Source organism: Arthrobacter sp. AOP29-A2-19, assembly GCF_058138025.1.
The window spans coordinates 3,835,331-3,888,244 of sequence record NZ_CM176894.1 but is presented as its reverse complement, the minus strand read 5'-3'; the positions used below and the strand labels follow the sequence as shown (position 1 = coordinate 3,888,244).

Here is a 52,914-nt window from a genome sequence, read left to right as displayed (position 1 = left end):
GACCGGGGCCTGGGCGTAGCCGATCTTGCCCTTCACCGGGGACGAGTCCGCTTCCATCACGCCCGCCGCCGAGGTGGCGTCGTACCACATGGCCGTCTTGCCTTGCGTCATGTTGTTCAGGCACTCGGTGAAGCCCGCCTGCGCGGCGCCGGCCTCCCCGTGCTCCCGCACCAGGTCCACGTAGAACTGCGTGGCCTCCTTGAACTCGGGCGCGTTGACCTGGGCGTTCCAGTCCTTGTCGAACCACGTGCCGCCGAAGGTGTTGACCACGGTCGTCAGCGGTGCGAAGACCTGGCCCCAGCCCGGCTGGCCGCGCAGGCAGATGCCCCGCATCCCGGCCTCGGCGCCGTCGACCTGGGCGGCGAGTTCGGCGACCTGGTCCCAGGTCGGCTTGTCCGGCATGGTCAGGCCCTTGGCCTCGAAGACGTCCTTGCGGTACATCAGGAAGGATGACTCGCCGTAGAACGGTTCGCCGTAGAGTTTCCCGTCCTCGCCGGTGAGGGAGGCCGTGTAGGCGGGGAGGATGTCGTCCTGGTCGAACGCGGCGTCCGCCGCGACCCCATCCAAGGGGGCCAGCCAGCCGTTGGCCGAGTAGAACGGGATCTCGTAGTTGGACAGCGAGGCGACGTCGTATTGGCCGGCCTGGCTGGAGAACTCCTGACTGATCTTGGCGCGGACGTCGTTCTCGGGGAGGACCGTGTAGTTGACCTTGATGCCGGTCTCCTGCGTGAAGTTCTCGGCCGTCAGGCGCTGGAGGTCCTCCATCTGGGGATTGTTGACCATCAGGACGTTGATGCTGTTCTGGTCGCCGGCGGCGGTGCCGCCTCCGGCTCCCGCACATGCCGAGGCGGCCAGGGCCAGGCACAGGGCGCCGGCGGCCATCGATGCGGCGCGGATTTTCGGGCGCATTAAGGACTCCTTTGTTCTTGGGTGTGGGCACGGCCACGGATCGCCGACTGCCTCGTCGGGGGTCCGTCCGGTGCGGTCGCGGTCGGTATCCGGAGACGGAAGCGCCGCGTTGGGGTAGTTCAAGTGTCCGGGTGTGACCCACCGCACAACTAGCGCCCTGCTTGCGAATTTCCGATACTAATTTGCCCTGTCGGGGGCGCAAACAGCCGGGTACTCTTGGGAATCGGACCGTGGCGGCGTCCAAAATTCATGACTGCGAAGCAACCGGAGACCCCATGAAGGCGCTGGATCAGACGGACGGCGCAACGGCGCGGTTGGCGGAGCGGCTACTGGGGATCCGCGCGAACCGCGAGGTCATCCCCGCGGACCCGAACCGCTCCGTCCGGTGGCACGAACACGATTACCCCAGCCCGCTCGCGCGCTGGAACTACCATCCCGAGTACGAGGTCCACCTGATCCGGAAGGGGACCGGCAAGTTCATCGTCGGCGACCACATCGGCACGTTCGAGGCCGGTCATGTGGCGCTCATCGGGTCGGGTCTCCCCCACGACTGGGTCAGCGATTTGGAGCCGGGCCAGGTGCTGGAGAGGCGCGACGCCGTCATCCAGTTCGACGGCAAGTGGATCCAACAGTGCGCCGCGGTGATGCCGGAACTCGCGGAGGTGCGCCAACTCCTCGACCAGTCCGCCCGCGGGATCCAGTTCCTCGGGACCACGGCGGCCGACGCGGCGGCGTCCATCGAGGCCATGGGCGCGTCCGAGGGCCTCGCCCGGCTCCGGCACCTGATCACGCTGTTCACGGTCCTGGCCGGGTCGCCCCCGGAAGACCGCCGCTACCTGGCGGACGAGTGGTTCAGGCCGCAACTGGACGGGCAGGCGGCCGCCGTCGTCGACCTGGTGTTGGAGTACGTCTTCAACCACCACGCCGGGAGCGTGCGCATGTCGGAGGCCGCGGCGCTCGTGGGCATGGCGGAGCCCACCTTCTCCAAGTACTTCAAGCGAGCCACGGGACAGAACTTCAGCGACCTGGTCCGCAAGCTACGGCTCGCGCAGGCAAGGCGGCTGCTCGAAACCACCGATACCCCGGTTTCCACGATCTGCCACCGGGTCGGATTCACCAACCTGTCCAACTTCAACCGGCACTTCCTCAACGACACCGGCACCACCCCGAGCGCGTATCGCAAGAAGCGCGCGGAGGAGGGGCGGGGCTCCTAGCGCAGCACGATGGTCCGGTTGTTGTGCAGGAACACGCGTCCCTGGCTGTGCCACTTGACCGCGTTGGACAGCGCCTTGCACTCGGTGTCGCGGCCGGCGGCCACCAGGTCCTCCGGTGAGAACGTGTGGTCCACGTCCACCGTCTGCTGGGAGATGATGGGGCCCTCGTCCAGCTCGCTGTTTACGTAGTGGGCGGTGGCGCCGACCGTCTTGACCCCGCGCTCGTACGCCTGGTGGTAGGGCTTTGCGCCCTTGAAGCTGGGCAGGAACGAGTGGTGGATGTTGATGGTCCGGCCGGTGAGCTTGCGGCTGAGGTCGTCGCTGAGCACCTGCATGTAGCGGGCCAGGACCACCAGCTCCACGTCGAAGTCGTCCATCAGGTCCAGCAGCTTGGCCTCGGCGGCCGGCTTGGTCTCGGGCGTGACGGGCACGTGGAAGAAGGGGATGTTGTGCCATTCCACCAGGTCCCGGTGGTCCGGGTGGTTGGACACCACGGCGACGATGTCGATGGGCAGCTCCCCCATCCGGGACCGGTAAAGCAGGTCGTTGAGGCAGTGACCGAACTTCGAGACCATGATCAGGACCCGGCGCTTGGTGCCCAGCGGCTCCAGGCGCCACTCGAGGTTGAACTCCTCGGCGATGGGCGCGAACGCGGCCCGCATGTCCTCGGTCAGGTTCTCGCCGTCGGGCCCGGCGACGTCCACACGCATAAAGAAGTGCCCGGCCTGGCGGTCGCCGAACTGCTTGAGCTCGACGATGTCGCGCCCCTGCTGCAGCAGGAAGCCCGACACGGCGTGGACGATCCCCGGACGTTCGGGGCAGTGCAGCGTCAGGATGTGTTCGACGTCGTTGCTCGGTTCCATGTTCTTCAGCACTCCGTTACGTTGACAGCGAGTCCGCCCCGCGAGGTTTCCTTGTACTTGGTTTTCATGTCCGCCCCGGTCTGCCTCATCGTCTCGATGGCGGCATCCAAGGACACCTTATGTTCCCCGTCCCCCTGCAGGCACAGCCGGGCGGCGTTGATGGCCTTCACGCTGGCGATGGCGTTGCGTTCGATGCACGGGATCTGGACCAGGCCCCCGATCGGGTCGCAGGTGAGCCCGAGGTTGTGCTCGATGCCCACCTCCGCGGCGTTCTCGACCTGCGCCGGCGTGCCGCCGAGGACCGCGCACAGTGCGCCGGCCGCCATGGAACAGGCCGAGCCGACCTCGCCCTGGCAGCCCACTTCCGCCCCGGAGATGGAGGCGTTCTGCTTGAACAGGATCCCGATCGCCGCGGCGGTGAGCAGGAACTCGACCACCTTGCCGTCGTCGGCGCCAGGTACGAACCGCATAAAGAAGTGCAGGACGGCGGGGATGATGCCCGCCGCGCCGTTGGTTGGGGCGGTGACGATCCTCCCGCCCGAGGCGTTCTCCTCGTTCACGGCCAGCGCGTACAGGTTCACCCACTCCATGGCCCACAACGGATCGGGGACCTGTCCGGCGGCCGCCGCCTCGACGGCCCGCAGCTTCTCCCGCAGTGCCGGCGCCCTCCGGCGGACCTTGAGCCCGCCGGGCAGCAGGTCCTCCCGGCGGGTGCATCCGTTCTCCACGCACTCCTGCATCACCTGCCAGATCCGAAGCAGTTCCGCGCGGAGCTCCTTCTCCGGGCACGCGACCAACTCGTTGGCCAGCATCACCTCGGCGATGGAGAGGGACTCCGCGGCGCAGTGCGCCAGCAGCTCGGCACCCGTGGAGAACGGGTACGGCACGTCCGGCCCGTCGGAGGGTCGATCGGCGCCGAACTCCTCGGCGTCGACCACAAAACCGCCCCCGACGGAGTAGAACGTCCGCTCCGCGAGCACCGTGCCGCCGTCGTCGTACGCATGGAACGACATGGCGTTGGGGTGCCCGGGCAGCGATCGCCGGCGGTGGAGGATCAGGTCGTCGTCCTCGTCGAAGGCGACGACGCGCTCCCCGCAGAGCTCCAGCTTCCCGGCGGCCACGGAGTCGGCGACCAGCGCGTCCGAGGTGGCGGTGTCCACCGTCTGGGGGTCGTGGCCCTGGAGTCCCAGGATCACGGCCTTGTCCGATCCGTGGCCGATCCCGGTGGCACCCAGCGAACCGAATAGCTCGGCGCGGACCCGCGCCGTCCTCCCCAGTCCGCCGTTGGCCCGGAGGCCCTCGGCGAAGGCCCTGGCCGCCTTCATCGGCCCCACGGTGTGGGACGACGAGGGGCCGATGCCGATGGAGAAGAGATCCAGCGCGCCGAGTGCCATCACGGCACCTCGGGCGAGGCGAACTCCGTCATGGCGTCCAGCAGCCAGCGCGCCGTGTAGTCGGCGAACGAGGCACGGGGCAGCAGGAGGTAGGCCTCGGGTCCGGTCTGCCAGAGGAACAGCGGGATCGGCCCGAGCGTGGTGGCGGTGGCCGTGCCGGGGGTGAAGACCCGCGGGTGCAGGTCCGCCGGGCAGCCCTTCTCCAGCACCAGGCGGGCGCCCGGGCCCTCAAGGCGCAGGATGGTGCGGTTCGCCGACAGGTCCACGACGGAGCCCGGCTGGTCACCGAGCGCGTCGACGAGACCCGGCACGATCTCGGTGCCTTCCGGCGCGACCAGCAGGAACTCGTCCGGCCCCTGCCACAGGACGGCGGTCCCGTCCGGGGCGCCGGCCACCTGGCCCGGGCCGGACGGCAGTCCCACACCGGTGGCGGCGGACAGCGCCTCGTGGGCCGGTGTGCCCGGGACGGCCCGGATTCCCGCCATGGTGGCGAAAGCGACCTCGCGCAAGGTCACGCCGCGCGCGCCCGCCACGTCGTGTTCGGGAAAGCTGTCCGCGAGGTGGGACAGTGGGCTGCGGCGCAGTGCGGAGATGTTGGTCATTACCTGTTCAGCCGTCACGACGGCTCCCTTCGGGGTCGAAAAGTACGGTTTCGGAGACGACGACGTCGATCAGCCGGCCGTCGAGGGGCGCCTGCAGCGTCTCCCCGATCCGGTTGCGTCCGTTCTTGATGAGCGCGAGCGCGAAGCTGCGGCCCAGCGCCGCCGAGTGGTAGCTGGAGGTGACGTAGCCCTCCATGGGCACCTGCCCCTGCTCCGGGGTGATCGGCGTGCCCTGCTTGACCAGCTGCGCGCCCTCCGGGAGTCGGTAGGAGCGGTCCACGGGCAGCAGGCTGACCAGGTGGTTACGGTCCACGCGCTGGTTGTCTTCCCGGGTGTAGGACCGCTTGCCGACGAAGTCCTTGACCTTGGAGACCACCCAGTCCATGGATGCGTCCTGTGGGGTCACGGTGCCGTCCGTGTCCTGGCCGACGATGATGAAGCCCTTCTCGGCGCGGAGCACGTGCATGGTCTCCGTGCCGTACGGGGTGATGTTGAATTCCTCGCCCGCGGCGGCCACGTCCTCCCAGACCCGGAGGCCGTACCAGGAGGACACGTTGATTTCGAAGGCCAGTTCCCCGGAGAAGGAGATGCGGCAGACCCGCGCCGGGATCCCGGAGGCCAGCGTGGTCTCCCGGAACGCCATGAACGGGAACGCCTCGTTGTCCAGGTCCAGGTCCGGGGCCAGCTTGGCGATCACGGCGCGGGATTTCGGTCCGACGACGGCGACGGTCGAGTACTGCTCGGTGACGGACGTGAAGAACACGTCGAGCTCCGGCCACTCCGTCTGCTGCCACTCCTCGAGCCAGTCCAGCACCTTCGCGGCGCCGCCGGTGGTGGTGGTCATGAAGTACCGGTCCTCGTCGAGGCGCAGGGTCACGCCGTCGTCGAAGATCATCCCGTCCGGGGTGCACATCACGCCGTAGCGCGCCAGCCCCGGCTTGAGCTTCTTGAACGCGTTGGTGTAGATCCTGTTCAGGAACTCGCCGGCGTCCTTGCCGCGGATCTCGATCTTGCCGAGGGTGGTGGCGTCCATAAAACCGACCGAGTCGCGGACGGCCGCGCACTCCCGCAGCACGGCGGCGTCCATGTCCTCGCCGTCCTGCGGGTAGTACCAGGGGCGCTTCCACTGGCCGACGTCCTCGAACAGGGCGCCGTGCTCCACGTGCCACGGGTGGATGGAGGTCAGGCGCGCCGGGTCGAACAGCTCCCCGCGTTGGCGCCCGGCCAGCGCGGAGAAGGCGACCGGCGTGTAGGGCGCCCGGAAGGCCGTGGTGCCGATGCCGGCCACATCCTCGGTGCCCAGCGCCGCGGCGATGACGCCGATGGCGTTGACGCCGGACGTCTTGCCCTGGTCGTTGGCGGTGCTGATGGATGTGTAGCGCTTGACGTGCTCCACGCTGCGCATGCCCGCGCCGGTGGAGCGGAGCACGTCCGCCACCGTCTGGTCGCGCTGGAAGTCCACGAAGTGGTTCCGGTAGTCCTCGCGCTGGGCCCCGGGGACGGCCACGAGCCACAGCGGGCGCGTATCCCCGATCGCCTCGGCGGGCGCCGATGGGACTGTGGCGTCCACGGCGAAGCCGGCCGTCGTCGCCGCGGCCGCCCCGGCAGTGGCTCCCTCCGACAGGGCGGAGGCCAGGTCGAGGCGCCCGTTGATGGCGCCTGCGGTCTGCTGGTCCGCGACCGGGTGCTTCGGGACGAAGGCTGAGAGCGAGTCGCTCCAGCCGAGCCGTCGTTCGCGCTGCGAGTGCAGGTGGACCACAGGGTTCCAGCCGCCGGACACGGCCAGCACGTCGGCGTCGATGCCCTCGGTGGATCCGCCCGGCTCGCCGGCGCCGTCGATGCCGGCGACCGTGATCCCGGAGAGGCGTCCGGAGGCGTCGCCGGCGGTATCCACAACGGCGGAGGATGTGAGCACGCGGATGCCCAAGGCCTGCACGGCGGCGGCCGCGGGCGTGAGCTCGGCCCGGGCGTCGACGACGGCGGGCACGCGGATGCCGTTCCGGTGCAGGTCCTGGACCAGCGCGTAGGCCGAGTCGTTGGTCGTGGCGACCGCGATGTTGGCGCCGACGGCGACCGCGTAGCGGTTCAGGTAGCTGCGCGCGGCCGAGGCCAGCATGATGCCGGGCCGGTCGTTGTTCCCGAACACCAGCGGACGTTCGTGCGCGCCGGTGGCCAGGACCACCTGGGCCGCGCGGACGTGCCAGATGCGCTCGCGGGACACTCCGGAGCCGAGCTGGCCTCCGAGGTGGTCGGTGCGGCGCTGCACGGCGACGATGAAGTTCGCGTCGTAGCTGCCGAACGCCGTCGTGCGCGCCAGGTAGGTGACCTCGGCGCTATCGTCGAGGGCCTTCCGGGTCTCGGCGACCCACTCGAGGGCCGGCTTTCCGTCGATGGTCTCGTTCGAGGACGAGAGCAGGGAGCCCCCGGCCTCCGGCTGCTCGTCCATCACCACAACGCGGGCGCCGGAGGCAGCGGCCTCGCGGGCGGCGGCCAGCCCGGCCGGGCCGGCGCCGACGACGAGGACGTCGGCGTGGACGTACTTGCGGTCGTAGACGGCCTCGTCCTTGCGCGGGTCCAGCTGTCCCAGGCCGCTGAGCAGGCTGATGTCCATGCCGTCCGTCAGTTCCACGGCGGGTGCCGGAAGCATCGACTCGTCGACGTGGCCCGGGAAGCGGGAGCGGACCTTGATCAGCGCGTTGGACTCCTCGACCCCGGCCGACATGATGCCGCGGGGCCGGCCAAGGTAGAGGGACTTGCCGCAGGCGACGCGCCCGGAGGCGAGCATGGCGGAGGCCACGGTGTCTCCCGGGTGGCCGGTGAGGGTCTCGCCGTCGACCGTGAACGTGAGGGTCGCCGCGCGGTCGATGCGCGCGTGCGGCGACGTGCCGGCGTCCAACCGTTGGTTCTGTACCGGGGTGCTCATTTGGCCCCTCCCTTGCTGGTGTTGTTCCGGTTGCCGATCTGCAGGTCCGGCCGGGGGTCTCCCGGCTTGTAGACGGCGGCGAATTCGTAGGTGACGGTGTCGCGCACCGCGTTGAACCACTTGCGGCAGCCGACGGTGTGGACCCAGCGCTCCGCGAAGAGGCCCTTGGGGTTTTCGCGGTAGAAGAGGTACTCGGACCACTCCTTGTCGCTCAGCGCGTCGGGGTTTTCCGGGTAGGCCACATGGGCCTGTCCGCCGTAGTGGTATTCGGTCTCGTTGCGGGGCCCGCACCAGGGGCATTCGATGAGAAGCATGTTGGGATCCTTCCTAGTGGGCCACGGCCGCGGCGCCGTGTTCGTCGATGAGGCGGCCGCTCTCGAAGCGGTCCAGCGCGAAGGGTTCGTTGAGCGGGTGCGGCTCGTCGGTGGCGATGGTGTGGGCGAACGTGAAGCCCGCGCCGGGTGTGCCCTTGAACCCGCCCGTGCCCCAGCCGCAGTTGACGTAGAGCTGGTCGACCGGGGTCTTGGAGACGATCGGCGAGGCGTCCATGGTGACGTCCACGATGCCGCCCCAGGTGCGCAACACGTGGGCCCGGGCGAAGATCGGGAACAGCTCCACGGCCGCGGCCATCTGCTCCTCGATGACGTGGAACGCGCCGCGCTGGCCGTAACCGTTGTAGCTGTCCACGCCGGCGCCCATGACCAGTTCGCCCTTGTGCGCCTGCGAGACGTAGACGTGGACGTGGTTGGACATCACGACCGTCGGGTGGACCGGCTCGTGCAGCTCGGACACCAGCGCCTGCAGCGGGTGCGACTGGATGGGCAGCTTGAAGCCGGCCATCTCCGCCAGGACGGAGGAGTGTCCGGCGCCGCAGAGGGCCACCTTGCCCGCGTTGATGCGGCCGCGGTTCGTCTCCACGCCCACCACGCGGTCGCCGTCCTTGATGAAGCCGGTCACCTCGCAGTTCTGGATGATGTCCACGCCCATCTCGTCGCACTTGCGGGCGAAGGCCCAGGCCACGTGGTCGTGCTTGGCGATGCCGGCGCGGGGCTGGTAGGTGGCGCCCATGACCGGGTAGCGGATGTCGTCCCCGATGTTGATGATCGGGCACAGTTCCTTGACCTGCTCGGGGGTGATCCACTCGGCGTCGACCCCGTTGAGCTTGTTCGCATGGACGCGGCGCACGCTCTCGCGGACGTCGCCCAGCGTGTGCGCCAGGTTCATGACCCCGCGCTGGGAGAACAGGAAGTCGTACTCCAGCTCCTCGGGGAGCTGCTCCCACAGCTTGAGGGAGTGCTCGTAGATGCCCGCGCTGGCGTCCCAGAGGTAGTTCGAGCGAATGATCGTGGTGTTGCGGGCCATGTTGCCGCCGGCGAGCCAGCCGCGCTCAAGGACGGCGATGTTTTTCATGCCGTGGTCCTTGGCCAGGTAGTAGGCGGTGGCGAGCCCGTGGCCGCCGCCGCCGACGATGATGGCGTCGTAGGACGGCTTGGGGTCCGGATTGTGCCAGAGGAAGTCCGGGTGCTCGGGAAGAAGGTCGGCCATGGTCTTAGGCTCCAATCCGGGTTGAGAGGGGTGCGAGGTCTGGGTAGAGGGGATGGGCCCGCGCGACGGCCTGGACCCGCGCCCGCAGACCGGACACGTCCGCGCCCGGACCCGCGACAAGGGCCTCCGCGATAATGTCCGCGACCTCCCCGAACGCCGCCGCGCCCAACCCCCGCGTCGCCAACGCCGGCGTCCCGATCCGCAACCCCGACGTCACCATCGGCGGCCGCGGATCAAACGGCACCGCGTTGCGGTTCACCGTGATCTCGATCGACGCCAACAAATCCTCCGCCTGCTGCCCGTCCAACTCCGAGTCCCGCAAGTCCACCAACACCAGGTGCACATCCGTACCCCCGGTCAACACGCTGATCCCCCGCGCCGCGACGTCCTCCCGGCCCAACCGCTCCGCCAGGATCCCCGCCCCCGCCAGGGTGCGCTCCTGCCGGTCCCGGAACTCCGCCGTCCCCGCGACCTTGAACGCCACCGCCTTGCCCGCGATCACATGCTCCAACGGCCCGCCCTGCTGCCCCGGGAACACCGCCGAGTTCACCTTCTTCGCCACGTCCGCGTCGTTGGTCAGGATGATCCCGCCCCGCGGACCCGCGAGCGTCTTGTGCGTCGTGGACGTCACCACGTGCGCGTGCGGCACCGGAGAGGGGTGCAGCCCCGCCGCGACCAGGCCCGCGAAGTGCGCCATGTCCACCATCAGGTACGCCCCCACCAGGTCAGCGACCCGCCGGAACGCCGCGAAGTCCAACTGCCGCGGATACGCCGACCAGCCCGCGATGATCAGCTTCGGCCGGTGCTCCACCGCCAACCGCTCGACCTCGGCCATGTCCACCCGGTTCGTCTCCGGATCCACCCCGTACGCCGCGACGTTGTACAGCCGGCCCGAGAAGTTGATCTTCATCCCGTGCGTCAGGTGCCCCCCGTGCGCCAGGTTCAACCCCAAAATCGTGTCCCCCGGACGGATCAGCGCGTGCATCGCCGACGCGTTCGCCTGCGCCCCCGAATGCGGCTGCACGTTCGCGAACCCCGCCCCGAACAGCGCTTTCACCCGGTCGATCGCCAACTGCTCGATCACGTCCACGTGCTCGCACCCACCGTAGTACCGCCGGCCCGGATACCCCTCCGCGTACTTGTTCGTCAGCACCGAACCCTGCGCCTGCATCACCGCCTGCGCCGTGTGGTTCTCCGACGCGATCATCTCCAACCCGTCCTGCTGCCGGCGCAACTCCGCATCGATACGCGCCGCAACCTCAGGATCCAGCGTGGAAATGTCCTCTGTCAGCGACCGTGCCGCGATGGTGGAGATCTCGGTAGTCATGTCGTCCTCACTGTGTAGCGTATAAGTTCTGAACTACTGATATATCAGTGTTAGGCACAATGTTATGATGGGGATCACAGGACGTCAATGGTCCTGGAAATGATTCTTCGGGAGGACTCCCGAGCTGGGTGAGGAGCTAGGTATGAGCGAAATGATGACGGTCCCGAGCCGCACGGGCGAGCCCGTTTCGCTCGCGGAGCAGGCCTACAGGGACATCCGGGACAAGCTCGTGATGCTCGATATCCGGCCCGGAGCCCCCATCAACGACGGGCAGCTGTCGCAGGAGCTGGGGATCGGGCGGACGCCAGTGCGAGAGGCGCTGAAGCGCCTGGAGATCGACCACCTCGTGGTTTCCTATCCCCGCCGGGGCACCTTCGCGACCATCGTCGACATCACCGAACTGGCCGACGTCTCCGAGCTGCGGCGCGCGCTCGAGCCCATGGCGGCCTCGAAGGCCGCCCTGGTCGCATCCGATGCGATGCGCGGCCAGCTCAAGGCGCTGGCGGGAGACATCGGAACCCTGCACGACCGCGTCGTCGACAAGCGCGGACTGATGGAATACGACCTCGACGTGCACCGGCTCATCTACCGGGCCGCCGGCAACCCACACCTTGAGGACACCCTGATCCGGCTGGACAACCTCGCCACGCGCATCTGGTGCCTGGTCCTGGACAAGGTCCCGTCGGTGTCCGGGCACATCAACGAACACGTGGACCTGCTGGAGGCGATCGTCGCGGGCGACTCCAAGTTGGCGGCGAGGCTGGCGCTGGAACACATCAGCAGTTTCGAACAGACCATCCGGGCCGTGCTCTAGGGCGCACGCTCCCCCGAGCCGGCGACAGCCGGGCCCACCGGACCGACACGACCGGTGTTTGCCTACGCGGGCGCGTCGTCCTTGAGGAGCTCGACGTCGGAAACCGTGTGGATGTGGGCGCGCATCTCGGCCACCGCGCCCTCGGGGTCGCCCTCCCGCACCGCGTCCGCGATGCGGCCGTGGGCGGCCAGCGAGGCCTCAGGCCTGCCCTCCTGGCCCAGGGACTCGATGCGGCTCTCCAGCACCATCTCGCCGATGAACTCCATCAGCTGCGCGAGCACGGAATTATGGGCGGCATCGGTCAGCGCGCGGTGGAACATCTCGTCGCCGCGCTCTCCGCGCCCGCCACGGTCCACCTCCGCGCGCATGTACTCCAGGGCCTCGTCGATCCTCAGCAGGTCCGCGTCGGTGCGGCGGCGCGCGGCCAGCTCGACGATCTGCAGCTCGAGGCCCAGCCGGGCCTCGACAATCTCGGGTAGCCGGGACCTGTGCTCGCGGAGGCGGCGCAGGACCGTGACCGCGTTGGGGCGGTACTGCAGCACAGCGCCCGTGCCGTGCTGGACCCGGATCACGCCGAGGACCTCCAACGCGACGAGCGCCTGCGCGACGGTCGCGCGCGAGACGCCCAACTGATCGGCCAGGTCACGCTCCGGAGGCAGCAGGGACCCGGGATCGAGCCTGTTGCGCTCCACGTAATCGAGGATCTGCGTCACCAGATGTTCGTAGAGCCGCGGCCGTGCCGCCTTCGTGAACCCGATGGTCCCAGGATCGCCCGCCATAGTCCGCCTTCCGTGCGTCACCGACCAGCGTAGCGGAGCGCGGGCCCTTGACAAAGAGACTGAGTGTACAAGAGGCTAGTCCACTAAGACTGTTACCCACCTCACACTTTAGGAACCGGTCATGTCCATACCCCTGCTCTCGATCCTGATCCTGGCGGCGATGTTCCTCATCGCCACGGTTCTGCCGGTCAACATGGGCGCGCTCGCCTTCGTCGGCGCCTTCGTCCTCGGAGTCCTCGTCATGGGCCTCACGCCCGCCGAAGTCTTCGACGCTTTCCCCGGCAGCCTCTTCCTGACCATCGTCGGGGTCACCTATCTCTTTGCCATCGCGCAGAACAACGGCACCATCGACAAACTCGTCCAAGGGGCCGTCCGTCTTGTGGGCGACCGCGCCGCCCTGATCCCGTGGATCATGTTCGGCATCACCGCCGTCATCACGGCCGTCGGAGCCCTGTCCCCCGCCGCGGTGGCGATCATCGCCCCGATCGCGCTGTCCTTCGCCGGACGGTACAAAATCAATCCGCTGCTGATGGGCATGATGGTCGTGCACGGCGCCCAGGGCGGCGGCTTCTCGCCCATTGCCGTCTACGGCGTCACCGTGAACACCATCGTCGCCGAGGCCGGCCTCGCCGTCAGCCCCACGCTGGTCTTCCTGAGCAGCCTGGTCTTCAACATCCTCATTTCCGCGGTGCTCTTCATCGTCCTCGGGGGGAACAAGCTGCGCGGGGGACGTGTGGAGGAATTCGCCACTGCGGTGTCGACCGCCCGGCTGAACGTCTCTCGCGGCGCCAAGGCCGCCACCGACGTCGACTACAAGGGCACCGGCTCGGGCATGTACGGCCCGCGCGACCCGGCCGGCGACGGCGCCGCCTCGGTGAAGAGCGCGCCCCTCGACTTCGCCCAGGTCGCCACCGTCGTCGGACTCGTCGCCCTGGCCGTGGTCGCCCTGGGCTTCAAGATGGACATCGGATTCGTCTCCATCACCATCGCCGTCATCCTCGCCCTCCTCTCGCCGAACGCGCAGAAGGGTGCGATCAACAAGATCAGCTGGTCCACGGTCCTGTTGCTCTGCGGCATGCTCACCTTCGTCGGCGTCCTGGAGGCCGCGGGCACCATCGAGTACGTCTCCGACGCCGTCGCAGGCATCGGCGTCCCGCTGCTGGCCGCGCTTCTGATCTGCTACATCGGCGCGGTGGTCTCGGCGTTCGCGAGCTCGACGGCGATCCTCGCCGCACTCATCCCGCTGGCCGTCCCGTTCCTCGCGTCCGGGCAGATCGGCGCCGCCGGCGTGATCTGCGCCCTCGCCGTCGCCTCGACGATCGTGGACGTCTCCCCCTTCTCCACCAACGGCGCGCTGGTCCTGGCGAACGCCCCGGAGGGGGTCGACAAGGACCGCTTCTACCGCCAAATCCTCATCTACAGCGGCATCGTCATCGTCGCCGGCCCATTGCTGGTCTGGGCGGCGCTCGTCCTTCCCGGATGGCTGTAGGCCCCGGCACCACGACCACCGCCACAACGCACTAGGAGCATCCCCGTGAACGCGACCCCCGCAACACCGTCCGGCCCGCTGGCCGGCATCCTGGTCCTGGACCTCACCCGAGCCCTGGCCGGCCCGCAAACCGGCATGATGCTCGGGGACCTCGGCGCCCGCGTCATCAAGGTGGAAACCCCCTCCGGGGACGACACCCGCGGCTGGGGTCCGCCGTTCGTGGGCCCCGCCGACGATCCCCAGGCGACCTATTTCCTCTCCTGCAACCGCAACAAGGAATCGGTGGCGCTGGACCTTAAGTCCGAGGACGGCGTCGCGTCGCTGACCTCGATGGTCCGGGAGGCCGACGTCCTGCTGGAGAACTTCCGCCCCGGCGTGCTGGACCGCCTCGGATTCCCCGTGGAACGGCTTGTCGAGCTGAATCCGCGGCTGGTTATCCTCTCCATCACCGGGTTCGGGCACGACGGGCCCGAGGCCCACCGCAGCGGCTACGACCAGATCCTCCAGGGCGAGGCGGGGCTGATGTCGATCACCGGATCCGGACCCGAGGACCCGCAGCGGGTCGGCGTGCCGATCGCTGACCTGCTGGCCGGCATGAACGGCGCCTACGGCGTCGCCGCCGCCCTCCTCGAGCGGGAGCGGACCGGCAAGGGCCAAGTCGTGCGCACCTCGCTGCTGGCCTCGATCGTGGGTGTCCACGCCTTCCAGGGCACCCGCGCCACGGTGGCGGGGGAAACCCCGCTGGCGCAGGGAAACCAACACCCATCCATCGCGCCGTACGGGCTGTTCCCCTGCCGCGGCGGCCACGTCCAAATCAGCGTCGGGAGCGAAAAGCTGTGGCAGGCGTTCGCTACACGCTTCGGACTCGACGCCAACGACCCGCGCTTCGCCGGCAACGCCCAGCGCGTCGCCCACCGGACCGAACTGGTCGAGGCCATCGAGAAGGCCTTCGCGCAGCACGGGCCCGACGACCTGCTCGCCATCCTCGACCGGGCCGGCATCCCGTCGGGCCGCGTCCGCAACCTCCAGGAGGTCTACCAATGGGACCAGTTGGCTTCCCAGCACCTGCTCGTCGACGTGGAGCATCCGGTGCTCGGGACGGTGCGCCTGCCCGGTTCCGCGCTGCGGTTCTTCGACCAGGACGGTACGGAGACGACCCGACTGCGCCACGAGGCCCCGCCCCTGCTGAACCAGCACGGGCCGGCGATCCAGGCGTGGCTCGCCGAGAAGGTGTCCCCGTGACCGCCCCCGCCGCCAGCCGGCCCACCCGCGGCGCCAGCGCACGGGAACTGCTCGGCGCCGTGCTGGACCCGGGCTCCTTCGTCTCCTGGGACGCGCCCGTGGACTACTCCACGCAGAGCGAGCCATACCGCGGCGAACTCGAGCGCGCCGCGGAGCGGTCCGGCGCCGACGAGGCCGTCATCACCGGCGAGGGCCGCATTGGCGGACGACGCGTCGCACTCGCCGTCAGCGAGTTCGGCTTCCTGGCCGGCTCCATCGGCCTGGCCACCGCCAACCGGCTGGTCCAGCTGTTCGAACGCGCCACGGCCGAGGGCCTGCCCGTGCTCGCGAGCCCCGCCTCCGGCGGAACCCGGATGCAGGAGGGCACGCCGGCCTTCGTCGCGATGGTCAAGATCACCGCCGCCGTCCGCCACCACAAGCAGGCCCGGCTGCCGTACCTCGTCTACCTGCGCCACCCCACCACCGGCGGTGTTATGGCCTCGTGGGGGTCGCTCGGCCACGTCACCGTCGCCGAGCCCGGCGCCCTGCTCGGCTTCCTCGGGCCGCGCGTGTACGAGGCGCTGTACGACGCCCCGTTCCCAGAGGGCGTCCAGGTCTCCGAAAACCTCTACGCCCACGGACTCATCGACGCCGTGGTGCCCGTCAGCGACCTCGCCGCCATCGTGGACCGCGCGCTCTCCCTGCTCGACGTCCGCCGCGGCACCCCGCAAAGGGATGCGCCGGGCCCCACCGCCGGCGGCGACCCCCTACCGGGAGGCGCGCCGGCCACGGTGTGGGAATCGATCCAGGCAACCCGCCACCCGCGCCGCCCGGGGATCCGCCACCTGCTCAAGTACGCGGCCACGGACGTCCTCCAACTCAACGGCACCGCCCAGGGCGAACGCGACGCGCGCATGTTCCTGGCGCTGGCACGGTTCGACGGCAACAACTTCGTGGTGATCGGACAGGACCGCCACCCTTCAGCCGTCGCACCGCCCATGGGTCCCGCTTTCCTGCGCGAGGCGCGCCGCGGCATGCGGCTGGCCGAGGAACTGGGGCTCCCCCTGGTCACGGTCATCGACACCGAGGGCGCCGCGCTGTCCGTCGAGGCCGAGAACGGCGGGATCGCAGGAGAGATCGCCCGGTCCATCTCCGACCTCATCGGCCTGCGCACCCCCACGGTCTCGGTGCTCCTCGGCCAGGGGACCGGCGGAGGCGCGTTGGCCCTGCTCCCCGCGGACCGGACCATCGCCGCCGCGAACGCCTGGCTCTCCCCCCTCCCGCCCGAGGGCGCCAGCGCGATCCGCTACCGGACCGCGGACCGCGCCGCGGAGATGGCGGAACGGCAACACGTCGACTCGGCGTCGCTGCTCGGCGCGGGCATCGTAGACCGGGTGGTACCGGAGCCGGAGGACGCAGTCCGGGACCCGCGGGCCTTCTCGCTGCGCATCGCCGACGCGGTGGCCGCCGCGATGGAGGAATTGGGGCACGTCCCGATCCCCGCCCTGCTGGCGGGACGCGAGCGAAAGTACGGTGGGATCGGATAGTCGCGCGCCCGGTGCGCGGACCTACGCTTCGCGTGCCGGGCCGGCCTCCGGGGAACCCTCGGGGATCCAGTCGGCCTTCTCGCCTTCATGGGCGCGCGCCCCGGACGGGTGCCCGGGATGGCGTCCCAGCCACTCGTCCTTCTCGTCCAGCATCTCGGCGACCACGGACCAGGTGTCGATGCCCGACGGCGGGTTCACACCGGCGGCTCGGGCGATCCTTCGGCGCAGGGCTGGGGTGCACGCCACCAGCTCGTCCCCGTCGATCCCGCGGTCCCAGAGCCAGCGGGCCAGTGTCCTGGCCTTGACCAGACGGTTGGCTGCGGCCTTGTCCGAGTGCTTGAACGGGTCCGGTGTCTCTGCCATGGTCTCCATTCTCCGCTACCGCGGAATACCCGGCGGCTCCCTGCGGTTGCAGTCCTACGCACGACGACGGCCGCCGCGCCTCCAGGGGCGGCCGTTCGGCATCGGGACCATTCGGCACCAGGACTATTGGAAAGTTGGCGGAAGCTTGGAACACGAGGGCAAGGCGCTTGCGGCCGACGAGACGGACTCGCACCACCACCGGGCGGGGATCGCGTCCGTCCACACCCGGGCCTTCATCACATGGCTCGCCATCTTCCCCATGGTCGCCGTCGGGATGACCGTTCTGGGGGCTGTCGCGGCGGATTGGCATCCGCTGCTGCGCGCGCTGGCCCTGACACTCGTCGTCGTTCCGATCGCCGTCTACTTCGCCGTGCCCCGGCTCCTGGTCCTCGAACGGCGCCTGAGCGGGGCCGTGCGTGGACGGTCCCGGCGTCGCGCATCCGCCGGTGGCGCGACCGCCGGCTAGCACCGGTCAGTGTGCCCGCGGCATCAGCGGGGCGCGAGGTAGAGGTGCTGCTCGTAGGTGGCGGTCTTGTTGGCCTTCATGGTCCTCGCCGTCGGCGCGCCCACGTAGCGGTAGTGCCAGGGCTCGAAGTTGTAGCCGGTGATCGACTCGTAGCCCTTGGGGTACCGAAGGATGAACCCGTATTTGTGGGCGTTGGAGGCCAGCCACTTGCCCTCGCGCGTGGTGGCGAAGCAGGCGAGCAGTTCGCAGCGCGCGTTGGCGGCCCCGAAGTCGACGGCCAGCCCGGTCTGGTGCTCGCTGGTCCCGGGCCGCGCCGAGATGCGTTCCGCGTAGGTTGTCCCGTAGAGCCTCGAGTAGTTGGCGAAGATGGTGGCCTGCCTGGTGAACGACCGGTATCCCGAGACGGTGCGCAGCGTGACGCCGTCCCGGGCCGCGGCGCGGACCAGCGTGGTGCGCGCGTTGGCCGCGTAGCGGGTCAGCCGCACCGGGCCGGCCTGCACCGTCTTGGGCACATAGGCCTTGGGCACCAGTGGGTACTTCTTGTTCACCAGCACCAGTGAGCTGCCCGGGTTCCGTGGCAGCGCAGCCGGGCGGACCGTGGCGATCCCGTCGGTGCGGATCCAGGCCGTGCGGGTGCCCGACCGAATCTGCGACCACGTCGCGCCGGCGCGGACCAGCTGCACTTTCGTCCCGCGGGCCAGCCGGTGGATGGTTGCTCCGCCGCCGGGCTTCGCACGGGTGACGGCCGGCGCCAGCACGTAGCGGTACACCGGTTTCGCCACGGGCGGCGGGGACGGCGTCGGGGCTGGTGTCGGCTTCTGCGTTGGGGCTGGCGTTGGCTTCGGCGTCGGTGGTGGGGTTGGCGTGGGCTTCGGCGGGGGCGTGACCGACGGCGTCCCCGGAGCCGGCGTCGGCGTCGGCGTCGGCGTCGGCGTCGGGGTTGGCTCCGGCACGGACGACGCCGGCGCGGGACTCGGTTCGTCGATCCCGACAGCGGGCGGGACGGGATCGGACGGCGCCGGTTCCTGAAGGGTGGCGGCGGCGGGAACGGCCAGCTCGACGGCCAGCAGGGCGATCGCGATCGCGCCCAGGAAGCCTCGGGCGACCGCTCGTGTGCGCTTGGGCCCGGGCAAGGGGGCTCCGTGGCCGGAACGGCCGTGACGTATCGAACGATCCGCAACGGCGTCGCGGCGGCGGAGCTCTTCGTGGTGGTCGTCCATGTGTTCCGTTCCCAGGCGCCGGGCGACGGCCATCCATCCCCCGTGTGAGCACCCGGGTGCGGGATTGCCGCCGGTCGTGCTGCACCCCAATCCTCGCCTATTCCGGCGATCTGGGCTAGTGGCCTTTCGTCACAGGAGACGACGGCGGCAACGGGAGCCGGGCGCAGCGCAAGCGACGGCGTCCACTCACAGCAAAGGCACAGGTTCGTGCTAAGCGCGTGCTATGCGGCCGTGTCTTGCTTGTGCCTGGGGGTACCGGCAGACGCAGATTTGGGGGAATCGACATGCAGACTGGAAAAACGGATGCGCGAGACGTTCGGAACCGCTCGCGGCGCAGGGCCCGACTGTGGGCCGGCGTGCTGTGCGTGGCTCTGGTCGGCGGCATGGCCGCCTGTGCGGCCGGTAGGGCCGAACCGCTGCCGTCGGGCAGCACGGAAGCGACCACCGCCGCGCCGGCCCCCTCGCGTCCGGCGCAAGCGGCGCCGTCTTCGTCGAGCTCGCAGGCGACGCCGCCGGCGAGCGTGGGCACACCTCCGGAGCCGGAGCCGTCCGTCATCGAGGAGGCGGCGGAGCGGGAGCCCGGCGCGCTGGCGCGGCACTTGGAGGCCCTGCAGGCCGCGGCGGACGCCAACGGCGGGAACCGCGCCGACGACACCGGGGGCTACGAGGCGTCCGCCGCCTACGTCGAGGCACAGTTGCGCTCGGCCGGATACGAGACCAGGCGCCAGGAGCTCAGCTACGACTCGGTGGACACCTTCAACATCTTGGCCGACACCGACACCGGCTCCGACGGCCTGTTGGTGATCGGCGCGCACCTCGACTCGGTCGAGGAGGGCCCAGGGCTCAACGACAACGGCAGCGGGGTCGCCGCGGTCCTCGAGGTCGCGCTCCGGATCGCCGAGGGGAGCGCGGTCCCGCGGGAGCGGATCCGGTTCGCGTTCTGGGGCGGGGAGGAGGACGACATGTGGGGTTCCGCGCACTACGTCGAGGAGCTTTCGGACGCGGAGGCGGACGAGCACTCCGCGTACCTGAATGTGGACGTCGTCGGCTCGCCGAACGCCGCGGTGTTCGTGTACGACGGCGACGGCTCGGACACCGACTCGGACGGGCCCGACGGGTCGGCCGCCATAGAACAAGTTTTCCTGGACATCTTCCGGGCCGAGGGCGTCCAGGCGCTGCCAGTAGGCTTCATCGGCGACTCGGACTACGACGCCTTCGTGGAGCGGGACATCCCGACCGGCGGCCTGTTCACCGGAGACGCCGGGAGCAAGAGCGCGGCCGAGGCGAGGGCATTCGGCGGGCAGGCCGGGGACCAGTACGACGAGTGTTACCACATGGCCTGCGACACCATCGACAACGTCGACATGAACGTGCTGCAGCGGATGACCGAGGCGCTCATGAGCGCGACGGCGTCCCTCGCCGGCATCGAGGACGCTCCCTAGGGCCGGCCGGGGCCCGTGGCCCCGTCAGCCGATCCGTTCCGCCAAGGCCACGATGATTCCCTCGGGGCCGCGGACGTAGGCCATGCGCCAGGCGGCCTCGTACTCGCCGACGCCTCCGACCAGCCCGTACCCCTCCGCCGCCATCCGATCGACGTGCGCCTGCAGGTCGTCGACTTCGAAGGACAGACTGCGCAGCCCGAGTTCGTTGGCCATGGCGGCGGACGAGCCAGGTACGGGGTCCGGCCGGACGAAGCTGGAGAGCTCCACCATTGTGCCTCCGCCTGGCGTGCGCAACATAACGATCTCCGTGCGCGAATCCGGGATCGCGGTGACGGTGTCGATGAACTCGCCCTCCACGAAGGTCCGCCCCTCTATCGGGAAGAACTCCTGCCGCGGGTGCCACCGGGCGCCGTGCCCTACGGTGGACGTAATGAGCGAGAGGACCGCATATGGCATGCGACGGCTGCACAACATCTTCGAACCTTGACTTCGACTTCAGCATGGCCTTCCAACCGATCTATGACGCCGTTGCCGGTCGGGTCTGGGGATACGAGGCGCTGGTGAGGGGCTCGTCGGGCGAGGGCGCTCTCGACGTCTTGTCGAGGGTCTCGCCGGAGCAGAAGTACCGCTTCGACCAAGACTGCCGCGTCAAGGCCATCGAGCTGGCATCGCGGCTGTTCCCTGCGGGCGAGGACTTGATGCTGTCGATAAATTTCATGCCGAACGCGGTCTACGAGCCGGCCGCGTGCCTGCGGGCGACGCTGCTCGCGGCCGCGCGATGCAAGTTTCCGACGTCGTCGATCATGTTCGAGTTCACGGAGAATGAGGAGGTCTCGGACACCGCCCACCTCACGAACATCATCAGGGAGTACCGAAAGCGCGGTTTCACCACCGCCATCGACGACTTTGGCGCCGGTCATGCGGGGCTCGGGCTCTTGGCCGATTTCCAACCCGACCTCATCAAGATCGACATGAGGATCGTCCGAGGGATCGACGCGTCCAGGGCCCGCCGGGCCATAGTTTCGGGCATTGTCGACATCGGCAAGGAGCTCGACATCACGGTGCTCGCCGAGGGCATCGAGACGGAGGCGGAGTTCCTGGCATTGAAGGCGGCAGGCATCCGCCTGTTCCAGGGATATTGGTTTGCGAGGCCAGCCTTCGAAGAGCTGCCGCAGGTGCGTTGCGGTCCCGCCTTGGCGTCATCGCTATAGCTCAGGCGAAGAGCACGTCGGGGCCCTTCCAAACGCCGAGTGCCACGCTGGCGGCAAAGACCAGGGCAAGGACGGCGAAAACAGCCGCGGCCAGTCCCCAGTCGGCCCAGCCCAGCGGGACCGGCCGCCAAGTGGAGCGGGGGCCGAGCCCGAGTCCACGCGATTCCAGGGATTGGGCCATCCGTTCCCCCTTGCGCAGGGAGACCACCAGAAGCGCAAAGGCGCATCGGCCAAAGTTCCGCACGTCGCGGCGGGGGCGCCCATTGGAGCGCAACGGAGCGCGCACGCCGTGTGCGGAGCGGATGATCCTCCACTCGGCCGGCATGTCCTGGAGCAGGCGGTAGCCCGCCAGCATCGCATAGGTCATGCGCACGCCCAACTTCGCGTGCTGGTGCAAGCTGGTCATCAGGGCCACGCCGTCGGTCGAGGCGATGAAACCGATCGAGAGCACACCGATGGCCATGCTGCGCAATGCCAGGGACGCACCGACGGCCAATCCCTCGGCGGTCACGCCTGCTCCCGCCATCTCCCAGAGGATGGTCCCGGGCCGGCTGAGGGCGTTGACCACCAGCAGGCCCAGCCCGAACCCGGCGAACGGTATGTGGGCCAGCAGCAGGATCCGCGCAGGGATCCGCGCCGCCGCCACAACGGACGCCAGCCCCAGGATGTACAGCGCGGCCGACGTGACGGGGTCGAAAACAAGGAGCAATGCCACGGAGACGGCAAACAGCAGCCCCAGCTTGACCGTGGGATTGCGCCGGCCCAGCGGCGACTCGGTGAACCGTCGGGGCTCCACACCCACGCTCATGTCCGGTGCTCCCCGTCGCCGCGGGGGACGGCTGCGTCCAGGCCCGCGAGCACGGCGCGCATCTGCGTCGCCGTTTCGAAGGTTTCCAACAGCCATTCCAGGAGCGCCGGAAGGGCAAGACCGGCCCGTTCCAACACCTCGCGCCGGGCGAGGACGTCGAACATCGGCCCGTCGGCGATGACGGTTCCCCCGGCGAGGACCACGGCGCGCTGCGCCAGCGTCGCCACGGTTCGCAGGTCGTGGCTGGAGAACACGACGGCCCGGCCCTCCGCCGCCGCGGCGCGAAGGGACTCCATCGTGGCTATGGTGGCCCGCCGGTCCAGCCCGAAGCTGGGTTCGTCGGCCAGCAGGACGGGTCGGTCGTGGGCAAGCATCGCAGCAACGCTGAGCCGGCGCTTTTCGCCGCCGGAGAGCCGCTGGGGATTCTGGTCCGCCAGATGCTCCAGCCGGTGTTGCCGCAGGAGTCGCTGGACGGTTGGTTCCGATCCGGCGGCGAGCCCATGGCCGACTTCACCGCGGACGGTTGCCGCCACGAACTGGTGCTCCGGGTTCTGGAAGACCATGGCGGCCCGCGCACCGACCAGCCGTCCGTGCGCGGGCCTCAGCAGTCCGGCGAGGGTCAGCAACAGTGACGTTTTCCCAGTGCCGTTCGCGCCGAGGATCGCGACGATTTCTCCCGGACGGACGGCCAGGTCGACGTTGGTCAGTAGTCCGGGAACGCCGGGAGTGTCTGCCTTCGCTCCTGGGCGGCGGAAGAGACGACGTCGGCGTGGCCCGGCTGGATTCCGGCTCACCGTCACTCCGGCCGCCTGCAGCACGGGGTCCCGTGCGTCGACGGCCGGCCCGTCCCCGAACGCCTGGGCAGGGCGCGACGCGGCGAGGTCCCCGAGTCCGCGGCGCACCTCCTCGGCGGAGAGCCCGCCCGGGCAGCCGAAGACCGCCTGCAGTTCGGCCTCCAGCGGAAGCCAGCAGCCCCGCCTCTGGAGGTCCGCGGCCGCGTCGGTCAGCACCTCCGGCGTCGGGCCGTCGTGGACGATTTCGCCCTCACCGTTCAGGACCACGGCCCGGCCGGGCAATCCGGCCACCCCTTGGCGTCCCGCGTACTCGTCCAGGCGGTGCTCCACGAGGACAACGGCCGGACCGTAGTGGTCGACGGCCCGTCCGATCGCCTCCCGGACGGAGGCGATGCCCGCCGCGTCGAGCATCGACGTCGGCTCGTCGAGCATGAGCACGTTCGGTTCGGCGACGAGACTCGCGGCCAGAGCCACCCGCTGGCCCTCGCCGCCCGAGAGCTGCGAGGTCCTTCGCAACCGCAGTCCGGCGGCGTGGACGGCGGACAGCGCGGCATCGATGCGCGACGAGATGGTGCCGGGGTCGGCGGCCCGGTTCTCCAACGGAAACGCCAGTTCCTGCTCAACGTCCGGCAGGCACACGGCCGAAGAGGGGTCCTGGGCCATAACGCCGACACTGCGCGAGAGTTCGGCCACAGTCGTTTCCGGGGTGTCCGTGCCGCCGACCCGCACCGACCCCGACACCCGCGCGGCAACGGCGTGCGGGACCACACCGCTGATCAGCTGCAGGAGGGTGGATTTCCCCGAACCGGACGGACCGAAGACGATCAACTGCTCACCGGACTTCAGTCTCAGGTCCACGTTGCGCAGCACCGGTCCTGTTCGGCGCGGGAACTCCACCGACACGTCGCGTAGCTCCACGGCCGCGACGCCGGGCGGGAGATCCGGCGGGAGCCCCGGCGCGGTCGCCCCGCCCTTCGTGTGGACGCTGGCGCCAAGGTCCTCGTTGGTCATCGGCTAGCCCTTGCCGAGCCGGTCGAGCCCGATCGCGAAGTTGTCGACCACTCCGGTTTTCGCGAGGGCCCCAACAATGACCCTGGCCAGCAGGCCGCCGAGCACAAGACCGGAGAGCAGCTGCACGATCAGGCGCAGGGTGAACAGTTCTTGGCCGTACCAGCCGAAGCGGAAGGCGGAGAAGAAGAAGACCAGACCCGCGCCGAGCAGACCCGAGACGGCGAAGACTCCCCAGCCGAAGCTTCGGTAGCGGCGCAGCGCGAACGGGATCTCGCTGCCCAGGCCCTGGACCGCGGCGGCGATGAAAAGGACGGGACCCACTGCGGACCCAAGAAACACCACTTCAATGACCGACGCGAGCACCTCGGCAATGATCCCCACGAAGGGGCGGCGGACAATCGCCACGGCGATCGGCGCGACCAGCAACCACCCGCCGAGGAGCACGTGTTGGGCGAGGTCGCCGGCCGGTCCCATCAGGATGGACAGCCCGGTCCAGGCCTGGACCAGGGCCCAGTAGAGGAAGCCGAAAACCACCCCGAGGACCACCATGAGCACCAGGTCTTTCAGGGCGAGTGGGGCGCGTTTGCGGGCGGGGGCGTGTGTGCTGGGAGAAGACATAGGAGAACCCTTGAAAAGTGGAAGGAGGAGGCTTAGCGGGAGGTGGGACTGTTGATGGATAGCGTGAGGTGGCACGTCACGTGCTGCACGCTTCGGCCGACCAGAACCCAGCCGGCGGCCACGGTCTCGAGGATGCGTGCGACATCGCCCTCGAGGCGAGTGACGAAATGCTCCGACCTCACGAAGGTCGCGTTCGCCTTGGCGTGGCCGATGGCGGCATAGATGTCCCGCATGTGGTCCGGCTCGATCCCATCGCGCCCACCGTCGTCCAACGGATACAGCGCCCACTCCCCCGTGGCCGCCACGCCGGCATCTTCCAGTTCGACGACGTCGCTGCGCAACGGCCCGGCCCCGCCGGGAAGTTCGCACTGCACTTCGCCGGGGCACCCACGGGACAGGTGCACGGTCGCGGCAACGTGCGCGCCGCTGCGGCCCGCCGCGGAAAGCAGCTGACACAGGTACCGCAGTATGTCTTGTTCCGCGCCCCCGACGAACGTGCTGACGTCGCCGGTCTCAATCTCCAGGCCGGTGGCATCGGCGGCGCGGAGCGCGCCGAGGATGATGTCGGCGTAGTCGGCGCTCATCACAGCGAGTGTGACCCTGGCGCCTATGCCGAAATTGTTGTGGTCGGGTCCGGGGAAGACGCCGGGGGCGGGTGCCACGGATGGTGTGCTGACCTGGGTTGAATGATGCGAATGCATGGTCGCGCCCTTCTGTTGTGAGAACAGGGCACGGGATTCGAAGTTGACTCCCTGCGCTGGCATGATCCAGATCAGGTTCAACGGTCGAAACTTGAGAAGTTTCCTCTCAGCCCGGCTCACCGGACTCCCGTGTTCGATCACGACCCTACACGGCGGGCGCCCCGCGGCTTCCCTTCATGACCGCGGGCCCGGACGTGTGCCGGGGGCCGACACGGCGGCACCGCGGGCAACTGCAATAATTGATCTCGGCCAGCATCAGGCGGTCATCGGAACAGGTGGAAAACTGGTGGAAATGCTCGATACCGTAAGTCTGCGGGTCGCCTTCGCCGTTGTGGCGCTGACCCTTTTCCTTCTGTCCTACTTCGTCACCTTTCGCCGCACCGGGTCCACCTACAGCGGCTGGTGGTCCGGGGCCCTGGCCCTGTTCCTGGCGGGAAGCTCGGCATACCTGCTGAACGGGACCGTCCACCAGGCGTGGGCGAATCCGCTGGGAAACGTCCTCACGGTGCTCGGTGCCGGAGCCGTGCGCGTGGGCGCGGGTTCGCTGCGTGCCGCCGCACCCGGATCGCTGAGGCCAGACATGTGGCTACTGCTGGCGGGACCCTCCGTTGCCGTGGCCGTAGCGTCGGCCGTGGACGATCCGGGCACCAACCAGTGGTCGGGAGGACCCTACTTCCTGGCCGCGATGTCCCTGCTGATCGGCCTGTCGTCATTGGAGTTGTGGCGCCTGTCGCCGGACTACACCCGGGTCCTGCGACCGCTGTCCATCGCCGCGGGGGCCGTGGCGGCCTACTACCTCGGCCGGTGTGCCGCCTTCATCGTTGACGGCCCCGAGGGGCCGGTCTTCCGCACCGTCTTCGGCTCGGCCCCGACCACGCTTCTGACCTTGATGCTGTTGGTCGTGGTCTCCTTCAGCATGGCGGCCCTGAGCAACGAACAGGTGACACGCGAATTGCGCACCCGGGCCATGCGGGACGGGCTGACCGGGCTGCTGAACCGCGGCGGTTTCCTGGATCTTGCCTTGGAGGAGAGCCGCCGGCTGGATAAGGCCGGCGCTGCCGGCGCGTTGATCTTGGCGGACTTGGACCACTTCAAGACGGTCAACGACCACTACGGGCACGCCGCGGGCGACCAGTCCCTTCGCTCCTTCGCGGCCGCCTGCACTGCGACCACCCGCTCCACGGACCTGGTGGGCAGGTACGGCGGCGAGGAGTTCGTGCTGCTGCTGCCGGGAGCGGGAACGGACCTGGCCGCGGCCGTCGCCCGCCAGATCAGCCGCAATCTTGCGGGCTCCCAGACGCCGGCCGGCTTTCCGCTGCCCACCGTCAGCTACGGCGTCGCGCCCCTCGGCGACGGGGACCTCGACGGTGCCATCGCGGCGGCCGACGTGGCCCTGTACGAAGCGAAGGCGCAAGGCCGGAACCGGGTAGTGATGGCCCGGTAGCCGGCCGCGTCGGCCGGGCGCGATGTTTCCATTCGCTATCGGGCCCGGGCGCCGATGGCAGAATCGACGTGTGCCTCCAGCCAGCCCGCCATTCCTGAAGTTGCCGCTTCGACGCGTCGAGGAGCACCCGCTCGAGCGCATGAGCCGCGGGACTTGGCCGGCGACGCTCGCGCCAGTCCGGCAACTCTTGGACACCGGGCTCGACCTGGGGCCGATGACGATCCTCGTGGGGGACAACGGCTCCGGCAAGTCGACCCTGATGGAGGGCATCGCCATGGCGTTTGGCCTGAACGCCGAGGGCGGGTCCACGAACGCCATGAACCGAACACGCGCAACGGAATCGGACCTCGCCGACCACCTCCGGCTCGTGCGGGGCGGCGGGGCCTCCAAACGCGGCTTCTTCCTGCGGGCGGAGACGATGCATGGGCTCTTCACCTACCTCGAGTCCATTGGTGATGCCGGCTCGTTCCACCAGCGCAGCCACGGCGAATCCGTCCTCGACCTCCTTGCCTCCCGGTCCCGGATGCACGGGCTGTGGCTCCTGGACGAGCCGGAGTCCGCCCTCTCGCTGCCGGGCTGCCTCGCACTGATCGGACTCCTGCGCGACCTCGTCGACGGCGGCTCACAAGTTATTGTGTCCACGCACTCCCCCGTCCTTGCGGCGTACCCGGGCGCCGACCTTTACGAGATCGGCGAGTGGGGCATACGGGCCAGCGCGTACGACGAGCTCGACCTCGTCAGGAACTGGCGGTCGTTCCTGGACGCCCCGGAACGATACCTGCGCCACCTCGCGTAAGGGACACGCCGCAGAACGGCATCCGACGCCTGCACCTCGCGCGCGGGGACGTCGCATAGCCTTCCGCGGAACGGAATATCTACACCGCACGCCCGCAGGCTCCTACACTGGACGCACATCGAACCAGGACTCCTCCGACCCCCTCCAGGAGGCCCGCCCATGGCTCCCAGGGATTACCTGCTGATCCGCACGGCTGCGGAGGACACCTGTGCCCTCGTCCGTGTTCACGGCTCCCTCACCGTGGACGGCGTCAGGCCCTTGGTCCAGGCCATGCTGGACGCCCTGGCCCGCGCGCCTGAACACACCGTGTTCGTGGATCTCGGCACGGCCGCGCACGTGGACTACGGAGCCCGCGAACTCCTCAACGCCGTCCTGCCGCACATCGCCAAGTGCGCCACGGGCAGGGGTGGCCGGGTGTTCGTCCACGGCCTGTGGCGCTCCGGGTCTCGGGACGGTACGCCCTAAGGCGAATGTCCACCCCGAACACGCCGGGAGCACTAATCTTCTTGGCAGGATTCACACGAGACAGGGAGAAAACGTGGCACAGGACTACGACGCCGTACGACCCGAGGTCGCTGAACGCAGCGAGGAGACCCTCAAGAATGTCCAGTCCATGGGCGCCCCGACCGCACGCACGGTCGTGGAGGAGCTCGACTTCGCCGACGGAAGCGATGCCCACGATCTGCCGGGCGCGATCGTCGAGGACGAACTCGTCGTCGCGGTCGTTCCCCAAGGCAGCGACGAGTTCGTCTGCCCGTCGTGTTTCACCGTCCGGCACCGCTCCCAACTGGTCCGCGATCCCGCGGGCGCGGGCCAGTGCCGGGACTGCATGGACTGACCGCACTCTGGATCCCGTGTTTCTGGACCCCTAGGGTCAGCCGGGCGGCGGTTGTTGGGCTTGTCCCGCCGCGGGCCGATCGGCCAAGTACTCCTTCAGTGCCATTGCAGGCACGCGGTAGGACCGTCCGAACCGCACCGCCGGCAGCTCCCCGGACTGCACTAGCCGGTACACGGTCATCCTCGACACGAACATCGCGGAGGCGATCTCCGCCACCGTCAGGTACTGCGCGTTGCCAAATTCCTGCAGGTCTACCACTGGTCCTCCTCTAAAAAAACCGGCATTGGAACCCCGCGCGCGCGGATGAGCCACCGGCAAGACGGGCGTGGCGCCCGTCCCGGGTCGGGACGGGCGCCACACGAGGGCTGTGGACTAGAACAGTCCGAGGAATCCCTCGTTGCCGTTGCCGGAATCGGTGACCGAGTCCAGCGAGGTGCCCCCGTCGACGTCGGTGTCCACGTCCGGGTTCGCGTCGGCGTCCACGTGGTTTCCGCTGAGGATCCCAGCCAGGACGCCCGTGACGTCCGCGTCGACGCCGTTGAGCACGTTGTTGCCGCTCGCGACGTCGCCGACGTCGACCGCGTCGTTGAGCGTGTCGCCGATGGACGTGTTGCCGCCGTCGACCAGCTGGTTGTCGCTGACGTTTGTCACGGTCTCGTCGGCGCTGGTCCGGGAGCCGTCCCACGTGTCGGCGCTTGCCATGCCGGCGCCGCCGACCATCACCGCGCCTGAAACCGCGGTCACTGCCAAAGTTTTCGTCCAGAAATTGCTGCGCATTATTCGAACCTCCATCATTGCTGCCGGGTCATTCGGACACCGGGGGTTCGGACCCACCGGGCAACTGGATTGGACGAGAAGCAAAGATGGCCAGAAGGAGCCGGAAAAGGCCCAGTCAGGCTCCGAAAAACCCGTCCTCCAGAACCTTCTGGGATATTGGTGGGGCAATGCAGTGCTCGTTCCCGTCCTTGGACTGTGCGGGTCTCTGCTGTGGCGGGCCCGGAACCGGCAGCGGAGAAACCGGCTCGGTCGGGCGGCCGCGGCAACAGGTTCGTTCGAGGGTTGGCTGCGGCACCCGAACGCGCTCCCGGACTCGTTGCGCCGCCGGTGGGGCTACGGCACGTCCCGGCTGACCGGCGGCGCCCTGGAGTTCCAGTTGCTCTCTGAACCGGACGGTCCCCCGCTGGGCCGCCCCTCGACCTACGCGGAGCTCGTCCGCCTGGGCATCCGGGATGTCCCGACGCGGGAGGCCATGGGACGGCCTCGCTTGGACCCCCGCTTGTCTTCAAGCACTTGAAGTTCCTATCGTTGACGGGTGAGCATTTCAAGCATCCGGCCCACGTACACCATCAAGGAGGCCGCAGCCCTGACAGGGTTGCCGGCCAGCACTCTGCGCTACTACGAAACCATCGGCGTGATCGCGCCGATCCGTCGCGGCGCCAGCAGCAAACACCGGGTCTATACCGAGGAGGACCTGGACCTGTTGACGTGGGTCGCATGCCTCAGTGCCACCGGAATGTCGGTCGCCGGCATGCGCCGGTACCTCGAAAACGGTGCCCTCGGACCGGACGCGGCCGCGCAGCAGATTGAACTGTTGCAGGCGCAACAGGAACAGCTGGCCGCCGAGGCGGAGGCCGTCGCCCTGCGGAGGCGCTATGTCGGGCTGAAGATCGGGTATTGGCAGGCGCTCCAGGCCGGCGACAAGGCCAGGGCAGAGCTGCTGTCGGACGAGGCGCGCACACTGGCCAACGACCTCAAGCGGACCAAGAAGCACTAGGGAACACGTGCCGGAACGCGGACCCAACGTTTCGCGGTATTCGGCGCGCCCAACGAGAGGAAGGACCGACGATGCAGTTCACCCGGAGTGGCGGCCAGACCGCCACCGGCCCCGAGTCCTGGTTCACGGGCACCGTCTACATCGACGGCGTGCGCAACCCCGACGGTCGGTCCGCGGTCGGTTGCGCCCACGTGCGCTTCACGCCCGGCGCCCGCACCGCCTGGCACACCCATCCCAAGGGCCAGACGCTGTACGTCACCGACGGGATCGGCTACGTCGCATCCCGCGGCGGCCAGGTGCGCGAGATACGGCCCGGCGACGTCGTCTACATCGAGCCCGGCGAGGAGCATTGGCACGGCGCCACCACGGACCGTTTTATGGCCCATGTCGCCATCCAAGAGGCCGACGACGACGGCCAGGTCGTGACGTGGGGGGAACACGTCACCGACCACGAATACAACAAGCCCACACCAACCTCCAACTGAAACCCCATAAGGAGAAAACCATGACCACCACCGTTCACGCCTACGCCGCCCCCGCTGCCGCCGAGGATCTGGTACCCACCAGCATCGAGCGCCGCGAGGTCGGACCGCGCGACGTCCTGATCGAGATCAAGTACGCCGGCATCTGCCACTCCGATATCCACACGGTGCGCGGCGAATGGGGCCCGCAGGCCTACCCGCTGGTGCCCGGGCACGAGATCGCCGGGATCGTGGCCGAGGTCGGATCCGAGGTGACCAGCCACGCCGTCGGCGACCGGGTCGGCGTCGGCTGCCTCGTCAACTCCTGCGGGGAGTGCAAGAACTGCGAGGCGGGCGACGAGCAGTACTGCCTCAACGGCTCGGTGGGCACCTACGGCGCCACCGACCGCGACGGGTCCATCACCCAGGGCGGCTACTCCACCCACGTCGTGGTCACCGAGGACTTCGTGCTCGGGATCCCCGAGGGCATCGAGCTCGACGTCGCCGCCCCCCTGCTCTGCGCGGGCATCACCACCTACTCGCCGCTGCACCGGTGGGGCGCGGGGCCCGGCAAGAAGGTCGCCGTCGTCGGACTGGGCGGGCTCGGCCACATGGCCGTCAAGATCGCGCACGCCATGGGCGCCGAAGTCACCGTCCTATCGCAGTCCCTCAAGAAGCAGGAGGACGGCCTGCGGCTGGGCGCGGACCACTACCACGCCACCAGCGACGAGGCCACGTTCACCGATCTGGCCGGCTCCTTCGACCTCATCATCAACACCGTCAGCGCCGCAATCGACGTCAGCGCCTTCCTGGGACTGCTGACCGTTGGCGGCGCCATGGTCAACGTCGGCGCTCCGGCCGAGCCCCTGCCCGTCAACGCCATGGCGCTCATCGGCGGTCGCCGATCCTTCGCGGGTTCGATGATCGGCGGCATCCCCGAGACCCAGGAGATGCTGGACTTCTGCGCCGCGCACGGCATTGGCGCCGAGATCGAGGTCATCCCGGCCGACAAGATCAACGAGGCCTACGAGCGCGTCCTCGCGTCCGACGTGCGCTACCGCTTCGTCATCGACACGGCCACGCTCGGCTAGCGACGCGGCCCGAACGGGCGTGGCGGATCCCCGCCGCCACGCCCCGGGCCGGAGCGAAGGTTACGCTCTCCACTGCCCGCAGCGACCGCGCCCGGGTGGACGGTTTCCACCAGGCTGCCACGTCTTCGATCACGTTGCGCCATTCTGCCGCCGCCTGCCGGAGGCGCGTTTATCCGGTGCTTGTGCCGGGCGGCGCCCGGTGCGGACCAGAGTGCGCAGCCAGCCGGTCGCGTCGGCGACGATGCTTTCGAGCGGCCCCTTGCCCACGGCCGCCTGCCACAGGACCGCCGCGAGCAGGAACAGTATGCACTGGATGGCGATGGCCATGATCGGGCGTTCCGAATCGAGAATGTCCGCGGCCTGGATGACGACGTGGGCGCAATAGAGCGTGAGCGTCATGGAACCGGCCGCAGCAAGGGGCGAGGCCGCCCTTCGAAGGTGCGGGACGGCGAGCAGCACGGCGCCGAGGGCGGCCAGCGAGGTTCCCAAGGTCTGCAGGATGGTCAACGGCGTGGACGTGTAGGGCGCCAAGATGGCCAGCCACCAGCCGGTTGTGGCCGGCAGCGCGTCGTCCCACGCGTCGGCCTCGCCGCCCAGTACAAGCATCTGGGCAATCTCGCCGCGGCCCAGGTCGGGCGTCGACGCAACCAGCTGCTCGAATCCACCGCCCGGGCCCATCAGGAACAGGGACAGAATCCACATGGACGCCGCCAGCGCGATCCCCCCGCCGAGCAGGCCGAGCCCGACCTTCCTGGACGTGAGATCCAGGCGCCCGACGGCGAGCCCGACGCAGATGTAGGCGAGCCAGGGCAGGGCCGGGTAGAACCCGGTGAGCAGCATGTCCGTGAAGAAGACTCCCGGGTGCGCGGCGGCCAGGCCGAACGTGTATTCGTCGTCGACCACGGGCCTGTCCGGCCACCACACGCGGACCAGTTGCATCGCCACCGGACCCAGGACCGCGAACCCGGCCGCCAGGACCAGCAGGGCCCTTCGCCCCAGCCCCAACAGCGGGACGGCCAGCAGGAACAGGATTCCGTAGTACGGCAGGATGATCGCGACGGTGGTATCGGTCGGTCCCAACAGGAGGCCGAGGCCGGTGATGATCAGGGCGCGCAGGGCCAGGGCGGCACGATTCGCCGTCATGGCCCTGCCAACCGGCGGCCGCCTGCCGCCCGAAAGCAGCGCGATGGAGATGCCCGCGATCAGGGCGAAGAGGGCGGCGGCGCGGCCCCCGAGCAACGTCCAGACGAGCCTGGGCTCGCCGGTCTCGGTCATGGCGGGAAGAACGTTGACGACGACGATCCCGATCAGCGCCACGCCGCGCGCGACGTCGACGCCGACGAGCCGTCCTGACGTTGGCTGCGGCCGCAGGGTGGGCGCCGCGGGGTAATCTTCGCCCACCGCGCTGGGGCGGTTGGCTTGGACAAGTGACACGGTGGATTCCTTCTTTTCTGGGTTGGAGGGGTCGGAGCTGATGACCCCAACAAGCCAACCGCCAGACTGTCACTGGGCTGTCACGCGCCGCCCGGGCCTTGGTGGCGGAAAGCGAAGAATGCCAATAATCCGCCGGCGATAGGAAACTGCCAGATCGGCCTCGCCGCGGACCGGAGCACCGCCACAACGGGCGCTGGACTCCTGCTTGCCGCCGATTCCCCGTGACGCCACCGGACCGCACGACGGCGGCCGCGGAAGCGTCTCCGCCCCCGGAACTGCGGGAACTGGGCGGCATTCGCGACTAGGCATTGCCGCATCGGCGTTGCCGGTGCTGCGCATGACCATCAGCCTGATCCTCCGGCGACGCCCCTTGCTCACCACGCTGTTCACCCTCGTGCTACTCACCGCCGGAACCGCGATCGGCCTGCTCAACGCCGACGCGCGGCTGATGATGGCCCGCGAGATGCCCAGGACGGCAGCCGACGAGTGGCACCGGTCCTGGGAGACCAGCGGGGCCTTCCGTCGGGCGATGCGCGGCATGACCTGGGGCTTCGGGCTGGCCTTCCTTATCGACGCCGCGGCACGGGTGGTCATGAGCTACACGCTCCCGCTGGACCTCGTCCCGGTGGCCTCCACCGCACTCCTTGTCCTGTTGCTGGTCGCCGTCGTCCAGACGGGCAAGGCGTGGGGACGCCACCGCTTGTCGCAGCCCACGGACGCCCCGCCCTGACCGCGCGTCGATCAACACGGGTCGGAGCGCCAGCCGTCCCCTTGGCCGCGTCGGCTGCCTACCTTGTTGCCCCGCTGATGCCGGGCGTCACCGACGAGTACCCCTACTATGCGCCGCTGGGGGCGCTGATCAGCATGTACCCGACGCTGATGGGCTCCGTGAGGGCCGGCCTGCAGACAATGGCCGGCCTGGCCATCGGGATCCTGCTGGCGTGGTCGGTCACCGCCCTGGGCATTCCTCCGCTGCCGGGAGTCGCCTGCGTCGTCCTGGCCGGCTTCCTGATCGCCGGCAGCGGATGGCTCGGCGCGGGGAAGGAATACGTCCCCATGGCGGCGATGTTTGTGCTGGTCATTGGCGGACCCAACGCGGACGCGTTCTCGCTTGGATATCTGGCGCAAATGGGGCTGGGCGTCGCCGTCGGGCTGGCCGTCAACCTTCTGATCCTGCCGCCCTTGCGACTGGGCGCGGCGGGGCTGAAGATATCCGACCTGCGGACAACCCTCGCGCGGCAGTTGGACGACATCGGCGACGCCTTGGCCGAGAGCTGGCCGCCGGCGCACAATGACTGGTCCCGGAAGACCCACGAATTGGAGCGCGCCGCGACCACGGTCCGCCGCGTTGTGGTCGACGCGGACCAGAGCCGGAAGGGCAACCCGCGCGCCAGGCTCCACCACAACGACCTCCCGTCGGAGTACGCGGACCTGAGGACACTCGAAGGCATCACCTTTCACGTCCGCGACCTCGGCGAGGTGCTCTCCGCCGCGGTCTGGGGAAAACCCTTCCCCGTCAAGCTTCCGCCCGAACTGTGCGCACCGCTGGGCGCGGCCCTGCACTCCGTCGCGGAACTGCTGCGCGCATGGAACTCCGGCACCGGCGTCGACGCCGAACTCGCCGACGCCGACGCGGCGCTTCAAGACGTCATCACCACGATGGACCAGCAGCGGCAACAGGGCGCCGGAGCCCTCTCCCCCGCGGGGTCCGTGGCCATGGCCCTCAAGCGGATCATCGACGGGATTAGGCTGCGCACGGACCGGGACCGCACGGACTCCCCGTAACGCCGGATGGGCAGGCGCCCGGCGCGCCGATCACTGCGCCGGCTCGTATCCGACGAGCCAGTGGAGGCCGTGGCGGTCGATGACCTGTCCGTCCGACGCGCCCCAGGGCTTCGGGGCCAGCGGGTCGACGACGCGGCCGCCCTCCGAGAGCCTGTCGAACCACTCGTGGAGCACCTCGGGTTCTGCCGCGCCGAGCAGCGAAAGCATCAGTCCCTCGAACCGGACGGATTGCCCGTCCGCCGGCGCGTCCGATCCAGCCAAGGCGACGACGCCGTCGAGGACGCCGTGCGCGATCGCTTCGGGGTCGCCGTCCGTCGCGCCGAAGTCCGCCCTGGTGTGGAGGGAGAGTTCCCCGCCGAAAACATCCGCGTAGAAGCCGAGGGCCTCGCGCGCCGTGCCGGGGAAGCTGATGTAAGGCTGCGGTCCCCTCATGCGTCCGCGTTCCGGAATGCAGGGCTGGGTGTTGGTGGCGTCCATGATTTGGTTCCTGTCTATCGTTTTGTCTGTCGTCTGGTCTGACGTGGGGAACGTCGTAGCCGATGCCGCGATATCGACAAACTAGGGTGGTCGATGTCGAGCAGATCATTTCGGCGTCGACGTATCAGGTGCCAGGACCGCACGGTCCACGTCCCGCAGGAAGGCGGAACCATGAAGTTCGTTATCCTCATCCACTCCAATCCACAGCCATGGGGGCACCCCACCGGCGACTTCATTGCAGAGAACCGGAACGTTCCGAAGGAACAGCTCGAACAGATGAATGCCGAGTTCGGCTCCATGCTCTCGCAGCTGGAGGCCAGCGGCGAGCTGCTGACCAGCGGAGCGCTGGGCGACCCGGCGACGTCGAAGCTCTACCGGTGGGAGGACGGCACGCCGATCGCAACCGACGGCCCCTACGCGGAATCAAAGGAGCAGTTCGCTGGATTCTTCGTGATCGACGTGCCGACCCGCGATCGGGCCGAACAGGTCGCCGCGAGCTTCTCCGGCCCCGGGGAAACCATCGAGCTGCGCCCCCTGATGTCGCCGGGCGCCGACGACGCGTGAGCCCCGACCGCTGGGAGGACGTGTGGCGCATCGAGACGCCACACGTCCTCGCGGCACTGCTGCGCCGCAGCGCCGACTTCGAATCGTGCGAGGACGCCGTCCAGGAGTCGCTCCTGGCGGCCGCCAACAAGTGGCCCACCGAGGGAACGCCGCGCAACCCGCGTGGATGGCTCATCCGGGTTGCCTCCCGGAAGCTGATCGACCACCAGCGCAGCCACGCGGCCCGCGCCCAACGGGAACTCGACGCCGCGGCACAAGATCCGGCCGAGTACGCCGACCCCGCGCACAATCCCACCGCGGCCAGCGGTGACGACACGCTCCAGATGCTCCTGCTGTGCGCACACCCCTCCCTCAGCGTCGCGTCCCAGGTCGCGCTGACCCTGCGCGCCGTGGCGGGCCTGTCCACGGCGCAGATCGCCGCCGGCTTCCTCGTCCCCGAGGCGACCATGGCCCAGCGCATCAGCCGGGCCAAGTCGACCCTGCGCACCGCGGGGGCCAGGTTCGAGGCACCAACCCCGGGGGACCTGCCCGCCCGGCTGCACGTGGTGCGCCACGTCCTGTACCTGACCTTCAACGAGGGGTACGCCATGTCCAGCGGTTCGGGCCTGGTCGACGCGGACCTTGCCGACGAGGCGATCCGCCTCGCCGAACGTCTGCACCGGTCGACGCCCGGGGACACGGAAACGGGCGGCCTGCTGGCCCTGATGCTCCTGACGCACGCACGTACACGCGCCCGCACCGACCAATACGGCGAGCTGGTGCCGCTCGCCATGCAGGACCGAACCCTTTGGGACCAGGACGGGATCGCCCGCGGCACGACGCTACTGGAGGAGTGCCTTCCCACGGGAGGCATCGGTCCGTTCCAGCTGCAGGCGGCCATCGCCGCCGTCCACGGACAGGCCGCCACCGCAGAGGCGACCGACTGGACGCAGATCACCATGCTCTACCGCATGCTGGACCGGTTGGGCCCCTCCCCCACGGTGGCCCTCAACCTCGCCATCGCCGTCGGCATGGCGCATGGCCCGGCCGCCGGGCTCAGCGCCCTGACCCCGCTGCTCGGGAGGCCAGACCAGCGGCGCAACCACCGCGTCCACGCCGCCCACGCCCACCTCCTTGACATGGCGGGGTCAACGACGGAGGCGCGGGACGCCTATCGTCGGGCCGCGAGGTTCGCCGGCAGCGTCCCCGAGCAGCGGTACCTCAACCGGCAGGCAGAGCGTGCGGACGATCCCGCGTAGCGCCAGAACCCCTGCGCCACGTTCCCGCAGGGGCGTTCGTCCGGCATTTCGGGCCTTTTCTTGCCGGCCACAACCCCGGTGCCCGCCCGCCAATATGCAAAGATTGAAGGTAATTGGAAAATCGCCGCCCGCGGGCGGCGTTCTCCGGCGGTTGAGGCTCAGGAGGGTCGGGATGCAGAGCGCGGCGATGTCCTCCTCGGCGCTGGACCTGTTGCTCCTGCTGAGGGGAAGCGAGCCCGAGGGGCTGGGACGCGCGGACCAGGTCTCCTACCAGATCGAGACGGCGATCCTGATGGGAATTCTTGCCGAGGGAGACCGGCTACCCACCGAGTCCGTGCTGGCCGCCGAACTGGGGATTTCCCCGATTACCCTGCGCCAATCGCTGGCCACGCTCCGCACAAAAGGCCTCATCGAGACGAGCCGCGGCCGCACCGGCGGCAGCGTGGTCCGACGCCAGATCGAGCTGACGGACAGGGAGCAGCGGCACAAGCTCCGCGAGACCAGCACGGAGGCGTTGCGCGACCTCGGCGACCTTGGCGCGGCCATCTCGTCCATGTCCGCCCGCCTGGCCGCGAGCCGTGCGGACCCGCAGAACGTGGAGCACCTGCAGGACCTGGTGCGCCGCCACCGCGACGCCGATGACGAGCGGACCCGCAAGCGCATGGACAGTCGCTTTCACGTCTCCGTCAGCATTGCGGCGCAGTCGAGCCGGCTGACATCTGCGGCCCTGCAACTGGAGGCCGAGCTGATGACCCTTTGGTGGGGCGATTCGAATGCGGCCGACGGAAGAGACGCGGCGGTCACGGAACACGAGGCCATCGTGGACGCCATCCGGAGCAAAAATCCCGACGCGGCGGCGGCCGCCGCGGAGCTGCACAGCCGGAGCCTAACGGAGTCGCTGATAGACCAACATCTGGCGCTGAACATGCTGCCCGAGCAGGGAACGTGACATGGAACCGGTAAGAGAAGCACTCGAGCGGACGGCAGGGACCCTTTCGGCCGGCATCAACGGCGTCTTCGGGGACCTGGAGAAGATTGCGGCATCCGTTTCCGATGCCGCAGCCAGCGCCCACGGCAGTCCGCCGCGCAGCGCGTTCCAGTTCCTGAAGCGGGACCTGGCCGGGTTCATCCAACGGCACTCGCGGCTGATCGTCGGCGCCGGCATCGCCTTCGCCCCGGGCAGCCTGCCCGAGTCCCCCCACTGGCTCGAGTGGTGGCGCGCCCACCCCTCGGCGCCCGAGGGGCACACGCACTTCGTCACCCACGACCTGAACCCCGACTCGCTGAACTACTACGACTACACCAGCCGGGAGTGGTTCACGGCCCCGTCCGCCAGCGGCGCGCCCGTGGCCGTCGGACCCTACGTGGACCTGGGTGGCATCAACGTCAGCATCATCACGCTCAGCGTTCCCGCCCCGACGCCGCAGGGCACCCACATCCTGGGCGGTGACCTGACTCTGGCGAAGCTGGAGAAGGCGTTCCTTCGGGAGCTTCGGATGCGCGAGCCCTCCGTGGTCCTGCTCGGCCCCAACGACCGGGTCATCGCGTCCAACGACGCACGCATCGCCACCGGAATACTGCTTGGCGAAGAGGACCTGCGCGCGGTCGAGCACTCCGTGGACGTCTGCCCCGACGAGCCGGGCCGGATTCCTTGGAAGCTGATTAGCCTCCGCACGTAGGCCCGCGCCCGCCCGAGCCGCTCCGCCCCCTCACACCGCTGCGCCACCCGCCCCTTCCCCGCCGGGCCGCTTCACCCTGCCTGCCTAGCCAGGGCACACCTCCGCCTTGCCATGCCCACTCGCGCCTCGTTGCGCGGAGGTAAATCCTTCCTCATATCCTCAAAACCTATTGCATTAATCATACAATGTAGTATCTTTTACATGTGACCGGAGCCACACCAAGAAACGGTAGGGCTTTGGATCCCGGCCCGGCCTCCCGCCAGCCCGGATCGCCCGCCGAGGCGGGCCGTATCCCCCTATTCCTTAAGAAAGAAGATCAACCATGAAAGATGTGGTCATTGTCGGCGGCGGCCTCGCCGGCCTTTCCGCCGCATGGCGGCTGCGCCACTGGGACGCGCTCCTCCTGGAGTCGGACAGCCGCATCGGCGGCCGTATCCGCTCGGAGCGCCGGGGTTCGTACTGGCTGAACTGGGGCGGGCACGTCTTCGCCGGGGCCGGTTCCTCGACCGATGCCCTGCTCAACGAGGTCGGCGTGACGGCCGTGCAGATCCCCGGCTCCCTTCAGGGCCTGTCGATGAACGGCAAGTTCATCCGCGAGGGACACATCGCCAGCTATCCGTTCCGCATCCCGATGTCCCTGGCCTCCCGATTCGACACCCTGCGCGCCGGGATGAAGGTGGTGGGCGGCGTCGCGAAGTACACGCGCGTTGTCCGCAAGCGCCCCGGGGAGTCCGGCGCGATGCGCCAGCAGCGCATCTACGACTTCCAGAACGACCGCTCGTTCCAGGATTTCATCGGCAACCTCTCCGAGGACGCGGAAGCCCTGTTCAAGACCACCGTCACCCGCTCCGCCGGCGACATGGACGAGATCTCCGCGGGAGCCGGCATCGGATACTTCAGCCTGGTGCTGGGGTTCGGTCAGGGCCTGAACCGGGGCATAGTGGGCGGCCCGTCGACCCTCACGGAATCGATCGCCGCCGCCCTCGGCGAGCGCGTCCAGCTGGGCGCCACCGTGCGGGAGGTCGTTCACAAGAAGGACTCCGTCGTCGTCCGGTACAGCCAGAACGGCGCCGAGCAGGAGGTGGAGGCCCGCGCCGTGGTCCTCGCCACCACCGCCGACGTGTCGCACCGGATCGGCGTGGACCTCCCCGAGGACCTGCGCGGCGCGCTGGGCCAGATCAAGTACGGCCCGCACGTCAGCACGGCCTTCCTCACCGACGAGACCTCGGCCCGGCCGTGGGACGACATCTACGCCATCGCGGCCCCGAAGCGCTCGTTCGCGATCGCGCTGAACCAGGCGAGCATCGTCCGCGGCACCGAGTCCGTGCGCAAGCCCGGCGGCAGCTTCATGACCTTCTCCCCGGCCGCCCTGGGACGGGCCCTGCTGGAAAAGAGCGACGACGAAGTCATCCAGACACACCTCGCCGACCTCGACCAGGTGCTCGGACACGGATTCGCCGACAGCGTCGTCGAGGCCAAGGCGGCCCGCTGGAAGGTGGCGTCACCCTACTCCTTCCCCGGCCGCGCAAAACTCCAGTCCACGCTGATGCGCGGAACGGACCGCGTGTTCCTGGCCGGCGACTTCCTCGGAACCCTCTACACCGAAAGCTCCATCACGTCAGGCTTCTCCGCGGCCCAGGAAGCCGCCAGCCTGCTGGCCACCCACCGCCAGTCACCGCCCCAGCCCGGCATCACCATCGCCGCCTGACCACCACCCTAAAGAACAGGAAGTATCCATGTCCAACGATCTCCGCGGCGTCCTCACCGCACTGTCCACCCCCTTCAACCAAGACGAGGCCATCGACGTCGCCGCGCTGCGGCGCATCGTCGACCGCTCCATCGACGCCGGAGTCGACGGCGTCGTGGCCGCCGGCTCGACCGGCGAAGTCGGCGCCCTGTCCTCCGAGGAGCGGCTCCTGCTCATCGACACGGTCGTCGAGCACACGAACGGACGCGTCCCGGTCATCGCACAGACCGGGGCCACCTCCACCGGCGAGGCCATCCGCCTCTCGAAGGCGGCCCAGAAGTCCGGCGCCGACGTGCTGATGCTGGTCACGCCGTACTACGAGCCGCTGACCCTGGACGAAACCGTCGCCTACATCAAGGACGTCGCCGGCGCCGTCGACCTGCCGGTCATGCTCTACAACATCCCGGCCGTCACGGGCGTCAACCTGGACCCGGCCACCGTCCGTTCGCTGGCCGACGAGGTGGAGAACATCCGCTACATCAAGGACTCCAGCGCAAACTGGGAGCAGGCGCTCCAGCTGATCCACCACCACCGCGACGCGATCGGCACCTTCATCGGATGGGACGCGTACATCTACAGCGCCCTCGCCGAAGGCGCCGCCGGCGTGATGGCCGGCGCCGCCAACGTGGTGCCCGACGAGATCGTCGCCGTCGCCCGCCGCGTCGCCGAGGGCGACCTCGCCGGTGGCCGCGACCTGTGGGACGGGGTCTACCCGGTCATCGACGCGCTGCTGTCCGTGCCGTTCATCCCCGCCGTCAAGGCCGGCCTCTCCCTGCAGGGGCTCGAAGCCGGATCGCCCCGCCGCCCCACCGCCGGGCTCAACGCCCAAGACCTGGCCCGGCTCCAGCAGACCCTGTCCGCCCTCAAGCAACCAGTGGGATAGACCATGGAAACCTTCGACCTCCCGGCATTCCTCTCCGATGTCTCCGACGCGATCTGGGCCCCCATGGCCTATGTGGTGCTCGGCCTCGGCATCGCCTACTCGATCGCCACCAAGGGCGTGCAGTTCAGACGCATCCCGGACATGCTGCGCCAGTTGCGGGAAACCCAGCACGGCAACGAAGGCGGCGGCCTGACGTCGTTCCAGGCCCTTGTCCTCGCCCTGGCCAGCCGCGTCGGCGTCGGTAGCATCGCCGGCGTCGCGACCGCCATCAGCGCGGGCGGACCCGGCGCCCTGGTGTGGATGGCGGTCACCGGCCTGGTCGGCTGCACGGTCGGCTACGCCGAGGCCACCCTGTCCCAAGCCTTCAAGCGCCAGGTCCGCGACGAGGACCGCCGCAAGGCCAACGAAGACATCGGCGGCATGCCCTACTACATCAAGTACGGGCTGAAGATGCCGAAGGTCGGGGCGCTGGTCGCCGTGCTCGGCGTCATCGGTTACGGCTTCGTCTTCCCCGGATTCCAGGTCAGCACCATCGCCTCCAGCGCGAACCTCGCGTTCAACGTGCCCAGCTGGGTCCCCGCCGTCGTCGTCACGGCCCTGATCGCCCTGGTCATCCTGGGCGGCACCACGCGCATCGTCAAGGTCACCCAGACCCTCGTTCCCGTGCTCGCCGTCGGATACCTGCTCCTCGCGCTGGCCGTCATCTTCATCAACCTTTCCAGCGTCCCCGAGGCCGTCGTCCTGATCTTCCAGTCGGCCATCGGCGTCCACCCGATCCTTGGCGGCGTCGCGGGCGCCGCCGTCGCCTGGGGCGTGCGCCGGGCCGTCTTCGCCTCCTCCAACGGCCTCGGCGAGGCGACGTTCGCGGCGGCCGCCGCGCGCACCTCCCACCCCGGCAAGCAGGGCCTGGTCCAGACGTTCAGCATCTACATCGACGTGCTGCTGATCTGCATGGCCACCGGACTCATGATGGTCGTCTCCGGCAAATACAACGTCTCCGACGGCTCCGACGGATTCCTCGTGAACAACCTGCCGGGTGTGCCCGTCGGCGCAAACTGGGTCCAGGAGTCCATCGACACGCTGGTGCCCGGCTGGGGCGCCGGATTCGTGGCGGTCGCCGTGCTCCTGTTCGGCTTCACCTGCCTGCTGGCCTACTTCTACGTCGCCAACTCCAACCTCCTCTACCTGTTGGACGGGCGGCCGGGACACGTGTGGAAGTCCGTCTTGAAGATCGGAACCATGGCCATCGTGTTCTTCGGATCCATCGTCAACGCGGAACTCATCTGGGCCGCCGGCGACATCGGACTGGGCCTGATCGCCTGGGTCAACCTGATCTGCCTGGCCTTCCTCTTCCCGCTCGTGCGCAAGATCTACCGCGACTACGAGCGCCAGCGGAAGCTGGGACTGGACCCCACCTTCGATCCCAAGGCCCTGGGCATCGAAGGAGCGGAATTCTGGGAGCACAAGAACGAGAGCTCCAGCTCCGCCCCCGCCAGCAAGTAGCGTGCGCCCGCTGCCCGGGACCCAGCGCCCGGGCAGCGGACGGCCGCGACCGCCCACCGACAAGACCGAACTCGAGGAACACCATGACCACCAAGCAAACCGAGACCTTCACCGTCCGCCGGGCCGAAACGGTGCCCGCGCCCTCGCTCCCGCCCTTCGGCCAGTTCATCGGCGGACGGTTCGTCGCGTCCGCGTCGGCGTCCACGGTCGACGTGCAGAACCCCGCCACCGAGGAGATCCTCGCGCGGGTCCCCGCCGGATCGGTCGAGGACACGGACGCCGCCGTCGCCGCCGCCGTCGCCGCCAAGAAGGGCTGGGCGGCGAAGACGCCCAAGGAACGCTCCGCGGTCCTGCTCCGCATCGCGGACATCATCGAGGACAACAGCTCACTGCTCGAGACCCTCGAATCGGCGAACACGGGCAAGCCCGCCGCCGTGGCCGAAGACGACATCGCCAGCGCGGCCGACACGTTCAGGTTCTCCGCCGGCGCCGCCCGCGCCTTCACCACCCTCGGCGCCGACGACTACGCGGAGGGCCACACGTCGGTCGTTTTCCGCGAACCGGTCGGGGTCGTCGGCGTCATCACTCCCTGGAACTACCCGCTGCTGATGGCCGCGTGGAAGATCGCCCCGATCCTGGCGGCAGGCAACACCATGGTGCTCAAGCCGTCCGAGCAGACTCCACTGACCACGCTCAAACTGGCCGAACTGATCGCCGCGGAGGTCCCGGCCGGGGTCCTGAACATCGTGACCGGTTCGGGGCGGGTGGTGGGAAACCGCATCTCCGAACACCCCGACGTCGACCTGGTTGCCATCACCGGCAGCGTCGGCAGCGGCCAGAAGGTGGCCGCCAACGCCGCGGCCTCGGTCAAGCGCGTGCATCTTGAACTGGGCGGCAAGGCACCCGTGGTCGTCTTCGACGACGCCGACCTCGAGGCCGCGGCCAAGGGAGTCCGCGCCGCCGGGTTCTGGAACGGCGGACAGGAATGCGGCTCGGCCTGCCGCGTCCTGGTCCACGAATCGGTCGCGGAGAGGTTCACGGAACTGCTGGTGCGCGAGGTCAGGGAGATCTCCGTCGGCGCGCCGGGGGCGGGCGACGACGTCGAAATGGGTTCGATGATCTCCCGTGACCACTACGAGCGGGTCTTGGCCGCGCTCGGTGACGTCCGCGAGGACGGCCTGGCCATCGCCGTCGGCGGCAACGCCATTGAAGGGCCGGGCTACTTCATCGAACCGACCGTCGTCACCGGCGTGCCGGCCGGCGCCGCGATCGCGAGCACCGAGATCTTCGGGCCGGTCGTCTCGATCGAAACGTTCGGCGGCGAGGAGGAGGCCGTGGCCCGCGCCAACGAGACGATCTACGGGCTCGCCGCCTCGGTCTGGACCACGAGCGCTGCGCGCTCTCTCTCTGTCCCCCGCCAACTGGACTTCGGCACCGTGTGGGTCAACTCGCACCTCGTCATCGCCAACGAGGTTCCCTGGGGCGGTTTCAAGGGCTCGGGCTACGGACGGGACCTGTCCCTCTACGCGCTGGAGGACTTCTCCCGCACCAAGCACGTGATGTACAACCACGGCTGACACCACGGTGAAGTGGGCCGGCGTCAGGGCAGGGTGATCACCTGCCCTGTCGCCGCGCCCTCGACCGCCTTCTGGCTAAAGGTCGCTGGGTAATCCTGTGGCCCGAGCTCTTCGATCCTCGCGTAGAGAATCTCGCCGGCAACACACACCACCGCGTCCACCTCCCCGGCTTCCGCCCACAACCGTTCCAACTGGGCCTCGTCCGCGATGTCGCCCGCCGACGCGGTCGACGACGTCGGCGGGAACCGCTCGACCGCACGGTTGGACGATGGCCAGATCATACTTTTCGGATGATGTGGGGAGGCCGTTCTCGGGTGCAGTGTGGGGGTTGTTCTGGTTCTCAGGCCGAGGGTGAAAGGAATCATCGTGTCGACTCTTTCCGTATGGAAGTTCCATGACGTGGGCGGTGCCGAGCAGGCGGAGAAGATTCTGCTGAATCTACAGACCCAAGGCCTGATACAAGTCCACGATGCCGCCGTGGTGTCGTGGGAGGAGGGTGCCAAGAAGCCGAAAACACGCCAACTCCACAACCTGGCTGGCGCCGGGGCCCTCGGAGGCACGTTCTGGGGCTTCCTGTTCGGCCTGCTCTTCTTCGTTCCGCTGCTGGGGGCGGCCGTGGGCGCCGCGATCGGGGGACTCAGCGGCTCGCTCGCGGACGTCGGCATCGACGACTCCTTCATCACGCGGGTCCGTGGAAACGTCACTCCCGGGACGTCGGCGCTGTTCGTGATGACCAGCGGCGCCGTGGTGTACCGCGTCGCGGAGGTCTTCAGCGGCGCGAAGGCCGAGCTCCTCGAGACCAACCTGAGCCGCGAGGAAGAAGAGAAACTGCGCAGCGTCTTCGCCCCCGAATGACCTCTCTGGCCTGGTCTTGGCCACAGGCCGGGTTCGGCGCGGTACTCGCGCTCCCCGCCGGCGCCGTCATCCCGTTCAACAGCACCGCGGGGCTCGCGCTGGCCGTCGGCATGCATCGGTCTTTTGGGTGATCTTTCTGCCCGCCCGGAAGCGGCGCGGCCCGCGAGACTAGCGCGACGACGAGCGCAGATTGTTGCCCACCACGAATCGGCTCGGCACACCGAGCCGAGCACTAGTCGGCCCCGCCTCGCCCTTGGGCCCCGCGGGGGGCCCGCGCCGGCAGTGACGAGCCGATGGCCCAGAGCAGCAGCAACGGCAGCGAGACGAAGGCGGCCGCCATAAGCGCGGGATTCAGGCTTAGATAGCCGACTCCGGACACTACGAGACTGATCGCCGCGGCTGCGGCGAGCGCCGTGGAGAACCGGTTGCGAGACAGAGGGCGGCTCGCCACGATCAGAAGCGCGAGGGCCAGCATCTTGGCGCCGTCCAGGACCGCAATCAGGGCCCACAATCGTTCGGCCTCGCTACCGGACGGCGTGCCCCGGACCAGCATGGCTTCGCCGGCCAGTTGGGCAAAAGAGAGGATGGTCGCGGTCACCCCGGCAGCGGCTGTCAGGCGACGGCGACTCGCCGTCAGGCCACGCTGGGGCCGGGCGTGCAGGTAGGCGAGCAGACCGATGAGGACTCCCGCGACGCCGTGTGTGAGGACCGCCTGTGGCAGCGCGGCGGGGGCCGCGGCGTAGGCGGCAATCACCATCTCCCCGCCGTCGCCGGGGCCAAGCTGAGGCGCCCCGATGGCGAGGCCCACACACCTTGCGAGGACGTAGGAGATGGCCACGGCGAGTGTGGCGGTCGCCGGTGGCCGAGCCGTGCGGGGACGTGTGCGAGGTGCAGTCATGTCACGAGCCTGTCCGACGCGTACCGCTGTGGTTCTCGCGTGTCCGGCGGAGGTCCAGATGTGGGGCGGCCTCGTCCACCCGGCCCCGGATCTCTCCGTAGGCACCCGGGGCCGCAACCGATTCAGCCGCTTGCGGATCGCGCGGATTCTCTAGCGGTTCCATGGCTCCTCCTGGCTGCGGGTGCGGGCATGGTCCAAGTCTCGCCGTCCGTGGGGGCCGCTGGATTAACGGGGCGCGAAATCTCCGTGCCGCAGGCGGCGTTGACGTTGGCGCTAAGACCGGAACGGACGGGACAGGTGTTCGAGAACCATGCGCGTTTTGGTCTCGTGGACCGCGCCGGGGTCGATGCCGTGTTGCCGGAACAGGTTCTCGAAGGCGAGTTGCGCCGCCTCCGCGTCCTCCGGCCGCGAGCGAATGGAGAACTCAAGGAAACGCAGCCCGTCGCCCACCGCCCACTCCTCGGCGACGACTTCCCGCCCATTGCGGTCCAGCTCCCACCTTGTGGCGTCGATTGGGCCCAGCGGGGTCAGCGGAGCCAAGTCCACGGGTGCCCGCGCACAATCCTTCAGGAAGCGCCGTTGCTCCGCGGTCAACGGGATTGGATGTGTGCCCGCAGCGGCGGCTTCGACGATGTCCTCATCGATTTTCGCCTCCAGTGACGCTGAGACTACGCGGCGCGGGCCGGTCCAGTCTCCCTCGACCCTGAATGCCCAGCCGTCGCCCCCGTGTGCATCGAGCCACGGCCGCGTGAGTTGGGTGTCCGTGCAGGGTCTGAGCTTGGCAGTGACATCGTCCCGCCGACCCTTGTTTTGGCGCAGCCGAAGGATGATTCCGTGGGTCAGAAGCGGAAGCGCGGTGGGTCCGCCGGGACCGGACAGGTCCTCACAAAAGTAGATCGTCCGACGTCTCTTTTCGGCGTTGCCCAGACCGAAGGCCTCGGCGGCGGCCGACATGTCCGCCGCGCCAACATTGACCTTGATCTCCACGGCGTCGAGCCGTGGCCGCCGGATGTTCATGCGCCGCTCCAATCGTGTTCCACCCTGAAACCTTCTCTCGTCGGTTGCCCCGGATCCACCCCTGGAACGTGGCTACGGGTCTGCGGGGAAGATTCCCCACATCGGGGCGCACCTGCCGCTTCCGGGGGGTGTATTGGTAGTACCGGATCGGAGCGGCCCGCCCTTGGGTCCGCGAGAACAACGATGAGATGAGGTAACCATGTCCCCGAAACCATTGGCACAGTTCGGCCTGACCGTCCTGCACGTCGTCATCGGCGTCGTGTTCCTTATGCGCGGTTGGCAGAAGGTCTTCCAGAACACGATCCCCGGCACCCAGGCGGGCTTCGCCGCGATGGGCATTCCCGCCGCGGAGAGCCCTCGCCCTCGCGCTCATCGGACCCGGCAGGTGGTCCGTCGACGCCCTCCTGGCGCGCAGGAACCGCGGATTCCGGACGCTGGCCTGACCGCCGGGATGTACGCCGCCGGCGTTGCCGTCATGCGGTGCGCGCCCGGCATTCACGGGCATCTCGTTGCGGGTGCGGCGTCCGGCACGGTTGAATCGGGCTCATGAACATCGTGATGAGCACCCCGGAGCCCGGGGATCTGGACCGCGTCGTAACGGCGCTCAGGGGATGGCAGAACGACGGCGGGCCGCTGCACCTTCACCCGGGCGATCTTGGCTGGTACTCACTCCGGGGAGCTTCCGCCACGGCAACCGCGATCAGGATCTGGGCGCGCGGGAAACGAATCCTTGCCGTCGGACTCCTGGACGGCCCGCAACTCCTGCGTATGGCACTCGACCCCGAACATAGCGACGACGACGGGCTTGCCCTAAGGATTCTCGCTGACCTGCAAGATGCAAAGGGCGGAGTCCTGGATCCAGGGGAAGCGGCGGTCGAGGCACGGGGTGCCTCGGGACTCTCGAGGGCGCTATCGGGATCCGGCTGGCAATCGGACGAGCCGTGGACGCCGCTGCACCGCGATCTCACGGGGCCGGTCGAAAACAGCGGTTTACGTGTAGAGCCGGTCGGGCCCGATCGCGCCGATCTGTGGGTGTCAATCCACTGGTCGGCTTTCCGGGACGCGCCGCTCGCGGCGGAGGAACGACGTCGTTTCGCTGATGGGTGGCGCGCCATGGCGGCCGGACCGTTCTACGAGGACGCGCGGAGCTTGATCGCGTTTGACCGGCAAGGTAAGGCGGTGGCGGTGGCGGCCGTCTGGTCGGCCGGGCGCGAACGACCCGGCCTCGTGGAGCCTCTTGGTGTGCACCAAAACCATCGAGGGCAAGGCCACGGCGCCGCCATGACTCTCGCTGCGGCATCCGCCCTGCGCGAGGTGGGTTCGTCCTGCGCCACAGTCTGCGCCGAGAGCTCGAATACGGGGGCAGTGGCCACCTACGTCGCGGCCGGTTTCACGCCCTCCCCGGAGGTGGCTGACTTCCGCCGCACAGCTTGAACCCGCCAGGCGCGCCTCCGCTTGCGCCCGACAAGCGTCGGCCCATCCTTGGCGGCCCCGCCGCCGTCGTTGCCGAAGATGCGGTGCTGGCCTACGGTGTGGCTTATGTATCTGGAGAACCTCGTCATCGATGCGGTCGATCCGCGGCGGCTCGGCCGGTTCTGGGAGGCGGCGGTCGGCGGCGAGCGGCTCACTGACGACACTGACGGCTTCGAAACCCGGCTCGCCATCGATGGCGGACCGGTGCTTGACCTCTGCTTCCAGCGTGTCGCCGAGCAGCCGGCGGGTCGATCGCCCCGGCTCCACCTCGACCTCCGCGGCGGGGCGCGGGGGCGCCAAGCAGCGGAGGTCGACCGCCTGATCGGACTGGGGGCGCGGCATATCGACATCGGCCAGGGCGACGTGCCCTGGACCGTGCTCGCCGACCCGGAGGGCAATCCCTGCTGCGTGATGGAGGACCGGGCGGCGTACGTCGACACCGGCCCGATCGCGGCGCTCCCGCTCGATTCCTCCGACCCCGAGAACGACGCGACGTTCTGGTCCTGGCTGACGGGCTGGAACCCGGTGCCCGGGGAGCCGCAATCCTTGCGCCACCCGTCGCTTCGGGGCCCGCTGCTGGAGCTGTGCCCCGAGCCGGCCCCGAAGGGCACGGACAAGAACCGGCTGCACCTGGACATCCGGCTGGAGGCCGGAGACGATCCCGAGGAGGTCGCGGCGGGCATCGCCGCGCGCGGTGGACGCGAACTCCGCCCGGATTGGGGCGAGCTGCCGTGGCGGATCTACGCCGACCCTTCGGGCAACGAATTCTGCGTGCTCCCGGCGCAACCCTCGCTCCACGGGGCATCCCGCCGCTAATGGCTTGGACGCGGGCCACCAGCACCCATCAATCGAGTGCGCGGGCACCTCACGGCTGAGGGGGTCGTTTGGCAGGTGATCGCCGCTCCACAAATCGAGGCGCCATGGTCCAGACGAGCGACATGTCGCGGGCGGTGACGAGGCCGGGCAAGGCGGTGTTCCGGTGGTCGCGGGTCCTACCTCCAGAAGTTGCCGGGGCGTCTTGGGGCGACCGGACCGGGCGCGCCTGTCGCGGTGGCATGCATTGCTTGGCGGTGCCGGCAGGCGGACAATCGGAGGAAGGGAAATCAAGGGTTTGGAACCGCAATGTCTCCGAAGCGGGGCCAAATGCCGAGCCATTTGGGCCCCAAGAGGTTCTTCACCGTCGCCCTGGTGCTCTATGCCGTGGGCGCATTCATTCTTGGTTTCTCCATGCTGAGCAGGCCCGGAGACTGGGCGATCCTCGTTTTCGCACTGGCCACCGCGCCGATTGCCGTGCTGGTGGCCTGGGAGCACGAACGGCAGTACCGGCGCCTGCCTCCCGAGCTGACCGAGGAAGAGCGGGACTTGCCCCCGTGGGACCCGCGGTTAGGGGGCCTATGACGGCCGGGCGTTGTCCTGTTCGCCCTCATCCCGGGTGTCGGCCAGGAACGCGCCCATCCGGCGGTACTGCCAGGCGCCGTAGGCGATCAGCCACAAACACATGAACAGCCACAGGGCATAAAGCCATAGTGCGACGGAGCCTTGTCTGGCTGAAAAGTTGACGATCTGGGCCGTGCACAGGAGCACTTGGAACGGCAGAAGGACCATGAACTGCTTGGCCAGGGTGTACCGCTGTTCGATGGCGACGCCGCGGACGACGGCGAGCTGTTCCGGAACCGGTGGTTCCTTCCCCAGCATTTGTCGGCGGATGGACTTTTGTTCGCCCTCCTCCAGCCCGTAGAGCGGGGTCGACCGGGCAAGGGTCACCCGGGGCTTGAGACGCCGGTTCGCGTAGGCGTAACCCCCGACGCACGTACCGAACAGGGCCAGCAGCATGGCGATCGCGAAGTCGGTGTTCCACGCAAAGTCCAGCAGCAGGTTGGACAGGGTGTATCCGAGGCAGACGAGGAGCAGGGCGCCGGCCGGCAGATACCAGCGGAGGTATGTTCGCAGCGGCTCGTCGAAGCCGCGGTCGGCGACGGTAGCGGCCTTCTGGTGGGCCCGCGCCCAACGGGCCGGCATGTCCCTTTCGGCCATGGGGTCCCTTCGCCTTGGCGCCCGGAGCTCGGGCGTCCTGCCCCCACCCTGCGGGGAAAGCCAGAGCTTGTCCAGAGCGTGGAGGTACCCGGGGTGGTGCTTGCGGGCTGGGCCTCATGGGGTCGTGCCAGGGGTGCCGTTCCTTTGGCCGACCTTGTGCGCCGGAGGTGTCCCGGGGATGATCGGGGAAACGATAGCCGCAACGGTTCGGAACCGGAATGTTGCCAGAGAGGAGCCGGCCGGTGTGCCGCACGTGGTGGCCCTGACGACCTCGCCGTCGTCCACTTCGACCTCGAAGCGCAGTTGTAGCTCTGGGCCGTTGCCGACCGGGGAGCGGAACTCCGCCTCCGCGAACACCGTCTTGGTCCGGTCGGTCGACCGATGCGTCTCCACGACGGCGGCCTTGCCGTCCAACGCCCTAGCCAGCCGGACGAGCAGCATGTCCCACTTGGCTGCGAGCTCATCCACGGTTGACCTCGCTGCCGCTCCGCCGTTCGCCTTTCCTCGTGGCCATCAACTCGAGGCTCCGCCTTTGGTTTCCGCAATGGTGAGCGCCCAGGTCGTGCCGGCCTTCACCTTCACGGTGACCGGCAGACCCTCGTCGAGGTCGAGGAAGCTGACGTCGACTTCCTGGCGATGGCCCTGGCCGTTGATCGTGCACCCCATGGGTAGCAGGTCGATCCCGCCGATCGAGATTCTGATGTCGGTCGACTGGCCCCGCGTGCATTCGGCGTACACGGCCAGCACGGGTGCCTCAATCGGGAGGCCGAAGATCGTCTCCACGCCCTCTTGGTTGTCGAGCGCCACGAGCACTGTCTCATCCACGGGGCGGTAGGCGAGCAGCGGTTCTCGCTCCGGCGCCGTCCACGGTGTCGGCGACACGGACGGCGCAACGGTGGGCCATGCTGCGTCCGCGGTTTCGACCGGTTCGGGGGTCTGGGCAGCAGTGCAGCCGGTCAAAAGCAGGACCCCGGCAACGGCCGCGGCACGGTAGGCACGGGTAGGTGCGATTCGGGCAGGAGTGCTCACGCCGCCTCACCACGTTGGGCTCGGACCAGCGACCTGACCGCCACCGCGCAGTAGGCGGCCGGGACCGGGAGGATCCACGGCCCGGAATCGCCAAGCATCGAAGAACGGCCGGCAGCCTCGTTCACCCAGACGGGCATATAGACGATCAGCGCCGCGCCAAGCGCCCCGATGACGTGGGCCAACCCGGGGCGAGAGCCGGGCGCGGTCCGTGCGGCGAACCGGCTCCGCATCGCCGTCATGGCGATGCCGGAGATCAGGAGCGCGGCCGGTACGAAGGCGAACGCCACGGCGAGAAGGATCAGGCCTGCGCCCTGAGCGGCGATGCTGACCGCCATCACGAGGACGACATAGACGCCGACGGACCACGCGTGGAGCTTCCACCATTGGGTGAATCCGCTGGCGCCAGTCGGTCGACCGTACCGTGTCTGTTCGAGGGTCATTGCGCGTCCCTGCCTTCGGTTGTAGGTGTAGTGCCTTGCGCGACGACGAGCGCCCGGACAGCGGCGGTCGCCCAGAAGGCTGCCGGGATGAGCGCGTACAGCCAGATGGACGGTTCCGTGGACCAGTCCCCGGCGGCGAGCCCTCCAAAGGCCAGCGCCGCCGGGTGGATGACCAGCCACGCGACGCCGGTCCCCCACAGCTGGGCGATGCCGGCCCACACCATGGGCGGCTTCAGGGTGAGTGCCCACCAGTGCGCGGCGACCATGGAGATCGCCGCGGCCATCGCTCCGAACACGACACAGAGGCCCGCCAGCATGATTGCCTCGAGCGGGCGCTGGAAGTAGGTGAGCCCGCAGACGATCAGGCAGAGCACGAGCGGCCGGGCGTTCAGCCTGCGCCACGCCTTGCGGAACGCCGGCGTGATGCCCTCGGCCGCGGCCTCGTGTGTGGCCGGGCTTGTTCTGTCGTTCTCTTGCACTGTTCCCCCGATGCTCCTTTTGGTTTGATCCTATGGTCGTAGCGAGTGACGCGGCGTGCGCGGGCTGCCCACGGTGAGCCGGCCGGCGGACCCGGCACTCGTCCTCGCACGCCACCTCACTGCACCACGCGGTGGCG

61 protein-coding genes and 1 riboswitch (2 of these 62 only partly in view) are annotated in these 52,914 nt (G+C 69.0%); of the genes, 33 read left to right on the top strand and 28 right to left on the bottom strand.

Going from position 1 to position 52,914, the window contains the following annotated elements; all coding sequences use genetic code 11:
• A protein-coding gene (locus AC3ZJJ_RS18100; RefSeq protein ID WP_489893214.1) for an ABC transporter substrate-binding protein crosses the window boundary here: on the bottom strand, positions 1–909 show its 5' portion. The gene continues 441 nt to the left of window position 1, outside the view; the window shows 909 of its 1,350 coding nt (coding positions 1–909); it begins with the start codon at positions 907–909; its stop codon lies beyond the left edge, outside the window.
• Between the two features lie 275 nt (positions 910–1,184).
• On the opposite strand from AC3ZJJ_RS18100, the gene AC3ZJJ_RS18095 reads away from it, so the two are divergent.
• Positions 1,185–2,123 carry an AraC family transcriptional regulator gene (locus AC3ZJJ_RS18095; protein ID WP_489893213.1) on the top strand — a complete coding sequence of 313 codons (939 nt, stop codon included), beginning with the start codon at positions 1,185–1,187 and terminating at the stop codon, positions 2,121–2,123.
• On the opposite strand, the gene purU is transcribed toward AC3ZJJ_RS18095, so the two are convergent.
• From purU to glyA, 7 genes are read right to left on the bottom strand one after another with little or no spacing between them, the layout of a single operon-like run.
• A complete protein-coding gene (gene purU, locus AC3ZJJ_RS18090; protein ID WP_489893212.1) occupies positions 2,120–2,986 on the bottom strand; it encodes a formyltetrahydrofolate deformylase in 867 nt (288 codons plus the stop codon). The two genes, AC3ZJJ_RS18095 and purU, sit on opposite strands and share 4 nt — an antisense overlap.
• 5 nt (positions 2,987–2,991) lie before the next feature.
• Complete coding sequence (locus AC3ZJJ_RS18085; protein ID WP_489893211.1) at positions 2,992–4,380, bottom strand: L-serine ammonia-lyase; 1,389 nt, start codon at positions 4,378–4,380, stop codon at positions 2,992–2,994.
• Positions 4,380–5,000: a sarcosine oxidase subunit gamma gene (locus AC3ZJJ_RS18080; RefSeq protein WP_489893210.1), complete on the bottom strand. Its 621-nt coding sequence runs from the start codon at positions 4,998–5,000 to the stop codon at positions 4,380–4,382. Before AC3ZJJ_RS18080 ends, AC3ZJJ_RS18085 begins: the two co-directional genes overlap by 1 nt.
• Positions 4,990–7,905: a sarcosine oxidase subunit alpha family protein gene (locus AC3ZJJ_RS18075; RefSeq protein ID WP_489893209.1), complete on the bottom strand. Its 2,916-nt coding sequence runs from the start codon at positions 7,903–7,905 to the stop codon at positions 4,990–4,992. Before AC3ZJJ_RS18075 ends, AC3ZJJ_RS18080 begins: the two co-directional genes overlap by 11 nt.
• The gene (locus AC3ZJJ_RS18070; protein WP_489893208.1) at positions 7,902–8,219 is read right to left on the bottom strand and encodes a sarcosine oxidase subunit delta; all 318 of its coding nucleotides are present in this window, start codon (positions 8,217–8,219) and stop codon (positions 7,902–7,904) included. The genes AC3ZJJ_RS18075 and AC3ZJJ_RS18070 overlap by 4 nt, the downstream gene beginning before the upstream one ends.
• Positions 8,220–8,232: 13 nt before the next feature.
• Positions 8,233–9,450 (bottom strand): sarcosine oxidase subunit beta family protein, encoded by a 1,218-nt coding sequence (locus AC3ZJJ_RS18065; RefSeq protein WP_489893207.1) that lies wholly within the window; start codon positions 9,448–9,450, stop codon positions 8,233–8,235.
• Positions 9,451–9,454: 4 nt separating this feature from the next.
• Positions 9,455–10,777 carry a serine hydroxymethyltransferase gene (gene glyA / locus AC3ZJJ_RS18060; protein ID WP_489893206.1) on the bottom strand — a complete coding sequence of 441 codons (1,323 nt, stop codon included), beginning with the start codon at positions 10,775–10,777 and terminating at the stop codon, positions 9,455–9,457.
• A 142-nt stretch (positions 10,778–10,919) separates the two neighbouring features.
• Between glyA and AC3ZJJ_RS18055 the strand changes: the two genes are divergently transcribed.
• The gene (locus AC3ZJJ_RS18055; protein ID WP_489893205.1) at positions 10,920–11,591 is read left to right on the top strand and encodes a GntR family transcriptional regulator; all 672 of its coding nucleotides are present in this window, start codon (positions 10,920–10,922) and stop codon (positions 11,589–11,591) included.
• A gap of 62 nt (positions 11,592–11,653) precedes the next feature.
• On the opposite strand, the gene AC3ZJJ_RS18050 is transcribed toward AC3ZJJ_RS18055, so the two are convergent.
• A complete protein-coding gene (locus tag AC3ZJJ_RS18050; RefSeq protein ID WP_489893204.1) occupies positions 11,654–12,370 on the bottom strand; it encodes a FadR/GntR family transcriptional regulator in 717 nt (238 codons plus the stop codon).
• A 121-nt stretch (positions 12,371–12,491) separates the two neighbouring features.
• Here AC3ZJJ_RS18050 and AC3ZJJ_RS18045 point away from each other — a divergent pair, with 121 nt between their 5' ends.
• From AC3ZJJ_RS18045 to AC3ZJJ_RS18035, 3 genes are read left to right on the top strand one after another with little or no spacing between them, the layout of a single operon-like run.
• Positions 12,492–13,859 carry an SLC13 family permease gene (locus tag AC3ZJJ_RS18045; protein ID WP_489893203.1) on the top strand — a complete coding sequence of 456 codons (1,368 nt, stop codon included), beginning with the start codon at positions 12,492–12,494 and terminating at the stop codon, positions 13,857–13,859.
• A gap of 45 nt (positions 13,860–13,904) precedes the next feature.
• On the top strand, positions 13,905–15,101 hold the full coding sequence (locus AC3ZJJ_RS18040) for a CaiB/BaiF CoA transferase family protein (RefSeq protein ID WP_489893202.1): 1,197 nt from the start codon (positions 13,905–13,907) through the stop codon (positions 15,099–15,101).
• Positions 15,098–16,627, top strand: a complete 1,530-nt coding sequence (locus AC3ZJJ_RS18035) for a carboxyl transferase domain-containing protein (protein ID WP_489893201.1) — start codon at positions 15,098–15,100, stop codon at positions 16,625–16,627. Before AC3ZJJ_RS18040 ends, AC3ZJJ_RS18035 begins: the two co-directional genes overlap by 4 nt.
• A 21-nt stretch (positions 16,628–16,648) precedes the next feature.
• Here the strand turns inward: AC3ZJJ_RS18035 and AC3ZJJ_RS18030 are convergent, their stop codons facing one another.
• Entirely contained in the window at positions 16,649–16,990 is a 342-nt protein-coding gene (locus AC3ZJJ_RS18030) for a hypothetical protein (protein WP_489893200.1), read from the bottom strand.
• On the opposite strand from AC3ZJJ_RS18030, the gene AC3ZJJ_RS18025 reads away from it, so the two are divergent.
• On the top strand, positions 16,989–17,456 hold the full coding sequence (locus tag AC3ZJJ_RS18025; protein ID WP_489893199.1) for a hypothetical protein: 468 nt from the start codon (positions 16,989–16,991) through the stop codon (positions 17,454–17,456). The genes AC3ZJJ_RS18030 and AC3ZJJ_RS18025 overlap by 2 nt on opposite strands.
• Positions 17,457–17,479: 23 nt before the next feature.
• On the opposite strand, the gene AC3ZJJ_RS18020 is transcribed toward AC3ZJJ_RS18025, so the two are convergent.
• On the bottom strand, positions 17,480–18,238 hold the full coding sequence (locus tag AC3ZJJ_RS18020; protein ID WP_489893198.1) for a D-alanyl-D-alanine carboxypeptidase family protein: 759 nt from the start codon (positions 18,236–18,238) through the stop codon (positions 17,480–17,482).
• A gap of 82 nt (positions 18,239–18,320) precedes the next feature.
• Here AC3ZJJ_RS18020 and AC3ZJJ_RS18015 point away from each other — a divergent pair, with 82 nt between their 5' ends.
• On the top strand, positions 18,321–18,485 hold the full coding sequence (locus AC3ZJJ_RS18015; RefSeq protein WP_489893197.1) for a hypothetical protein: 165 nt from the start codon (positions 18,321–18,323) through the stop codon (positions 18,483–18,485).
• A gap of 475 nt (positions 18,486–18,960) precedes the next feature.
• Positions 18,961–20,118: a M20/M25/M40 family metallo-hydrolase gene (locus AC3ZJJ_RS18010; protein ID WP_489893196.1), complete on the top strand. Its 1,158-nt coding sequence runs from the start codon at positions 18,961–18,963 to the stop codon at positions 20,116–20,118.
• Positions 20,119–20,142: 24 nt separating this feature from the next.
• On the opposite strand, the gene AC3ZJJ_RS18005 is transcribed toward AC3ZJJ_RS18010, so the two are convergent.
• Positions 20,143–20,574: a VOC family protein gene (locus tag AC3ZJJ_RS18005; RefSeq protein ID WP_489893195.1), complete on the bottom strand. Its 432-nt coding sequence runs from the start codon at positions 20,572–20,574 to the stop codon at positions 20,143–20,145.
• Between the two features lie 44 nt (positions 20,575–20,618).
• On the opposite strand from AC3ZJJ_RS18005, the gene AC3ZJJ_RS18000 reads away from it, so the two are divergent.
• Positions 20,619–21,329: an EAL domain-containing protein gene (locus AC3ZJJ_RS18000; RefSeq protein WP_489893194.1), complete on the top strand. Its 711-nt coding sequence runs from the start codon at positions 20,619–20,621 to the stop codon at positions 21,327–21,329.
• A 1-nt stretch (position 21,330) separates the two neighbouring features.
• Here AC3ZJJ_RS18000 and AC3ZJJ_RS17995 read toward each other — a convergent pair whose 3' ends face one another.
• From AC3ZJJ_RS17995 to AC3ZJJ_RS17980, 4 genes are read right to left on the bottom strand one after another with little or no spacing between them, the layout of a single operon-like run.
• Positions 21,331–22,137, bottom strand: a complete 807-nt coding sequence (locus tag AC3ZJJ_RS17995; RefSeq protein WP_489893193.1) for an energy-coupling factor transporter transmembrane component T family protein — start codon at positions 22,135–22,137, stop codon at positions 21,331–21,333.
• A complete protein-coding gene (locus tag AC3ZJJ_RS17990; protein WP_489893192.1) occupies positions 22,134–23,942 on the bottom strand; it encodes an ABC transporter ATP-binding protein in 1,809 nt (602 codons plus the stop codon). The genes AC3ZJJ_RS17995 and AC3ZJJ_RS17990 overlap by 4 nt, the downstream gene beginning before the upstream one ends.
• Before the next feature lie 3 nt (positions 23,943–23,945).
• On the bottom strand, positions 23,946–24,560 hold the full coding sequence (locus tag AC3ZJJ_RS17985) for an ECF transporter S component (protein WP_489893191.1): 615 nt from the start codon (positions 24,558–24,560) through the stop codon (positions 23,946–23,948).
• 32 nt (positions 24,561–24,592) lie between these two features.
• Complete coding sequence (locus AC3ZJJ_RS17980; RefSeq protein WP_489893189.1) at positions 24,593–25,144, bottom strand: YkoF family thiamine/hydroxymethylpyrimidine-binding protein; 552 nt, start codon at positions 25,142–25,144, stop codon at positions 24,593–24,595.
• 148 nt (positions 25,145–25,292) lie between these two features.
• Positions 25,293–25,402: riboswitch (TPP riboswitch) on the bottom strand.
• Between the two features lie 151 nt (positions 25,403–25,553).
• Between AC3ZJJ_RS17980 and AC3ZJJ_RS17975 the strand changes: the two genes are divergently transcribed.
• The 4 genes from AC3ZJJ_RS17975 to AC3ZJJ_RS17960 all read left to right on the top strand — a co-directional run bounded on the left by AC3ZJJ_RS17975 (position 25,554) and on the right by AC3ZJJ_RS17960 (position 28,339).
• Entirely contained in the window at positions 25,554–26,705 is a 1,152-nt protein-coding gene (locus AC3ZJJ_RS17975) for a GGDEF domain-containing protein (RefSeq protein ID WP_489893188.1), read from the top strand.
• A gap of 70 nt (positions 26,706–26,775) precedes the next feature.
• The gene (locus AC3ZJJ_RS17970) at positions 26,776–27,501 is read left to right on the top strand and encodes an AAA family ATPase (RefSeq protein ID WP_489893187.1); all 726 of its coding nucleotides are present in this window, start codon (positions 26,776–26,778) and stop codon (positions 27,499–27,501) included.
• 159 nt (positions 27,502–27,660) lie between these two features.
• Positions 27,661–27,966, top strand: a complete 306-nt coding sequence (locus tag AC3ZJJ_RS17965) for a hypothetical protein (protein WP_489893186.1) — start codon at positions 27,661–27,663, stop codon at positions 27,964–27,966.
• A gap of 73 nt (positions 27,967–28,039) precedes the next feature.
• Positions 28,040–28,339: a DUF4193 family protein gene (locus tag AC3ZJJ_RS17960; protein ID WP_489893185.1), complete on the top strand. Its 300-nt coding sequence runs from the start codon at positions 28,040–28,042 to the stop codon at positions 28,337–28,339.
• A 36-nt stretch (positions 28,340–28,375) separates the two neighbouring features.
• On the opposite strand, the gene AC3ZJJ_RS17955 is transcribed toward AC3ZJJ_RS17960, so the two are convergent.
• Positions 28,376–28,597, bottom strand: a complete 222-nt coding sequence (locus AC3ZJJ_RS17955) for a helix-turn-helix domain-containing protein (RefSeq protein WP_489893184.1) — start codon at positions 28,595–28,597, stop codon at positions 28,376–28,378.
• A gap of 114 nt (positions 28,598–28,711) precedes the next feature.
• Positions 28,712–29,083 carry a hypothetical protein gene (locus AC3ZJJ_RS17950; RefSeq protein WP_489893183.1) on the bottom strand — a complete coding sequence of 124 codons (372 nt, stop codon included), beginning with the start codon at positions 29,081–29,083 and terminating at the stop codon, positions 28,712–28,714.
• 205 nt (positions 29,084–29,288) lie between these two features.
• Between AC3ZJJ_RS17950 and AC3ZJJ_RS17945 the strand changes: the two genes are divergently transcribed.
• The 4 genes from AC3ZJJ_RS17945 (at position 29,289) to AC3ZJJ_RS17930 (ending at position 31,665) form a co-directional block, all read left to right on the top strand.
• Positions 29,289–29,633, top strand: a complete 345-nt coding sequence (locus tag AC3ZJJ_RS17945; RefSeq protein WP_489893182.1) for a hypothetical protein — start codon at positions 29,289–29,291, stop codon at positions 29,631–29,633.
• Between the two features lie 18 nt (positions 29,634–29,651).
• Positions 29,652–30,113, top strand: coding sequence for a MerR family transcriptional regulator (locus AC3ZJJ_RS17940; RefSeq protein ID WP_489893181.1), 462 nt, complete (start codon positions 29,652–29,654; stop codon positions 30,111–30,113).
• A gap of 71 nt (positions 30,114–30,184) precedes the next feature.
• Complete coding sequence (locus AC3ZJJ_RS17935; protein ID WP_489893180.1) at positions 30,185–30,598, top strand: (R)-mandelonitrile lyase; 414 nt, start codon at positions 30,185–30,187, stop codon at positions 30,596–30,598.
• Positions 30,599–30,618: 20 nt separating this feature from the next.
• Positions 30,619–31,665, top strand: coding sequence for an NAD(P)-dependent alcohol dehydrogenase (locus AC3ZJJ_RS17930; protein ID WP_489893179.1), 1,047 nt, complete (start codon positions 30,619–30,621; stop codon positions 31,663–31,665).
• Between the two features lie 129 nt (positions 31,666–31,794).
• On the opposite strand, the gene AC3ZJJ_RS17925 is transcribed toward AC3ZJJ_RS17930, so the two are convergent.
• On the bottom strand, positions 31,795–33,099 hold the full coding sequence (locus tag AC3ZJJ_RS17925) for a heparan-alpha-glucosaminide N-acetyltransferase domain-containing protein (RefSeq protein ID WP_489893178.1): 1,305 nt from the start codon (positions 33,097–33,099) through the stop codon (positions 31,795–31,797).
• Positions 33,100–33,436: 337 nt separating this feature from the next.
• On the opposite strand from AC3ZJJ_RS17925, the gene AC3ZJJ_RS17920 reads away from it, so the two are divergent.
• Together AC3ZJJ_RS17920 and AC3ZJJ_RS17915 are read left to right on the top strand one after the other, a co-directional pair.
• Complete coding sequence (locus AC3ZJJ_RS17920) at positions 33,437–33,829, top strand: hypothetical protein (protein WP_489893177.1); 393 nt, start codon at positions 33,437–33,439, stop codon at positions 33,827–33,829.
• Between the two features lie 77 nt (positions 33,830–33,906).
• Positions 33,907–34,884 carry an FUSC family protein gene (locus tag AC3ZJJ_RS17915; protein ID WP_489893176.1) on the top strand — a complete coding sequence of 326 codons (978 nt, stop codon included), beginning with the start codon at positions 33,907–33,909 and terminating at the stop codon, positions 34,882–34,884.
• A gap of 30 nt (positions 34,885–34,914) precedes the next feature.
• Here the strand turns inward: AC3ZJJ_RS17915 and AC3ZJJ_RS17910 are convergent, their stop codons facing one another.
• Positions 34,915–35,316: a VOC family protein gene (locus AC3ZJJ_RS17910; RefSeq protein WP_489895897.1), complete on the bottom strand. Its 402-nt coding sequence runs from the start codon at positions 35,314–35,316 to the stop codon at positions 34,915–34,917.
• A 216-nt stretch (positions 35,317–35,532) separates the two neighbouring features.
• Between AC3ZJJ_RS17910 and AC3ZJJ_RS17905 the strand changes: the two genes are divergently transcribed.
• From AC3ZJJ_RS17905 to AC3ZJJ_RS17870, 8 genes are all read left to right on the top strand, one after another.
• Positions 35,533–35,925 carry a YciI family protein gene (locus AC3ZJJ_RS17905; protein ID WP_489893175.1) on the top strand — a complete coding sequence of 131 codons (393 nt, stop codon included), beginning with the start codon at positions 35,533–35,535 and terminating at the stop codon, positions 35,923–35,925.
• Positions 35,922–37,163 carry an RNA polymerase sigma factor gene (locus AC3ZJJ_RS17900; RefSeq protein ID WP_489893174.1) on the top strand — a complete coding sequence of 414 codons (1,242 nt, stop codon included), beginning with the start codon at positions 35,922–35,924 and terminating at the stop codon, positions 37,161–37,163. Before AC3ZJJ_RS17905 ends, AC3ZJJ_RS17900 begins: the two co-directional genes overlap by 4 nt.
• A gap of 172 nt (positions 37,164–37,335) precedes the next feature.
• Entirely contained in the window at positions 37,336–38,112 is a 777-nt protein-coding gene (locus tag AC3ZJJ_RS17895) for a FadR/GntR family transcriptional regulator (protein ID WP_489893173.1), read from the top strand.
• A 1-nt stretch (position 38,113) separates the two neighbouring features.
• A complete protein-coding gene (locus AC3ZJJ_RS17890) occupies positions 38,114–38,842 on the top strand; it encodes a cache domain-containing protein (RefSeq protein WP_489893172.1) in 729 nt (242 codons plus the stop codon).
• 322 nt (positions 38,843–39,164) lie between these two features.
• A complete protein-coding gene (locus AC3ZJJ_RS17885) occupies positions 39,165–40,550 on the top strand; it encodes a protoporphyrinogen/coproporphyrinogen oxidase (protein WP_489893171.1) in 1,386 nt (461 codons plus the stop codon).
• A gap of 28 nt (positions 40,551–40,578) precedes the next feature.
• Positions 40,579–41,472: a 4-hydroxy-tetrahydrodipicolinate synthase gene (gene dapA, locus AC3ZJJ_RS17880; RefSeq protein ID WP_489893170.1), complete on the top strand. Its 894-nt coding sequence runs from the start codon at positions 40,579–40,581 to the stop codon at positions 41,470–41,472.
• A 3-nt stretch (positions 41,473–41,475) separates the two neighbouring features.
• Complete coding sequence (locus AC3ZJJ_RS17875) at positions 41,476–42,975, top strand: alanine/glycine:cation symporter family protein (protein ID WP_489893169.1); 1,500 nt, start codon at positions 41,476–41,478, stop codon at positions 42,973–42,975.
• Between the two features lie 83 nt (positions 42,976–43,058).
• Positions 43,059–44,552 (top strand): aldehyde dehydrogenase family protein, encoded by a 1,494-nt coding sequence (locus AC3ZJJ_RS17870; protein ID WP_489893168.1) that lies wholly within the window; start codon positions 43,059–43,061, stop codon positions 44,550–44,552.
• A 23-nt stretch (positions 44,553–44,575) separates the two neighbouring features.
• On the opposite strand, the gene AC3ZJJ_RS17865 is transcribed toward AC3ZJJ_RS17870, so the two are convergent.
• Complete coding sequence (locus AC3ZJJ_RS17865; RefSeq protein ID WP_489893167.1) at positions 44,576–44,833, bottom strand: hypothetical protein; 258 nt, start codon at positions 44,831–44,833, stop codon at positions 44,576–44,578.
• Positions 44,834–44,918: 85 nt separating this feature from the next.
• Between AC3ZJJ_RS17865 and AC3ZJJ_RS17860 the strand changes: the two genes are divergently transcribed.
• Positions 44,919–45,407, top strand: coding sequence for a DUF1269 domain-containing protein (locus AC3ZJJ_RS17860; RefSeq protein ID WP_489893166.1), 489 nt, complete (start codon positions 44,919–44,921; stop codon positions 45,405–45,407).
• 232 nt (positions 45,408–45,639) lie between these two features.
• On the opposite strand, the gene AC3ZJJ_RS17855 is transcribed toward AC3ZJJ_RS17860, so the two are convergent.
• Together AC3ZJJ_RS17855 and AC3ZJJ_RS17850 are read right to left on the bottom strand one after the other, a co-directional pair.
• Complete coding sequence (locus tag AC3ZJJ_RS17855) at positions 45,640–46,305, bottom strand: hypothetical protein (RefSeq protein WP_489893165.1); 666 nt, start codon at positions 46,303–46,305, stop codon at positions 45,640–45,642.
• 273 nt (positions 46,306–46,578) lie between these two features.
• Positions 46,579–47,322 (bottom strand): hypothetical protein, encoded by a 744-nt coding sequence (locus AC3ZJJ_RS17850; RefSeq protein ID WP_489893164.1) that lies wholly within the window; start codon positions 47,320–47,322, stop codon positions 46,579–46,581.
• Between the two features lie 199 nt (positions 47,323–47,521).
• Between AC3ZJJ_RS17850 and AC3ZJJ_RS17845 the strand changes: the two genes are divergently transcribed.
• The 4 genes from AC3ZJJ_RS17845 to AC3ZJJ_RS17830 all read left to right on the top strand — a co-directional run bounded on the left by AC3ZJJ_RS17845 (position 47,522) and on the right by AC3ZJJ_RS17830 (position 50,193).
• A complete protein-coding gene (locus tag AC3ZJJ_RS17845; protein WP_489893163.1) occupies positions 47,522–47,872 on the top strand; it encodes a DoxX family protein in 351 nt (116 codons plus the stop codon).
• Positions 47,869–48,756 (top strand): GNAT family N-acetyltransferase, encoded by an 888-nt coding sequence (locus AC3ZJJ_RS17840; RefSeq protein ID WP_489893162.1) that lies wholly within the window; start codon positions 47,869–47,871, stop codon positions 48,754–48,756. Before AC3ZJJ_RS17845 ends, AC3ZJJ_RS17840 begins: the two co-directional genes overlap by 4 nt.
• Positions 48,757–48,861: 105 nt before the next feature.
• The gene (locus tag AC3ZJJ_RS17835) at positions 48,862–49,611 is read left to right on the top strand and encodes a VOC family protein (RefSeq protein WP_489893161.1); all 750 of its coding nucleotides are present in this window, start codon (positions 48,862–48,864) and stop codon (positions 49,609–49,611) included.
• A gap of 327 nt (positions 49,612–49,938) precedes the next feature.
• Positions 49,939–50,193 carry a hypothetical protein gene (locus AC3ZJJ_RS17830; RefSeq protein WP_489893160.1) on the top strand — a complete coding sequence of 85 codons (255 nt, stop codon included), beginning with the start codon at positions 49,939–49,941 and terminating at the stop codon, positions 50,191–50,193.
• Here AC3ZJJ_RS17830 and AC3ZJJ_RS17825 read toward each other — a convergent pair.
• From AC3ZJJ_RS17825 to AC3ZJJ_RS17805, 5 genes are all read right to left on the bottom strand, one after another.
• On the bottom strand, positions 50,188–50,829 hold the full coding sequence (locus AC3ZJJ_RS17825; RefSeq protein WP_489893159.1) for a hypothetical protein: 642 nt from the start codon (positions 50,827–50,829) through the stop codon (positions 50,188–50,190). The genes AC3ZJJ_RS17830 and AC3ZJJ_RS17825 overlap by 6 nt on opposite strands.
• A gap of 114 nt (positions 50,830–50,943) precedes the next feature.
• A complete protein-coding gene (locus AC3ZJJ_RS17820) occupies positions 50,944–51,297 on the bottom strand; it encodes a hypothetical protein (protein ID WP_489893158.1) in 354 nt (117 codons plus the stop codon).
• A gap of 45 nt (positions 51,298–51,342) precedes the next feature.
• A complete protein-coding gene (locus AC3ZJJ_RS17815) occupies positions 51,343–51,858 on the bottom strand; it encodes a hypothetical protein (RefSeq protein WP_489893157.1) in 516 nt (171 codons plus the stop codon).
• Positions 51,855–52,298: a hypothetical protein gene (locus tag AC3ZJJ_RS17810; RefSeq protein ID WP_489893156.1), complete on the bottom strand. Its 444-nt coding sequence runs from the start codon at positions 52,296–52,298 to the stop codon at positions 51,855–51,857. Before AC3ZJJ_RS17810 ends, AC3ZJJ_RS17815 begins: the two co-directional genes overlap by 4 nt.
• A complete protein-coding gene (locus AC3ZJJ_RS17805) occupies positions 52,295–52,777 on the bottom strand; it encodes a hypothetical protein (protein WP_489893155.1) in 483 nt (160 codons plus the stop codon). Before AC3ZJJ_RS17805 ends, AC3ZJJ_RS17810 begins: the two co-directional genes overlap by 4 nt.
• A 131-nt stretch (positions 52,778–52,908) precedes the next feature.
• On the opposite strand from AC3ZJJ_RS17805, the gene AC3ZJJ_RS17800 reads away from it, so the two are divergent.
• Positions 52,909–52,914, top strand: partial view of a hypothetical protein gene (locus AC3ZJJ_RS17800; RefSeq protein ID WP_489893154.1) — the 5' portion only. Its footprint extends 324 nt past the window's final position; the window shows 6 of its 330 coding nt (coding positions 1–6); its start codon is at positions 52,909–52,911; its stop codon lies off the right edge, out of view.

What these genes read in the sequence shown, in the direction of transcription:
- AC3ZJJ_RS17905 (WP_489893175.1), top strand. Translation starts at nt 35,533, where the DNA reads ATGAAGTTCGTTATCCTCATCCACTCCAATCCACAGCCATGGGGGCAC.
- dapA (WP_489893170.1), top strand. Translation starts at nt 40,579, where the DNA reads ATGTCCAACGATCTCCGCGGCGTCCTCACCGCACTGTCCACCCCCTTC.
- AC3ZJJ_RS18045 (WP_489893203.1), top strand. Translation starts at nt 12,492, where the DNA reads ATGTCCATACCCCTGCTCTCGATCCTGATCCTGGCGGCGATGTTCCTC.
- AC3ZJJ_RS17895 (WP_489893173.1), top strand. Translation starts at nt 37,336, where the DNA reads ATGCAGAGCGCGGCGATGTCCTCCTCGGCGCTGGACCTGTTGCTCCTG.
- AC3ZJJ_RS17975 (WP_489893188.1), top strand. Translation starts at nt 25,554, where the DNA reads ATGCTCGATACCGTAAGTCTGCGGGTCGCCTTCGCCGTTGTGGCGCTG.
- AC3ZJJ_RS17830 (WP_489893160.1), top strand. Translation starts at nt 49,939, where the DNA reads ATGCCGAGCCATTTGGGCCCCAAGAGGTTCTTCACCGTCGCCCTGGTG.
- AC3ZJJ_RS17825 (WP_489893159.1), bottom strand. Translation starts at nt 50,829, where the DNA reads ATGGCCGAAAGGGACATGCCGGCCCGTTGGGCGCGGGCCCACCAGAAG.
- AC3ZJJ_RS18065 (WP_489893207.1), bottom strand. Translation starts at nt 9,450, where the DNA reads ATGGCCGACCTTCTTCCCGAGCACCCGGACTTCCTCTGGCACAATCCG.
- AC3ZJJ_RS17920 (WP_489893177.1), top strand. Translation starts at nt 33,437, where the DNA reads ATGACCATCAGCCTGATCCTCCGGCGACGCCCCTTGCTCACCACGCTG.
- glyA (WP_489893206.1), bottom strand. Translation starts at nt 10,777, where the DNA reads ATGACTACCGAGATCTCCACCATCGCGGCACGGTCGCTGACAGAGGAC.
- AC3ZJJ_RS18000 (WP_489893194.1), top strand. Translation starts at nt 20,619, where the DNA reads ATGGCCTTCCAACCGATCTATGACGCCGTTGCCGGTCGGGTCTGGGGA.
- AC3ZJJ_RS18050 (WP_489893204.1), bottom strand. Translation starts at nt 12,370, where the DNA reads ATGGCGGGCGATCCTGGGACCATCGGGTTCACGAAGGCGGCACGGCCG.
- AC3ZJJ_RS17995 (WP_489893193.1), bottom strand. Translation starts at nt 22,137, where the DNA reads ATGAGCGTGGGTGTGGAGCCCCGACGGTTCACCGAGTCGCCGCTGGGC.
- AC3ZJJ_RS18085 (WP_489893211.1), bottom strand. Translation starts at nt 4,380, where the DNA reads ATGGCACTCGGCGCGCTGGATCTCTTCTCCATCGGCATCGGCCCCTCG.
- AC3ZJJ_RS18075 (WP_489893209.1), bottom strand. Translation starts at nt 7,905, where the DNA reads ATGAGCACCCCGGTACAGAACCAACGGTTGGACGCCGGCACGTCGCCG.
- AC3ZJJ_RS17865 (WP_489893167.1), bottom strand. Translation starts at nt 44,833, where the DNA reads ATGATCTGGCCATCGTCCAACCGTGCGGTCGAGCGGTTCCCGCCGACG.
- AC3ZJJ_RS18055 (WP_489893205.1), top strand. Translation starts at nt 10,920, where the DNA reads ATGAGCGAAATGATGACGGTCCCGAGCCGCACGGGCGAGCCCGTTTCG.
- AC3ZJJ_RS17985 (WP_489893191.1), bottom strand. Translation starts at nt 24,560, where the DNA reads ATGTCTTCTCCCAGCACACACGCCCCCGCCCGCAAACGCGCCCCACTC.
- AC3ZJJ_RS17915 (WP_489893176.1), top strand. Translation starts at nt 33,907, where the DNA reads ATGCCGGGCGTCACCGACGAGTACCCCTACTATGCGCCGCTGGGGGCG.
- AC3ZJJ_RS18030 (WP_489893200.1), bottom strand. Translation starts at nt 16,990, where the DNA reads ATGGCAGAGACACCGGACCCGTTCAAGCACTCGGACAAGGCCGCAGCC.
- AC3ZJJ_RS17935 (WP_489893180.1), top strand. Translation starts at nt 30,185, where the DNA reads ATGCAGTTCACCCGGAGTGGCGGCCAGACCGCCACCGGCCCCGAGTCC.
- AC3ZJJ_RS18070 (WP_489893208.1), bottom strand. Translation starts at nt 8,219, where the DNA reads ATGCTTCTCATCGAATGCCCCTGGTGCGGGCCCCGCAACGAGACCGAA.
- AC3ZJJ_RS17810 (WP_489893156.1), bottom strand. Translation starts at nt 52,298, where the DNA reads ATGACCCTCGAACAGACACGGTACGGTCGACCGACTGGCGCCAGCGGA.
- AC3ZJJ_RS17845 (WP_489893163.1), top strand. Translation starts at nt 47,522, where the DNA reads ATGTCCCCGAAACCATTGGCACAGTTCGGCCTGACCGTCCTGCACGTC.
- AC3ZJJ_RS17885 (WP_489893171.1), top strand. Translation starts at nt 39,165, where the DNA reads ATGAAAGATGTGGTCATTGTCGGCGGCGGCCTCGCCGGCCTTTCCGCC.
- AC3ZJJ_RS18005 (WP_489893195.1), bottom strand. Translation starts at nt 20,574, where the DNA reads ATGCCATATGCGGTCCTCTCGCTCATTACGTCCACCGTAGGGCACGGC.
- AC3ZJJ_RS17870 (WP_489893168.1), top strand. Translation starts at nt 43,059, where the DNA reads ATGACCACCAAGCAAACCGAGACCTTCACCGTCCGCCGGGCCGAAACG.
- AC3ZJJ_RS17910 (WP_489895897.1), bottom strand. Translation starts at nt 35,316, where the DNA reads ATGAGGGGACCGCAGCCTTACATCAGCTTCCCCGGCACGGCGCGCGAG.
- AC3ZJJ_RS17850 (WP_489893164.1), bottom strand. Translation starts at nt 47,322, where the DNA reads ATGAACATCCGGCGGCCACGGCTCGACGCCGTGGAGATCAAGGTCAAT.
- AC3ZJJ_RS17835 (WP_489893161.1), top strand. Translation starts at nt 48,862, where the DNA reads ATGTATCTGGAGAACCTCGTCATCGATGCGGTCGATCCGCGGCGGCTC.
- AC3ZJJ_RS17855 (WP_489893165.1), bottom strand. Translation starts at nt 46,305, where the DNA reads ATGACTGCACCTCGCACACGTCCCCGCACGGCTCGGCCACCGGCGACC.
- AC3ZJJ_RS17890 (WP_489893172.1), top strand. Translation starts at nt 38,114, where the DNA reads ATGGAACCGGTAAGAGAAGCACTCGAGCGGACGGCAGGGACCCTTTCG.
- AC3ZJJ_RS18010 (WP_489893196.1), top strand. Translation starts at nt 18,961, where the DNA reads ATGCAGACTGGAAAAACGGATGCGCGAGACGTTCGGAACCGCTCGCGG.
- AC3ZJJ_RS17840 (WP_489893162.1), top strand. Translation starts at nt 47,869, where the DNA reads ATGAACATCGTGATGAGCACCCCGGAGCCCGGGGATCTGGACCGCGTC.
- purU (WP_489893212.1), bottom strand. Translation starts at nt 2,986, where the DNA reads ATGGAACCGAGCAACGACGTCGAACACATCCTGACGCTGCACTGCCCC.
- AC3ZJJ_RS18095 (WP_489893213.1), top strand. Translation starts at nt 1,185, where the DNA reads ATGAAGGCGCTGGATCAGACGGACGGCGCAACGGCGCGGTTGGCGGAG.
- AC3ZJJ_RS17990 (WP_489893192.1), bottom strand. Translation starts at nt 23,942, where the DNA reads ATGACCAACGAGGACCTTGGCGCCAGCGTCCACACGAAGGGCGGGGCG.
- AC3ZJJ_RS17980 (WP_489893189.1), bottom strand. Translation starts at nt 25,144, where the DNA reads ATGAGCGCCGACTACGCCGACATCATCCTCGGCGCGCTCCGCGCCGCC.
- AC3ZJJ_RS17875 (WP_489893169.1), top strand. Translation starts at nt 41,476, where the DNA reads ATGGAAACCTTCGACCTCCCGGCATTCCTCTCCGATGTCTCCGACGCG.
- AC3ZJJ_RS17930 (WP_489893179.1), top strand. Translation starts at nt 30,619, where the DNA reads ATGACCACCACCGTTCACGCCTACGCCGCCCCCGCTGCCGCCGAGGAT.
- AC3ZJJ_RS18025 (WP_489893199.1), top strand. Translation starts at nt 16,989, where the DNA reads ATGGTCTCCATTCTCCGCTACCGCGGAATACCCGGCGGCTCCCTGCGG.
- AC3ZJJ_RS17965 (WP_489893186.1), top strand. Translation starts at nt 27,661, where the DNA reads ATGGCTCCCAGGGATTACCTGCTGATCCGCACGGCTGCGGAGGACACC.